General features: G+C 46.0%; 52 protein-coding genes and 1 pseudogene (2 of these 53 cut by a window edge). 32 read left to right on the forward strand and 21 right to left on the reverse strand.

Translation table 11 applies throughout. The features are described from left to right. The 4 genes from SOHN41_RS04960 to hemH form a co-directional block, all read left to right on the forward strand. Positions 1-129: the final stretch of a type IV pilus twitching motility protein PilT gene (locus SOHN41_RS04960; RefSeq protein ID WP_007646255.1), read on the forward strand. It extends 909 nt beyond the left edge of the window; 129 of the gene's 1,038 nt are visible here — the last part of the coding sequence; the start codon falls outside the window, past its left edge; its stop codon occupies positions 127-129. Between the two features lie 9 nt (positions 130-138). After that, a complete protein-coding gene (locus SOHN41_RS04965; protein WP_007646256.1) occupies positions 139-1,251 on the forward strand; it encodes a PilT/PilU family type 4a pilus ATPase in 1,113 nt (370 codons plus the stop codon). A gap of 182 nt (positions 1,252-1,433) precedes the next feature. After that, positions 1,434-1,973, forward strand: a complete 540-nt coding sequence (locus SOHN41_RS04970) for a glutathione peroxidase (protein WP_007646257.1) — start codon at positions 1,434-1,436, stop codon at positions 1,971-1,973. 52 nt (positions 1,974-2,025) lie between these two features. Then, positions 2,026-3,039: a ferrochelatase gene (gene hemH / locus SOHN41_RS04975; RefSeq protein WP_007646258.1), complete on the forward strand. Its 1,014-nt coding sequence runs from the start codon at positions 2,026-2,028 to the stop codon at positions 3,037-3,039. Positions 3,040-3,120: 81 nt separating this feature from the next. On the opposite strand, the gene ruvX is transcribed toward hemH, so the two are convergent. The 4 genes from ruvX to SOHN41_RS04995 all read right to left on the reverse strand — a co-directional run bounded on the left by ruvX (position 3,121) and on the right by SOHN41_RS04995 (position 5,034). Next, positions 3,121-3,546: a Holliday junction resolvase RuvX gene (ruvX, locus tag SOHN41_RS04980; protein WP_037458076.1), complete on the reverse strand. Its 426-nt coding sequence runs from the start codon at positions 3,544-3,546 to the stop codon at positions 3,121-3,123. Between the two features lie 30 nt (positions 3,547-3,576). Beyond that, positions 3,577-4,140 (reverse strand): YqgE/AlgH family protein, encoded by a 564-nt coding sequence (locus SOHN41_RS04985; RefSeq protein ID WP_007646260.1) that lies wholly within the window; start codon positions 4,138-4,140, stop codon positions 3,577-3,579. 93 nt (positions 4,141-4,233) lie between these two features. After that, positions 4,234-4,563, reverse strand: coding sequence for a stress response translation initiation inhibitor YciH (gene yciH / locus SOHN41_RS04990; protein ID WP_007646262.1), 330 nt, complete (start codon positions 4,561-4,563; stop codon positions 4,234-4,236). A gap of 156 nt (positions 4,564-4,719) precedes the next feature. Then, entirely contained in the window at positions 4,720-5,034 is a 315-nt protein-coding gene (locus tag SOHN41_RS04995; RefSeq protein ID WP_007646264.1) for a hypothetical protein, read from the reverse strand. 180 nt (positions 5,035-5,214) lie between these two features. Between SOHN41_RS04995 and SOHN41_RS05000 the strand changes: the two genes are divergently transcribed. Beyond that, entirely contained in the window at positions 5,215-5,775 is a 561-nt protein-coding gene (locus tag SOHN41_RS05000; protein ID WP_007646265.1) for a DUF4136 domain-containing protein, read from the forward strand. A gap of 359 nt (positions 5,776-6,134) precedes the next feature. Next, positions 6,135-6,776 (forward strand): trimeric intracellular cation channel family protein, encoded by a 642-nt coding sequence (locus SOHN41_RS05005; RefSeq protein ID WP_007646266.1) that lies wholly within the window; start codon positions 6,135-6,137, stop codon positions 6,774-6,776. Positions 6,777-6,905: 129 nt separating this feature from the next. Here SOHN41_RS05005 and tpx read toward each other — a convergent pair whose 3' ends face one another. From tpx to SOHN41_RS05020, 3 genes are all read right to left on the reverse strand, one after another. Then, positions 6,906-7,499, reverse strand: coding sequence for a thiol peroxidase (tpx, locus tag SOHN41_RS05010; protein ID WP_007646267.1), 594 nt, complete (start codon positions 7,497-7,499; stop codon positions 6,906-6,908). 124 nt (positions 7,500-7,623) lie between these two features. After that, positions 7,624-8,451, reverse strand: coding sequence for a mechanosensitive ion channel family protein (locus SOHN41_RS05015; protein WP_007646268.1), 828 nt, complete (start codon positions 8,449-8,451; stop codon positions 7,624-7,626). A 32-nt stretch (positions 8,452-8,483) separates the two neighbouring features. Then, complete coding sequence (locus SOHN41_RS05020; RefSeq protein ID WP_037458079.1) at positions 8,484-9,038, reverse strand: OmpA family protein; 555 nt, start codon at positions 9,036-9,038, stop codon at positions 8,484-8,486. Between the two features lie 284 nt (positions 9,039-9,322). Here SOHN41_RS05020 and ltaE point away from each other — a divergent pair, with 284 nt between their 5' ends. Continuing rightward, positions 9,323-10,336: a low-specificity L-threonine aldolase gene (ltaE, locus tag SOHN41_RS05025; protein WP_037458171.1), complete on the forward strand. Its 1,014-nt coding sequence runs from the start codon at positions 9,323-9,325 to the stop codon at positions 10,334-10,336. A 168-nt stretch (positions 10,337-10,504) separates the two neighbouring features. After that, positions 10,505-11,974: an HDOD domain-containing protein gene (locus SOHN41_RS05030; RefSeq protein ID WP_007646272.1), complete on the forward strand. Its 1,470-nt coding sequence runs from the start codon at positions 10,505-10,507 to the stop codon at positions 11,972-11,974. 16 nt (positions 11,975-11,990) lie between these two features. Here the strand turns inward: SOHN41_RS05030 and SOHN41_RS05035 are convergent, their stop codons facing one another. From SOHN41_RS05035 to SOHN41_RS05060, 6 genes are all read right to left on the reverse strand, one after another. Further along, on the reverse strand, positions 11,991-12,524 hold the full coding sequence (locus SOHN41_RS05035; RefSeq protein WP_007646273.1) for a nuclear transport factor 2 family protein: 534 nt from the start codon (positions 12,522-12,524) through the stop codon (positions 11,991-11,993). Positions 12,525-12,579: 55 nt separating this feature from the next. Continuing rightward, positions 12,580-13,404, reverse strand: a complete 825-nt coding sequence (locus tag SOHN41_RS05040; RefSeq protein WP_007646275.1) for a zinc-dependent peptidase — start codon at positions 13,402-13,404, stop codon at positions 12,580-12,582. Between the two features lie 125 nt (positions 13,405-13,529). Next, positions 13,530-15,266: a GGDEF domain-containing protein gene (locus SOHN41_RS05045; RefSeq protein ID WP_007646277.1), complete on the reverse strand. Its 1,737-nt coding sequence runs from the start codon at positions 15,264-15,266 to the stop codon at positions 13,530-13,532. Further along, positions 15,263-16,660, reverse strand: coding sequence for an ABC transporter substrate-binding protein (locus tag SOHN41_RS05050; RefSeq protein ID WP_007646280.1), 1,398 nt, complete (start codon positions 16,658-16,660; stop codon positions 15,263-15,265). Before SOHN41_RS05050 ends, SOHN41_RS05045 begins: the two co-directional genes overlap by 4 nt. A gap of 234 nt (positions 16,661-16,894) precedes the next feature. Next, positions 16,895-17,347 (reverse strand): hypothetical protein, encoded by a 453-nt coding sequence (locus SOHN41_RS05055; protein ID WP_007646284.1) that lies wholly within the window; start codon positions 17,345-17,347, stop codon positions 16,895-16,897. Continuing rightward, a complete protein-coding gene (locus SOHN41_RS05060) occupies positions 17,307-18,080 on the reverse strand; it encodes an AAA family ATPase (RefSeq protein ID WP_007646286.1) in 774 nt (257 codons plus the stop codon). Before SOHN41_RS05060 ends, SOHN41_RS05055 begins: the two co-directional genes overlap by 41 nt. Positions 18,081-18,611: 531 nt before the next feature. Here SOHN41_RS05060 and SOHN41_RS05065 point away from each other — a divergent pair. The 5 genes from SOHN41_RS05065 to SOHN41_RS05085 all read left to right on the forward strand — a co-directional run bounded on the left by SOHN41_RS05065 (position 18,612) and on the right by SOHN41_RS05085 (position 21,162). Beyond that, on the forward strand, positions 18,612-19,070 hold the full coding sequence (locus SOHN41_RS05065) for a GNAT family N-acetyltransferase (protein WP_007646288.1): 459 nt from the start codon (positions 18,612-18,614) through the stop codon (positions 19,068-19,070). A 199-nt stretch (positions 19,071-19,269) separates the two neighbouring features. Beyond that, entirely contained in the window at positions 19,270-19,479 is a 210-nt protein-coding gene (locus SOHN41_RS05070; RefSeq protein ID WP_007646290.1) for a DUF3820 family protein, read from the forward strand. A 126-nt stretch (positions 19,480-19,605) separates the two neighbouring features. After that, the gene (locus tag SOHN41_RS05075) at positions 19,606-19,908 is read left to right on the forward strand and encodes a hypothetical protein (RefSeq protein ID WP_007646292.1); all 303 of its coding nucleotides are present in this window, start codon (positions 19,606-19,608) and stop codon (positions 19,906-19,908) included. 115 nt (positions 19,909-20,023) lie between these two features. Further along, positions 20,024-20,566 carry a GNAT family N-acetyltransferase gene (locus SOHN41_RS05080; RefSeq protein WP_007646294.1) on the forward strand — a complete coding sequence of 181 codons (543 nt, stop codon included), beginning with the start codon at positions 20,024-20,026 and terminating at the stop codon, positions 20,564-20,566. A gap of 62 nt (positions 20,567-20,628) precedes the next feature. Then, positions 20,629-21,162: a GNAT family N-acetyltransferase gene (locus tag SOHN41_RS05085; protein ID WP_007646296.1), complete on the forward strand. Its 534-nt coding sequence runs from the start codon at positions 20,629-20,631 to the stop codon at positions 21,160-21,162. Between the two features lie 144 nt (positions 21,163-21,306). Here SOHN41_RS05085 and SOHN41_RS05090 read toward each other — a convergent pair whose 3' ends face one another. After that, positions 21,307-22,002, reverse strand: a complete 696-nt coding sequence (locus SOHN41_RS05090; RefSeq protein WP_007646298.1) for a pirin family protein — start codon at positions 22,000-22,002, stop codon at positions 21,307-21,309. A 10-nt stretch (positions 22,003-22,012) separates the two neighbouring features. After that, positions 22,013-22,456, reverse strand: a complete 444-nt coding sequence (locus SOHN41_RS05095) for a DoxX family protein (RefSeq protein WP_007646301.1) — start codon at positions 22,454-22,456, stop codon at positions 22,013-22,015. 175 nt (positions 22,457-22,631) lie between these two features. On the opposite strand from SOHN41_RS05095, the gene SOHN41_RS05100 reads away from it, so the two are divergent. Continuing rightward, positions 22,632-23,525 carry a LysR substrate-binding domain-containing protein gene (locus tag SOHN41_RS05100; protein ID WP_007646303.1) on the forward strand — a complete coding sequence of 298 codons (894 nt, stop codon included), beginning with the start codon at positions 22,632-22,634 and terminating at the stop codon, positions 23,523-23,525. A gap of 56 nt (positions 23,526-23,581) precedes the next feature. Here the strand turns inward: SOHN41_RS05100 and SOHN41_RS05105 are convergent, their stop codons facing one another. Then, entirely contained in the window at positions 23,582-25,327 is a 1,746-nt protein-coding gene (locus SOHN41_RS05105) for a bifunctional metallophosphatase/5'-nucleotidase (protein ID WP_007646304.1), read from the reverse strand. A gap of 98 nt (positions 25,328-25,425) precedes the next feature. Then, positions 25,426-26,516, reverse strand: a pseudogene (locus tag SOHN41_RS05110) (CNNM domain-containing protein). Positions 26,517-26,660: 144 nt separating this feature from the next. Here SOHN41_RS05110 and SOHN41_RS05115 point away from each other — a divergent pair. The 8 genes from SOHN41_RS05115 to der all read left to right on the forward strand — a co-directional run bounded on the left by SOHN41_RS05115 (position 26,661) and on the right by der (position 35,665). Then, the gene (locus tag SOHN41_RS05115) at positions 26,661-27,782 is read left to right on the forward strand and encodes a bifunctional tRNA (adenosine(37)-C2)-methyltransferase TrmG/ribosomal RNA large subunit methyltransferase RlmN (RefSeq protein WP_007646311.1); all 1,122 of its coding nucleotides are present in this window, start codon (positions 26,661-26,663) and stop codon (positions 27,780-27,782) included. A gap of 32 nt (positions 27,783-27,814) precedes the next feature. Then, complete coding sequence (gene pilW / locus SOHN41_RS05120; RefSeq protein ID WP_037458082.1) at positions 27,815-28,603, forward strand: type IV pilus biogenesis/stability protein PilW; 789 nt, start codon at positions 27,815-27,817, stop codon at positions 28,601-28,603. Further along, positions 28,600-29,694, forward strand: a complete 1,095-nt coding sequence (locus SOHN41_RS05125) for a RodZ domain-containing protein (protein WP_007646313.1) — start codon at positions 28,600-28,602, stop codon at positions 29,692-29,694. The genes pilW and SOHN41_RS05125 overlap by 4 nt, the downstream gene beginning before the upstream one ends. 57 nt (positions 29,695-29,751) lie before the next feature. After that, positions 29,752-30,867 (forward strand): flavodoxin-dependent (E)-4-hydroxy-3-methylbut-2-enyl-diphosphate synthase, encoded by a 1,116-nt coding sequence (gene ispG / locus SOHN41_RS05130; protein WP_007646314.1) that lies wholly within the window; start codon positions 29,752-29,754, stop codon positions 30,865-30,867. A gap of 145 nt (positions 30,868-31,012) precedes the next feature. After that, the gene (hisS, locus tag SOHN41_RS05135) at positions 31,013-32,290 is read left to right on the forward strand and encodes a histidine--tRNA ligase (protein ID WP_007646315.1); all 1,278 of its coding nucleotides are present in this window, start codon (positions 31,013-31,015) and stop codon (positions 32,288-32,290) included. Positions 32,291-32,303: 13 nt separating this feature from the next. Further along, on the forward strand, positions 32,304-32,924 hold the full coding sequence (locus SOHN41_RS05140) for a tetratricopeptide repeat protein (protein WP_007646316.1): 621 nt from the start codon (positions 32,304-32,306) through the stop codon (positions 32,922-32,924). An 11-nt stretch (positions 32,925-32,935) separates the two neighbouring features. Further along, positions 32,936-34,123, forward strand: coding sequence for an outer membrane protein assembly factor BamB (gene bamB / locus SOHN41_RS05145; protein WP_007646317.1), 1,188 nt, complete (start codon positions 32,936-32,938; stop codon positions 34,121-34,123). A 78-nt stretch (positions 34,124-34,201) separates the two neighbouring features. Continuing rightward, positions 34,202-35,665, forward strand: a complete 1,464-nt coding sequence (gene der, locus SOHN41_RS05150) for a ribosome biogenesis GTPase Der (protein WP_007646318.1) — start codon at positions 34,202-34,204, stop codon at positions 35,663-35,665. Positions 35,666-35,753: 88 nt separating this feature from the next. Here the strand turns inward: der and SOHN41_RS05155 are convergent, their stop codons facing one another. Continuing rightward, positions 35,754-36,194: a globin domain-containing protein gene (locus SOHN41_RS05155; protein ID WP_083820736.1), complete on the reverse strand. Its 441-nt coding sequence runs from the start codon at positions 36,192-36,194 to the stop codon at positions 35,754-35,756. Positions 36,195-36,280: 86 nt separating this feature from the next. Beyond that, positions 36,281-37,618 carry an exodeoxyribonuclease VII large subunit gene (gene xseA / locus SOHN41_RS05160; RefSeq protein ID WP_007646323.1) on the reverse strand — a complete coding sequence of 446 codons (1,338 nt, stop codon included), beginning with the start codon at positions 37,616-37,618 and terminating at the stop codon, positions 36,281-36,283. Positions 37,619-37,739: 121 nt separating this feature from the next. Here xseA and guaB point away from each other — a divergent pair, with 121 nt between their 5' ends. The 6 genes from guaB to tadA all read left to right on the forward strand — a co-directional run bounded on the left by guaB (position 37,740) and on the right by tadA (position 45,584). After that, positions 37,740-39,206, forward strand: a complete 1,467-nt coding sequence (gene guaB / locus SOHN41_RS05165) for an IMP dehydrogenase (RefSeq protein ID WP_037458175.1) — start codon at positions 37,740-37,742, stop codon at positions 39,204-39,206. A gap of 116 nt (positions 39,207-39,322) precedes the next feature. Continuing rightward, positions 39,323-40,900 (forward strand): glutamine-hydrolyzing GMP synthase, encoded by a 1,578-nt coding sequence (guaA, locus tag SOHN41_RS05170; RefSeq protein WP_007646326.1) that lies wholly within the window; start codon positions 39,323-39,325, stop codon positions 40,898-40,900. Between the two features lie 456 nt (positions 40,901-41,356). Next, the gene (locus SOHN41_RS19595; RefSeq protein WP_007646327.1) at positions 41,357-42,184 is read left to right on the forward strand and encodes an outer membrane protein; all 828 of its coding nucleotides are present in this window, start codon (positions 41,357-41,359) and stop codon (positions 42,182-42,184) included. 27 nt (positions 42,185-42,211) lie between these two features. Beyond that, positions 42,212-43,681, forward strand: a complete 1,470-nt coding sequence (locus SOHN41_RS05180) for a DUF1254 domain-containing protein (protein ID WP_037458087.1) — start codon at positions 42,212-42,214, stop codon at positions 43,679-43,681. Between the two features lie 25 nt (positions 43,682-43,706). Further along, positions 43,707-44,828: a DUF1214 domain-containing protein gene (locus tag SOHN41_RS05185; RefSeq protein WP_007646329.1), complete on the forward strand. Its 1,122-nt coding sequence runs from the start codon at positions 43,707-43,709 to the stop codon at positions 44,826-44,828. Positions 44,829-45,056: 228 nt separating this feature from the next. After that, on the forward strand, positions 45,057-45,584 hold the full coding sequence (tadA, locus tag SOHN41_RS05190) for a tRNA adenosine(34) deaminase TadA (protein ID WP_037458179.1): 528 nt from the start codon (positions 45,057-45,059) through the stop codon (positions 45,582-45,584). 419 nt (positions 45,585-46,003) lie between these two features. Here the strand turns inward: tadA and mltF are convergent, their stop codons facing one another. Continuing rightward, positions 46,004-47,437, reverse strand: a complete 1,434-nt coding sequence (gene mltF, locus SOHN41_RS05195; RefSeq protein ID WP_037458181.1) for a membrane-bound lytic murein transglycosylase MltF — start codon at positions 47,435-47,437, stop codon at positions 46,004-46,006. Positions 47,438-47,716: 279 nt separating this feature from the next. On the opposite strand from mltF, the gene purL reads away from it, so the two are divergent. The 4 genes from purL (at position 47,717) to cydX (ending at position 55,706) form a co-directional block, all read left to right on the forward strand. Next, the gene (gene purL / locus SOHN41_RS05200) at positions 47,717-51,598 is read left to right on the forward strand and encodes a phosphoribosylformylglycinamidine synthase (protein ID WP_007646332.1); all 3,882 of its coding nucleotides are present in this window, start codon (positions 47,717-47,719) and stop codon (positions 51,596-51,598) included. A 1,246-nt stretch (positions 51,599-52,844) separates the two neighbouring features. Beyond that, a complete protein-coding gene (locus tag SOHN41_RS05205) occupies positions 52,845-54,407 on the forward strand; it encodes a cytochrome ubiquinol oxidase subunit I (RefSeq protein ID WP_007646333.1) in 1,563 nt (520 codons plus the stop codon). A 23-nt stretch (positions 54,408-54,430) separates the two neighbouring features. Continuing rightward, positions 54,431-55,570, forward strand: coding sequence for a cytochrome d ubiquinol oxidase subunit II (cydB, locus tag SOHN41_RS05210; RefSeq protein ID WP_007646334.1), 1,140 nt, complete (start codon positions 54,431-54,433; stop codon positions 55,568-55,570). A gap of 19 nt (positions 55,571-55,589) precedes the next feature. Further along, positions 55,590-55,706 carry a cytochrome bd-I oxidase subunit CydX gene (cydX, locus tag SOHN41_RS05215; RefSeq protein ID WP_006082469.1) on the forward strand — a complete coding sequence of 39 codons (117 nt, stop codon included), beginning with the start codon at positions 55,590-55,592 and terminating at the stop codon, positions 55,704-55,706. 266 nt (positions 55,707-55,972) lie between these two features. Here the strand turns inward: cydX and SOHN41_RS05220 are convergent, their stop codons facing one another. Then, a protein-coding gene (locus SOHN41_RS05220; RefSeq protein WP_007646346.1) for a methyl-accepting chemotaxis protein crosses the window boundary here: on the reverse strand, positions 55,973-57,671 show its 3' portion. 305 nt of this gene lie beyond the right edge of the window; 1,699 of the gene's 2,004 nt are visible here — the last part of the coding sequence; its start codon lies off the right edge, out of view; the stop codon is at positions 55,973-55,975.

Here is a 57,671-nt window from a genome sequence, read left to right on the forward strand (position 1 = left end):
GCAATTCAAACGGGTATGGCCCACGGGATGCAAACATTGGAACAATGTTTACAGAATCTAGTCAACCGCGGCCTCATCACCCGTGAGGACGCTATGTCTAAGAGTTCAAACAAACAAGCGACATTTTAAGGATTTATGATGGATGTGCGTCCGTTTTTAAAAGTCATCGTTGAGCGAAAAGCCTCGGATTTGTTTATTACCGCAGGCTTTCCGCCGAGCGCGAAAATAGATGGTGAGTTACGCCCCCTCGCTGAGAGTGCATTTACGCCTGCGCAGTCCTTGGACTTTGTTGAGTCCCTGATGACGGAAGCGCAAAAGAAAGAGTTTCATACTAGCCGTGAATGTAACTTTGCCTTTGCAGCAAAGGAACTTGGACGTTTCCGGGTGAGTGCTTTTTGGCAGCGGGAATCCCCGGGTTGTGTCATGCGCCGAATCGAGACAAAAATCCCTGAAGTGGATGATTTAAAACTTCCGCCGATTCTTAAAGATCTTGTCATGAGTAAGCGTGGGTTGATCATCATGGTGGGTGGTACTGGTACGGGTAAATCAACCTCGCTTGCCGCTTTAGTCGGTTACCGTAACGCCCATGCCCGTGGTCATATTTTGACCATTGAGGACCCTGTTGAATTTGTTCATGATCATCGAAAAAGTATCATTACCCAGCGTGAAGTTGGGATTGATACAGAGTCTTTTGATGCGGCACTAAAAAGTTCACTTCGCCAGGCTCCCGATGTGATCTTGATTGGTGAGATCCGTACTCAAGAAACCATGGAATTTGCCCTCTCGTTTGCCGAGACCGGCCACCTTTGTATGGCTACCTTGCATGCGAACAACGCTAACCAAGCACTCGATCGGATCATGCATTTAGTACCCGAGAGTAAACATCAGCAGTTACTGTTCGATTTATCCTTGAATTTGCGTGGCATTGTGGCGCAGCAACTGATCCCTAAAGTCGATGGGACTGGGCGACGAGCAGCCATTGAGGTGTTAATTAACACCCCTAGGGTGGCGAGTTTAATTGCCAAAAATGAGCTGCATTTACTGAAAGAAACCATGGCCAAATCGAATGAGCAAGGTATGCAGACATTCGATCAGGCTCTGTTAAAACTCTATGTCGATGGTGAGATTAGTTATGCCGATGCCCTGCACCATGCCGACTCACCTAACGATTTACGCTTGATGATTAAGCTGCAAAATAAAGAACCTAACAGTTCAAGCTTTATGGAAGGTGTCACTTTGGATATGGATTAATCAGAGTTTAATCCGCTAAGCAGCTCTTTATGGGCTGCTTTTTGTTTATGTTTTCAGATTATCGCTCGGCTCAATCGGTTCTACCTCATCGCTATGTTGTCGTTAACCATAGCTTTTATTTTTAAATTTAATATGATCTTTACTTAGCGGCTGTGCGTAATGCACTGGTAAAGGAGAGAGTAATGCATAAATTCACCCTAGCACTAACGGCAATGACAAGCTTATTGAGTGTCCATGCCATGGCGGTAACTTGTCCAAGCTATCTTGATCTGAACGTGCGTAAATTACACTCAGAAGAGCAGATTAATCTATGTGAATTAACCCAAGGTAAGCCTGTGCTTATTGTTAATACCGCCAGTAACTGCGGTTATACCCCGCAGTTTAAAGCTCTCGAAGCACTCCATAAAGAGTATAAAGACAAAGGCTTAGTCGTGATTGGTTTCCCGTCAGATGATTTTTTCCAAGAGGAAAATGACGAAAAAGACACGGCTAAAGTGTGTTATATCAACTATGGCGTGACTTTCACTATGTTAGCGACCTCAGCCGTTCGGGGAAGCGATGCGAATAGTGTTTTCAAATATTTAGCCGAAAAAACCGGATCGCCAAAATGGAACTTCTATAAGTATGTTGTCAGCGGCGATGGCACCGTTGTTCAGCAATTTAATTCTAAGGTTAAGCCAGATAGTACTGAACTTAAGCAGGCAATCGAATCGGTTCTATAATGGTGTCGCCATCATAAATTAGTCACTCATTAACATGTATTAAGAGGCTGTTTTGACAAAATTTTTAGGGATTTCTAAAGAAAGTGGTCATGCTAAGCGGGGTAAGGTTGGTGTGCTGCTATTAAATTTAGGGACACCGGATGCGCCCACAGCATCTGCTGTAAGACGTTACCTCGCGGAGTTTTTGTCTGATCCCCGAGTGGTTGAAATTCCTAAATTGATTTGGATGCTGATCCTACATGGGATAGTGCTGCGAGTACGCCCAGCCAAATCCGCTGCACTGTACCAAAAAGTCTGGACAGAAGCGGGTTCACCTCTGATGGACATAAGCCTACGGCAAACGGCAAAATTGGCGGATAAATTAGCGAGCGATGGTCAAGAGGTTGTTGTCAATTTAGCGATGCGTTATGGAAACCCTTCGGTAGCAAGCACTTTGCAGCAAATGCATCGTAATGGTGTCGATAAACTTGTTGTGTTACCTCTATATCCGCAATATGCGGCGCCAACGACGGGATCCGCCTTCGATGCCATAGCAACAGAATTATCCCAGTGGCGTTATATTCCATCTCTGCACTTTATTAATACCTACCATGACAATCCTGATTTTATTACTGCACTTGCCGATAGCATTCGGGCCGATTTCGATGCCTATGGCAAACCCCAGAAGTTAGTACTGTCTTACCATGGAATGCCTGAGCGAAATCTGCATTTAGGCGATCCCTATTATTGTTTTTGCATGAAAACCACCGCATTAGTGACGGAAAGACTAGGCTTGAGCCAAGACGAATTTGTGATGACATTCCAATCCCGCTTCGGCAAGGCAACATGGTTACAACCCTATACTGATGCCACAATCAAAGCTCTGCCGAGTGAGGGGATACGGGATGTGGCGATAGTCTGTCCCGCATTTAGTGCTGATTGTTTAGAGACCTTAGAAGAGATAGTGGGTGAGAACGGCCATATTTTTGCGAAGGCGGGGGGGGATAAGTTCCGCTATATTCCCGCGTTGAATGACAGTGATGCACATGTGGCTATGATGGCAAACTTAGTGAAGCCGTATTTATAGCCTGAAAATGTGTATGTGAATGATGAATGTGGTGCAATAAAAAGGATAGGCGAGTGACTATCCTTTTTATGTTTAAAGTCTTTATTGACCAAAGTGATTTTCAAAATAGCTTTCGATTATCAGTACCGCAGAAACGGCATCGACTTGGCCTTTCGTTAAGGCTTTAAAACCTCCTAACTCAAATAATCTTGCTTTAGCATCAGTGGTCGTGAGTCTCTCGTCCTGAGTGACTATTTTTATCCCAAACTTAGCATTGATCCGGTTGGCAAACTTACGCGCCCTGTGGGTCATTTCCTGCTCAGTTCCATCCATATTAAGGGGTAACCCCACAACGACTAAATCCGGCTGCCACTCTTTAATAAGTTCGCCAATTTGGTCCCAATTGGGAATGCCATCGATAGCCTTGAGTGACAGGAGTGGTGTGGCACTGGAGGTGATTTCTTGTCCAATGGCGACACCGATACTCTTAGTGCCAAAATCAAAGCCCAAAACAGTTCTAGAATTCATAGAATACAAACTTATTGTGATTGAAGCAGTTTAAGCATGACCAGCTTGAGTCGATAGTTGCCAAACGTCAAATCCGAGCGAACGGCTCGCCTGTGGCCAACGGTCTTCATGTTTAACATCAAACAACAGTGCATGGTCCGCGGGGATTGTGAGCCAAGAATTATCTGCAAGTTCTTGCTCTAGCTGATTTTTACTCCATCCAGCATAACCTAACGTAACGAGAAATTTCTTTGGCGATCTGTCGCTGCCAATAGCGGTTAACACATCCCGTGAAGTGGTGAGCATCAGTCCTGATCCTAGATCTGTACTATTTGCCCAATAGGGTTGGGAACTATGCAATACAAAGCCACGGTCCTGTGAGACTGGGCCGCCCATGAGGACCTGTGAACTCTGGGCAAGATCGACGGAGGTCTGTTCTGCGGGTAAATCCATCTGTTCTAACAGTGAATTGACCTTAATACCCAGTGGTTTGTTAATCACTAGCCCCATCGCGCCCTTAGCGTCATGCTCGCAAAGATAGATGACAGTGCGCTCAAAATAGGTGCCATCGAGCGAAGGCATAGCGATTAAAAAATAGTTTTGCAAACTCTCCATTAAAACTCCGTTCAAGCCGATAGGCATTAACCTGAATCGCAAAATGTGTAGTGGCAAACTAACTCACAGGAGAATGGTATCTAGGTTCTCTTATCAGCCGCCAGCCAATTTCACTTTATAATTTTGCTTCTCGAGTAACAGCTTGAGCTGTTCGCGATTATCTGTTTGTACTTCAATGGTGAAGTCTTTGACTGTTCCACCACAGCCACATTGTTTCTTAAGGGTCTGTGCAAGAGCTTTCAAGGCGGATTCATCGAGCCCTAGGCCTGAAATAATCGATACCCCTTTGCCTTTACGGCCCTTACTATCTCTGTGGATCCGTACTATGCCATCTGATTCTGGTATCGCTCTTGGAGCTGGTTCGGCACTAATACGACCTTTATCAGTACTGTACACTAAGGATACATTGGGATCTGCTTTCATAAGTCATCTTTCATTGGAATTTATGCGGCTTAAGTTTACCAAATTCAATGGGGTTCTGGGAGGTAAAAAAAAAGACCACCTAGAGATAGACTATAAGTGGTCCGGAGAAAATGCTAACTCTTTGCAGGGAAGTAAGCATATTTTAAAACCGTAAACTTAAAAGCGTTCTACCACCATGGTAATCAGGGCAAGTACGGTAAATAATGCGCTAGGCATGATATAGCGATGTAACTTAGGTAGGGCAATTAAACAGGCCGTAGAGACAAAACCGAATGCCGTTACTGTTGCATAGTTGCCACCATTAGACAGCGTGTCGAAAACTAACCAACTGAGCACACCTAAAGGCAAAATCAACAAACTTAATGACAAATTAGGTTTAAGTTTTGTACTACTGACCTCGGCTGCGGCTTTCTGTGGTATGAGGAAAAAAACTGCAGATGCAACAATAAATGCACTAATAAACCAATACATGTCACTTGCCTCTTTCATTTACCAATTGATAATCATTATCATTTAAGTGTGTCCTGAAGTCAAGCTGAATAACATATAGCTTTTTAATAAATAGAGTTGTAGATCAGTCAATTGCTCTGTAAGCTAAATTTAGCTCTATAGGCCTATCTTTTTTCAGTGTGAACATCTGAGGAAATTAAAATGAAAAGTATTATTGTTGGCTTAGCCGTACTCGCCTTAAGTGCTTGTAGCTCGCTTAAATCGGGCTGGGATTATGATCCTAGTGCTAATTTCAGCCAATATAAAACCTATGCTTGGGTGACTCAAAAAGCAGATTCGTCGGGATACCATCTAGATGGTTTGATGGATCAACGTGTAAGAGATGCTATCAATATGCAACTTGCCGCTAAGGGGATGAACTTAGTCGATGCAAAAGATGCCGATGTATTAGTGAATTATCTGACCAAAGTGGATAAGAAGATTAATGTTGACACTTTTAATACTAACTTTGGCTATAGTCCTTATTACGGCCCAGGCTGGGGGTGGGGTGGCAATATGCATAGCCAAACAACAGTGCGAGAATATGAAGTTGGGACATTAATAGTTGATTTAATTGATAATAAAAATGCTAAGTTGATTTGGCGTGGTTCTGTTGCCGATACGATCCGCGATAAAAATACCCCAGAAGAAAGAGTAGAGATCATTAATGAGGCCGTGGGTAGTGTCATGATGAATTATCCTCCGAAGCCTGAGAATAAATAGCACTTCCCTCCATTATGGCTAAAGATTAAGGGCGGCCAATAGGCCGTTCTTTTTTTGACTAGATTTTATCCATTCGACCCATATTGATGCATTATCTGTATTTATTTGCAGTTTAGCTAAATTTTCATTAATTATACTTATTATAAAGTATATTTTTTATAATTTAGATAGTAGGCATTTGTTTTTAATTGCTTGTTTAGTATTCACTTTTTATTTTTTGCAAATTATTAAGTGCCTTACGCATTCACTTAGCAGTTTTTTTCATTATTTTTTCTAATGGTTTATTTGAAATAATATCATTATCTAACCTCGTATTTATCAGGCAAAATCAGCGTCTTTTAATGTGAGCAGTAGTAGCAATGCAAGAAGCACAGTTTATCGGATTGTTATGGTTGATAGGGATCCTTGCCGAGGCAATGACTGGGGCTTTAGCTGCGGGTCGTAAGCAGATGGACTTGTTTGGTGTGGTGATCATTGGTTGTGCGACCGCAATTGGCGGCGGTACATTAAGGGACATGTTATTAGGCAACTACCCCTTGATATGGGTGGAGAATGTCCACTACCTAATCGCTATTGCTTTTGCTTCTCTATTGACGGTGGCGATTGCACCAGTTATGCGTTATCTATCTAAGTTATTTTTAGCCATCGATGCCTTAGGTCTTGCTGTTTTTTCAATTGTCGGCGCGCAGAAAACCCTCATGCTTGGATTTAGTCCTACAATCGCTGTGGTGATGGGGCTAATCACAGGCGTGTTTGGTGGCGTGATCCGCGATATTCTATGCAATCAAGTGCCGTTGATTTTTAAGAAGGAACTCTATGCTGTTATTTCACTGTTAACGGCAGGGTTGTATATCACCTTAGAAACCTATCAACTGACCGAATGGATCAATCTAATAATTTGTTTAAGTCTAGGTTTCAGTTTGAGAATGTTGGCGTTACGTTACCATTGGTCAATGCCGACGTTTGATTATCAGGCCAATAGCGACCAACATACGCATTAAATAGCGCCTCGAATAGCGGAGATCAAACATTGGCATTGATAACCCGTTATCTATTCAAAGCTTATCTGTATGTTCTGAACGGTATGATAAAAATAGGGTAGTACTTCGCTGCCCTATTTTTTATGCGAATTACTGAAGAGCTTGAATGGTTTTTAATGCTGCCAGTGCCGCATCGTAGTTTGGATGTTCGGTAATATTGGGCACTAATTCTTGGTATTGCAATTTACCTTCGGCATCGATAATAAAAATAGCGCGGGCCAGTAAGCTATAATCTTGAATTAATAGACCGTATTTTTCACCAAAGTCACGCCAGACAGAATCTGATAGCACTTTAATTTTGTCTACATTTTCAACTTTACAAAAACGCTTCTGTGCGAAGGGGAGATCGGTGCTAATTGTCAGCATTATTACATCATCTGAAAAATGGCTGACTTCACTATTAAAGCGTTTTGTCTGCAATGCGCATACACCGGTATCTAAGCTTGGCACCGCACTGATAAGCACTGTTTTACCTTTAAAGTCACTTAGGGTGACTGGCGTAAAGTGCTCGTCTACCACTTTAAACCCCGGCGCCATTTGGGTCAGTTTGGGTAATGTTCCCTCTAACGTGACGGTTTTTTCACCCATCAACACCTGTGTCTTTTCATTGGCACTGGCGTTGGGGCTGAGTAGCATTAAGCTATAAAAACAGCCCGCGGCTAAAAATGAAATGTGCTTTTGCATTTTATCTCCTTGCACAAGAATATCCCTGTGCGCATTTAACAATTAACCACTAAGGTACGCTAAAATATCTTTTAGAACCATAAAAAATGGCCAGTATTAACTGGCCATTTGCTTTAAACGTACGTTATTTGCTCTCTGGTAATTGCTTTACATGGATATCCATTTGTGGAAATGGAATTTCAATATTTGCAGCATCGAGCGCATTCTTAATTTGTTCAAGGATCTCAAAACGAGCTATCCAATAGTCGGCGGTTTTTACCCAAGGACGAACAACAAAGTTGATGGAAGAATTCGCTAACTCAGATAGACCCACAGTGTAGGATGGGTCTTTTAGAACATATTGGTTATTATCTAAGATATCGGTTAATACTTTTTTGGTTAATGCTATATCTGCAGAATATGAAACTCCAATCACAAGATCGATACGACGGTTCTCAGAGGCTGAGTAGTTAGTGATAGTGCCATTCATGATCGCAGAGTTTGGTGCAACTATGACTTTGTTATCAGGTGTACGCAGCTTAGTGGAGAAAATGGTAATTTCATCAACTGTTCCTGCAATACCTGCAGCCTCAATGTAATCACCCACGCGACAGGGGCGGAATAACACCATTAATACGCCAGAGGCGAAGTTAGACAGCGAACCTTGTAGCGCTAAGCCTACGGCTAAACCAGCGGCACCGAGAACGGCAACCAATGATGCAGTTTGTACCCCAATTTGTCCTAGAGTAGCAATCACTGTGAACACAAACACTACGGCCCATGTTAGATTCGCAACAAAGGATACGACTGTTGGATCTATTTTGCGGCTATTAAGTAATTTGCGGACTAACTTCTGTGCGACGCCAGAAAAGTATTTACCAACAAAGAAAATGATAATGGCAAATAAGATCTTTAAGCCATAGGTCATGACAAGATCCGGTGCTTGCTTTAATAAACCCTCTAGGTTTTCCATTGAATAACTCCCTAAAAATACGCTAACAAAAACTACTTATTATTGACGATAAACTGTACTCGTCGATTTAATCTGCGCCCTTCGCTGGAACGATTATCAGCGACGGGTTCAGATATGCCTTTACCTATCACGGTAAATCGATTTGGATCGAAACCATAATCTTCGACCAAAATACGTTTTACATTTTGAGCTCGCTGTAATGACAGCTGATAATTAAACTCGGGTGTTCCGACAATATCTGTGTGACCAACTATGGTTAATCTAATGTCATTCGCTTCTAAAAATGCTTTAACTAAGGCTAAAGTTTTCCATTGGGATATGTCAACCTCAGCAATGGCAAACTCAAAGTATACTATTGCCGTCATAATATTATGACAATCAACACCGGAATAGGTGCTTGGATTGTTGATATCACATTGAATATTTTCGGCCTTGGTTTCTATTTCATAAACACAGCCATTGGCCATGACTAAAGTATTTGTGGGGGTGTTTGGACAAGCATCTTTAATGTCCGGCACTCCATCATGATCTGTATCCTGCCATGCATACACCCGTGGTGTTAGGGACAAACCTAATATCAAAAGCATAAACTTAATGCATTGTGTTGGGGATATATTCACCACAAATCACCTTAGGTATGGAAAAGCGTTAGTTAAAACCACTAGGAAATTTACATTATTGCAGCATGAGATCCTTAGTGGCATAGTCTATCGTTTTACGAGCGCTACGCCAAGTTTAACGCAAATATGGCATATTAGTTTTATCGGCAAGTATCTTGGCAAACTATACAAAATATCTCTTTGGCGCTAGAGTCGCAGTAGTACACAAGTCTAAGCCCTCAGGGGATCCCGTGGAAGAAGTCGAGGATAAGATGATAGATTTACGCAGTGATACTGTTACTCAGCCAACAGCAGCGATGCGATTAGCCATGTCTAGAGCCGAAGTTGGTGATGATGTGTATGGCGATGACCCTACGGTAAACAGTTTGCAGGATATGGCCGCCGATATGTTTGGGTTTGAGAGTGCCCTTTTTACCGCCTCGGGGACTCAGGCAAATTTACTCGCCCTGATGGCTCATTGTGAACGCGGTGATGAATATTTGTGTGGACAACAGGCCCATAATTATAAATTTGAGGGGGGCGGTGCTGCTGTTTTAGGGAGTATTCAGCCACAGCCATTGATGAATCAATTGGATGGCACTATCGCTTTAGCAGATATCGAGGCCGCGATAAAACCCGATGATATTCACTTCGCTCGCACACGTTTACTGAGTCTTGAAAACACTATCGGTGGCAAAGTGTTACCACAAACATACCTTGCCAATGCTCAGGCTTTGGCTTTTCATCGGGGATTAAAAATTCATTTAGATGGTGCTAGGGTCGCGAATGCTGCCGTTGCGCAAAATCTCACCATCGGCGATATCACGGCACATTTTGACTCAGTTTCTATTTGCCTGTCTAAGGGGCTCTGTGCGCCCGTTGGTTCGTTACTCTTAGGGGATGAGCGGTTAATCAAAAAAGCCATTCGTTGGCGTAAAATGCTCGGTGGCGGAATGCGTCAAGCGGGGATCTTGGCTGCTGCAGGTAAACTGGCGTTAACTGAGCAGGTAGAAAGATTAAGTGAAGACCATGATAATGCGGCTTATTTTGCGCGGCAACTGGCCGAGTTCAGCGAGTTTGACGTCGATTTAGCCACAGTACAGACCAATATGTTATTTGCAACCCTTGCTTCCCACGTCGATGCCGAGTCACTGGCAAAACGATGCCGTTCAGAAGGTATTCTCATTAGCCCTGGAAGAACACTGCGCCTAGTGACCCATAAGGATGTGAGCCGCCAAGATATTGATAAAGTGCTGCGGGTATTTAAACTCCATCTACAGGCTTAAGCACTCATAGGGAATACCCAAGCTCTATCTTGGGTATTTTCATTGTAACAAATACTAAACTGAGCATTATTTAAGCTGATGATGAGAATTAATATGTGGACCTAGGCGAATTTTTTATGCCTATCTATACTAAAAACAATAATATCAATTCATTGAGGCAAATCTAGGTTGAAACCTAATAACAATATTAATAAAGGGGTCGATTACTGGACAAATCGGATCAGTGAGTTAGAAATGCCTGCACTGTGTTCGACGGTAAAATCGTTAGAGAAACTTGCTAAGGATGATGTCTCTTCTCTCGCGCTACTAGGGCGGAGTGTGATGCATGATAATGCCTTAACATCCCGCATTTTGCGCGTTGCAAACAGCGCTATATACCATAAAGGAAGCACGCAAATATCCACAGTAAGTCGAGCCGCCATTGTGCTGGGGTTTGATGCTGTGCGAAATATTTGTATTACCGCCAAGTTGCTCTCCAGCCTGTTGGAAAGTAAGAATCTTGCTCCCTCAGTGTACCAAAGATTGATTAAGCTTATGGCAAAGGCATTCCAAGCGGCCATGTTAGCGAGAATGATGCTGAGTGATTATGATGAAGAATTGCAGGAAGAGGCCTTTATTGCTTCTTTACTTTATCACATAGGTGAAAGTGCATTTTGGAGTGTTGGTGGTGAATTTACCGAAGAATTAGACCAAAAATTGAAAGAGTGTGAAACGCCAACGGAAGAACGAAGCATGATCCGTGAAAATCTTGGCACTTCTTTTTCACAATTAACCCAGAGTATTGCCCGTCATTGGGGGCTTGGGGATTTATTGATCCAAGCGGTTAATTACCCCGATGATCGACGTCCAGAGATCCGCTCCATATTTCTAGCAGACAAGCTTTGCGATATTTTATCCCAGCCCGTGATCGATAATGTGGAGCTTGAAAAGCGCATAACTCAAGCGGTCAATTTTACTGGCCTAGAGGAAGGGGAGTTTAAGAACCGTATGCAGCGCTGTGCTAACGCGACGCACAAGCTGGCAGAGGTCTATGGGGCTAAGGTGTTGCTGGAATATTTGCCCGATCCTAAACGTATTCTCACCGTTGAACCTGAGCCGATCCCATTGGAGATGCCGGTTTATCAAGCTAATTTAAATATTCAACTTGCAAAGCTGCGAGAATTAACAGGATATGCCATCAACAAGGCAGATTTTAACTTGATAATGCAGACTGTCCTCGAGGGCATTTTAGAAGGGGTTGGGGTTGATCGTTGTGGTGTGTTGTTATTATCACCGAGTCGTAAACAGCTCCAGCCACGGGTGATGCTTGGTTCGGATGCCGAGGAGATGAAACGGGAGTTTATTATTGATTTAAGTGATAAAAAAGGACTCTTTCGTCAGGCGATGGAGCATAAAGACCCCCTCTGGATTGATGATCCCACCTCAAAAAAATGGCGGGAACAATGCCAAGAATTACTTTCTCAGCATGTCTCTCGAAGGGGATTCCTGCTGGCACCATTACTAGTCGATAATAAAGTCATTGGGTTTTATTACGCCGATAGGGGGCCTTCGGAAAGAGATTTTGAAGAGTCTGATTTTCAAAGTTTTATCCACTTTTCCCAATTGGCGAATGTGTGTTTTACCGTGTCATTAAAGTAATGGTTCCATAGGCGATTTATTGCTTAGGGGCATTTTTAATTTCTGTGGTGATCTGTTTTGCCAGTGCGTTAGGGATGGGAAAACTTAAATGGTATTGGGCAATTTTCCATACACCGTCAGTCTTAATTAAGGTGCCAGTTCCTCGGCTAATGCCATAGGCTGGACTATTGAGCAGCTCATCGAAGAGGATAATATTATCGTGTTGGATCAAATGCCGCTCGACTAAATCGTAACGCCAGCCTTTAGTTGGACGAGAATAACCTTCAAATTCCACCATACCCCAACGTTCACTCGCATCGGTACCAATAAAAATGCCGTCCTGTCGATACAGGGCAAAATACTTATCCCAATCAGCACTGCTGGAATATTGATTTAATTTATCAAGTAGTTGAGCCGCAGCTTGTTCATCGACTGTCAGCACTTTTATGGCTTGTTTTTCGCTGGCTTTTGCGTTTTGTGCACTAAATATCAGGGCCGCTATCACAAATAATGTGGCACTGAACCAAGTTATAGATAGGGCTCGGCGGTTAGTGCTTCTCACTGTCGGCATTGGGTATTCCTTGTTTGATCTCTACTTGTTTGGAGTGGATTGCGTGTTCATCGCATTAGTACCAGTTTATCGGATCGAGTTGATAGAAGTGACTTAATTCTCGATAAAGCGCGGGATATTGTTGGTATAGCGCCTCAGGCTTTTCAAAAAAGACTTCGGTCACGACCGCAAAAAACTCGGCAGGGTTGGTGGCACCGTAGTAACTAAAGAGTGAAGGGGAGCCGAGTGACACGGCTTTTTCTAACTCGGCAAAGGCGTGACTAAACACGCTTGACCAAGTGCGATAATCCTCTCGGTGTTGCAAAATGGGTGCCCCATTAGCATGTCCATCCTCTTGATCTAATTGGTGGGCAAATTCGTGGATCACGACATTATTACCATCGTGGGGATCGGCGGCGCCTTCTAAGGTGTTCCTCCATGAGAGAACGACTTTCCCCTGTTCCCATGACTCTCCCGCGAGCACATTACGACGTTCCCACACAACGCCTGAGGCGTCTTGGCTTTGGTTATTCACAATAAAAGCGTCCGGATAAACCAAAATTTGCCTCAATTTAGGGTAAAAATCTGTCTTTCTATTCAATAGCAACAGGCAGGCTTGGGCGGCAATAGTGACTCGAATTTCATCGGTAATGGTTAAACCATTGCAACCAACGAAGTCTTTTTCATCGATGAAGACTTGAATATGCCGTTTAAGTTGAAGCTGAAGATCCGTAGGCAATGCATAGAAATAGGGCAGCCTTTGTTTAAGAATAGAACGCCATGCTTTGGGGAAAGGTTTTGCCTTGATGCGGCGTCGGCGCAAGGTTTTACGCCAACGACTCGAACTTAACCAAGCGATAGCGCCAATGCCTAGGATCAATGTGAGTAAGATAGCGAGCATAGGGTTCCTTCGCGCTATGTGTCTTCGATATATTAGCTAATGGGGATAGATCGGGGGGAAGTCAATCCTTGGGTTAAAAAGAAAGTCATTGACTCAGTACTTGATAGGCGTGTTGGACTTAACTATCACGAATAGCGGGCAGGTATATTCAAGAAGGTCTCAGTACGGTTGCGCCCAGTTAATTTGGCATGATAGAGAGCTTCATCTGCTTGGTTGATCAAAGCATTGATATCGAGTCGCTGGGGCTCTTGCCAACAGGTAATACCTGCACTGATAGTGACTATGCCTGAGTGGGGAGAATCTTCGTGGGGGATTTCAAGTGAGATGATTTTCTCCCGCAAGCGTTCCGCAATTTTGTAGGCATCTTCGAGGTGGCTTGAGGGTAATAAAAGCATAAATTCTTCTCCCCCATAACGGGCGAGTATATCTGTTGGGCGTTGCAGTATGGATTTAGCTGCATTCACAATTTGCTTTAGGCACTGATCGCCGAGTACATGGCCGTATCTATCATTAAATTGCTTAAAGTTATCGATATCAAACATCACAATCCCGAGTGGCATATGATGTTCTTGCGCATAAATAAGCTCCCTTTGAATTTGGACATCTAAATAGCGGCGGTTATAACAACCCGTTAAACCATCTGTCTCGGACATCGCTTTCACTTGAGCGGCATAGGTTTTCAGTGTTTCAAGTGAACTCACCATTTGCTGAAGTTCAAGGTTATCTGTTACTGGCATTTGAGTATCGAGTTTTTCGTTAGCGATAGCGTTCATGGCGTCACGGGTTGCTATGACGGGGGTGATGATTCCTTTGGCAATGAAATGCCAGCTAGTGAGCCAGATAAAAAAGCAATATAAGGCTCCGCTGAAAAAGATCAGTACCACAAATGCGGTGCTGTCATTTTTAAGTTCACCCCCCGCTAATTTAATTTCTCCTTCCACATGATTAACAAGATTTTGGGTAAAGGTTGCCACCACTTGAGCGGCATCGGCTTGATAGGATAAGTGGGCATTGGCGATTTGAGTGCTTTTTAATGCGTTACGGGACAATTGGAATAGATTGTCATCTCCCACCATATTTTGCTTAATTTGTGATAACCAATCGAGGTAGATGCTTCGGTTTTGGTGGAATGAGATTGCGATCTCTTCCATCTTGATAACTAGGCGCATGGCATCTCGCTGGAGTTGATTTAACTCTACGATACTGCTGGCATTTTTTACTTGCGAAAGCAGGACGAAAAGATGTTCTCCCAAGTGCAGGTATGTTGATAGTTTTTGGTTTTCTTGAATATTAACCCTAATGGCATCAAATTTTTTTTGTGCGATCAGCGGGGCGTAATGGCTATTTATTTGCTGTAGCTGAATTTGCATTTCATCGGCGAAGCCTGATGCCATTCCGGTCAAATTAGCTTGAATATTCTCGACCTGCAATTTGGCTTGTAGCGCACTATCGGTCAAGTCATTCAGTAACGATAGCTGTTGTAGGGAATCAAGCTGGGTATCAATAGTGCTGTTGAGTTCAGCGTGCTCTTTATGGGAGGTTTCAAGATTGGCGAGTGTGCGCGAATCATGGAGCAGCAGTTCCCACTGGGTAGTCAATTCGCTTAATAGTGCTAGTCGCTGTTGCTCCGTATCATAGTGATTGAGCCGGGTGGTGATAATTTGCAGTTTTTCACTGTTTTTAGCTAGCTGCAGTGCCGTGGTCACTTTCACTACATCTATGCCGACCAAATGTTCTATTTCCGATCTCAATTGTTGTGACAAGAGTATGGCAATCATGCCATTTAACAGCGCCATGCCGAGAATAATGTAGAAGGCAAGGGCGATCTTGTGCTTGAGGCTCGTTAATCGTTTAGCTGTCATTTGGCATTATTCTTATCAATTGCAGGAACTTCCCCATAGGTGTTTTGCAGATTTTTGATCCTAGCGCTTAATTCGATAAAAATATTGGTACTGTCGGTTTGTTTATGGCTTGCTGCATAGCAAGCGTGGCTAAGTTCGGGATAAATTTGTCCCATAGCTGTTGTCGTAAAATGCCCGAGTTCTAATACCTTAGTTGACCAAAACAAGTTAGCGGCATGGCTTACTTCAAAGGCTCCTGCCACTTCCCTTAGGGAGTCCTGCTTAAATTCAGGTGCTGTGACTACGTCCATTCGACAGGGATTACCACCGCCAAGCGCATAGGCGCGTTGTGCTGCAAAAGTCCCCATGTACTTAAGTAACCAATAGGCTGCCTGAGGGTTTTTACTATCGTAACTGACAGCAAAGGCATAGGCGCCATTGTAAGGGTGGCCTCCTGGGACCTGGGCAACCCCAAGGCGAGCACCGGGAATATTTTTCTCGACCCGAAACGAGGCTGACCAAAGATTATTATAGGCAAATGGCCATATGGCGACTTGGCCAGTGGCTAAGGCGTTGGCGGCCTCGTTGAAGGCAAACTGATCATCGGCGGGGAATGCATAGGGCATCAGCTTGCGGTAAATATCGGTGGCTTTTATCGCTTCATGGTTAACGGTGGGGACTTCAAAATGAGTCAGTTGTTTTTGCTGATTGTATTTAGGCCACATCCAGGCGCCACCTAAACTCCAGATGATGCTCGAAAACTCATCATTAATATGAGGTTTATTCCCCGACATCAGTGCTAAACCATAAAAGTCCTGCGCTAATACTTTGTCGGCGAGCTGTACGCCTGCTTTTCGAGTAAAGAACACTGCTTGATCCTGCAGTTCCTCAAGATTTTTGGCGGGGGCGAGTGGATAACCAAAACGTTGCTGAAAGTTGTTTTGTTCCGTTTTATTTTCAAACAGATCGGCACGGTAATGACTTCCCATTACATAGTTATTGTAGGGGATCGCGTGGATTTCTCCGTGATAAGACAGGATATTGAGCAGGGAAGGGTAGTAGGGTTCAAGGTAGCTTTCCATCGCCTTCTCCCCATCGGGATCATAGAGTTTGGCGAGTTCAACGAGGGGAACAGTATAACCATTGGCAGCCCATTCCTTTGCCCAGCCAGCCTCCATGCTGAGCAGATCGTATCGACCTTCACCCAGTTGCAATGCTTGGGTTTGCAGGTCGAACATAGTGCCAAGATCAGTGCTGATGACCTTCACCTTTACGCCCGTTTTTTCGGTAAATTTGGGCAGCATTTCCTGGGTGAGGTAATCTGTCCAAAAACCTTCTTCGGCCACTAAGGTTATCGGTGTTTGGTTACTGATGGGTGGGATTTGTGCTAATGAAAATTCCGCCTGAGTCGGCATCGTTAGCGTTAATCCAAACCCAATAAACAGGATGTAAATGCTTTTTAACAAAAATCCCACCTTCAACATTAAGTATGAACATGCCAATAAATAGTACTAATTCATTTGGTTGAATATTAAGGATAGGCTTGATAAACAATTATCACTTAATTTTTTAGGGGTTTTTTAAGCAAAAAAAAACCGGCAAACCTAAACATTCTAGGTCACCGGAAAAGGGTGGGAGATTGCGCGGTACTAAGATTTTTTAATCTGCTGCTCGCGCATCTGCCTTAAGGCGTTTGGCAAAGCATAATGCTGCTCAATTAAAAATCGAATTAACTTGGACTTTGATATTTCACTTTCTTCAGAAAGTTTGGCTAAGTGTGTAATTGCCATCTCACTCAAGGAAAATGTTGCCTTGCGATAGTGTGGACGATCGTGTGGGCTTTGATCTTCTGCCATTTCTGGCTGTAATTGTGCCGATGGGATAGCTTGCCGATGTAAACTCACCACGTTGGAAGAATCTAATGTGATTTTCAATTGGGTTTCATTGGCCCCATCTGCGCAGCTCTTTAACGGCAACACCTCCGAGCTGAGGTTTTCACCCATAGCATAGCGTGTTGCCGCATCGATAAATTCATCTAAAGAGAGGGGCTGTGCCGAGCCCCTAGATGGCATAGCGTTTTTCTTGAGATCGCTGAGTCCCATATTGTCCTCTCAGATGATGTTGATCCACTTGGGCACTGTGAGCCGCTATTGATGTACTTGGGCGCAGTAGTGCAATTAAGGAGGTTGCGCAGTCAACCTGAAAGAGTTCGCAGGCAATGGCGCGGATCTCCGTGGCGGCTTTCCCCTTGGGTTCAATTTCGATCACAGATAGTCCCGATTCTTCACTGTCATCGTAGATATTACGACTGTAGGTAATAGCATCGAGCACATTGATATCGTAGGTCTTACAGACTTCTTTGGCCTCTAATATGCGGTTTGCTTGATTCGGTAAATTGGGGCATTGGGTGATCACAAATGATGCACGTAATTTAGGGTTAATCATCCGACAGGTGGCGACTATGTCATCCATATGGCTGACGGTCTTTAAATCTCGACGTTTCGGTCTAAGTGGCATCAAAATATGGGACGCTACCGACATCGTTGCCCGCAGCGCGAGGTTATCTTGGCCACCACAGTCGACTAAGACAAAGTCATAGTGTTGTTCTAGGCTGAGGAGATCGTTACGAATTTTGCCATACAGTTGCACACAGTTAATGGTGGCCAGCTTAGGGTTGTTGTTCCTTGCATGGATCCAGTCAGATGTGGTTCTCTGGGGATCGCAATCCACCATAATGACAGAGGCCCCACATTCTGTGGTTAGAAATACTGCGATGTTTTGCGCGAGGCAACTTTTACCGCTGCCGCCTTTTTCGCCGCCGATTAACACTATCATGACGTATTCCTCAATACTTGGGATGACACTTGGCAGGTCGTTAATAGGTTTTAAGTCGTTACCGCACCTTGTTCTCAGAAATGAATGTAAACCTTGTGTTAACAATGGTCAATTGGCTGATTTTTGACGGTTTTTTATAAAATGTCGCGGAGGAGTAATTTGTCATTATGCTGTCGTATGCCGTTTATTTGACTACTTGCTCACTTGTTGAATAATGGCAGCTGAGAGTTATTAAGCTATTGATTTTATTGTTTTTAATGGTTTTTATGCTAAGCGGTAATACTACTGGGGACTCGCGGTTACAGCCATTCAGCTTGTATTCGTTATCTGCTTATATTAATTTTGTTATAAATTGATTTTTTATATTTCAAAAAATATTAGCTCTTGATGAAGTATTGATCTTTTTCAGTCTAAAGTTGTCTTGTCGCTTGGTGGGATTGTCATCAAATTGCCAAATAATGCCGCTATGATTTCCATAACATGCCGTCTAATCACCTTGATTTTTTTTACCATTAGTGAAGGGATGCAAAAATGGATATTAAAACGATTATGTCAATTGAATTTGAATTAGTTGAAACCGCACCACTGTTCCATGAGTTGCTCAACTTACGTGGTGCTGCAGGGCATCCTGCCATCGGGGTTGAACAAGCAGACCAACGGCAGACTCAGGCCCTATATTGGGTCACGGTTAGACTTAAAGATAAGGCTGAAAAGGCGCGCGCCAATGTGGTGGCAACAGCCTGTGTTTATGGTGACAGGTCAAGGCATTTAGCGATTGAAGACTTTATTGTGCTTCCTGAATACCAACACTATGGGCTTGCTAAGATTATTTTAGAGCGCGTTATGGCCTTTATTGATGAACGTGTTAATACTGGCACTTGTGTCAGCATTAACGCCCATGGTGAAGATGAACGCCTGTGTGCGGACTATGGTTTTGTGCATTCTCACTGCGCTAATCTAGGGCCGAACCTGTTAAAAATTTACCCTTAGATGTGGTTGTATTATTTAGTGGCGTTAGTTTAGTGATATTAGTTTAGTGGCATTAGTTTTGTGGGTTAGCCATATCCTAACCCACTAGAGGCTGTTTGAAGCCTACTGCTCTCCAATTTCCCATTTTGTACAGGCGTTTATTCTCCTTCTGCTGTAGCATGTTTCAGTCAAATACGGGTCATGCATTGAGGATATCGAGATGGATCAGCAACAGCTTATCGACGCTGTTAATCAAATTATGCCCTTCGGCAAATATGCCGGACGAAAATTATTAGAATTACCTGAGCCTTATCTCGTATGGTTCCATAAGCAAGGGTTTGTGGAGGGCAAATTGGGTGAGCAGCTAGCCCTAATATATGAAATCAAGCTCAATGGTTTAGAGGGAATGTTGAAACCCCTATTGAAATGAGTTCCCGTAGCGCGAAGAAAAATCACACTTTTGCGATAGGTGTTGTATTTCGTGATAGAGATTAGCGATTTATTACTTTTAGCATGCTTTAATGGAGCATATTAGCAAAACAAAAGGAACGCAAGCATGATGGCAAAGTGGGTAAAATTAGCGGCAGTAGCAACCTTAGCCTTAGGCATATCAAGTGCTTGGGCGCAGGGCGTGACTCATGAAGGCACTGTTGTTGATACGATGAATGGTGGTGGTTACACCTATGTACAGATTAAAGAAGCTGACAACACGTTTTGGGCGGCAGGTCCTCAAACTGAAGTGAACAAGGGCGACAAAGTCGCCGTGGTTGAACAAATGTGGATGAATGAGTTCACGAGCAAAACCTTGAATCGTACCTTTGATAAATTGCTTTTTGTCGGTCAAATCGAAAAGAAATAATCGATTAGTCATAGTGGTTAGCGCAAGCTAATCAGTCCATCGGCCTCGAATCCTTCGAGGCCGAATTGTTTTTGCGTTTATTACCCTCTACCACCCTCGACAGAAACGCGGCAGAATGGTCTCATTGCGTTTTAGTATTGGACAGACAGTGACTCCCCCTAACACTATTGAGATAGTGCCCTATCAATCTAAATATGCCCGCGAAGTGAGCGAACTATTTCACATTTGTGTGCACAATATAAAGCATGAGCGTTATCCGCCGCCCCTGTTGGATGCTTGGTCCCAAGCGCCGAGATCCGCTAAGCATTGGCACCTACGCCTAAGCCGTTCCCAAGCTTGGATTATTTTGGTGACAGACGCGACAAGCTTCACTAAGATTTGTGTAGGATTTATCAATGTCGAAACCGATTTTCACCACAGAGGCGATATTGATAGCTTGTATATTCACCCAGATTGGCAGCGCCAAGGGTTAGGTGAGCTGGCCTATTGTCACTTAGAGTCTTGGGCTAGGTTGCAGGGGTATTCTAGTTTGAGTGTGGATGCCTCCTATTTATCTAAAGGGTTGTTTACAAAGATGGGATTTACCCAAGTGCAGCGAAGTTATCAGCAAAAGCTGGGACAAGTGTTGCCGAGTTTTTATATGATCAAGAAATGCTAATTGAATGGAATTATTCCTCCGTTATTGTCTACTGACACGATTAAACCCATAGGAGTGACGGGATGCAGATTCGCTTATTCTCCCCTAAAGATACGGCACAGGTTGCGACAGTATTTGATGCCAGCGTGATGAAAGGGGCACAGGAGTATTATTCACTGACCGAACGATTGGCATGGGCACAACATCAAGGGGAGGCGCGCAGCGAATCCTATTGGCTTACCAAACTTGAAAATACAACCACTTGGGTTGCTGAAGAGAGTGGGAAATTAGTCGGGTTTATTAACTTAAAGCCCTGTCCCGATACTGAACTGGACTCCTTGGTTGCTGAGGTCGATTGTTTATTTGTACACCCTGATTACAGTCGAGCTGGGGTTGCGACTCACTTGTATTTGGCATTATTGGAAGAGTCGAAAAACCGCGGCTTTAAAAGATTAACAGTTGAGGCTTCTTATCAGGCGCGCCCTTTCTTCGAGAAACACGGGTTTAACTGTATTCGTCGTAATGAGCTGCGTAGATACTTAACGCCAGAAGATAAGTTACAGGATAAAGCACAGATATTAGTCAATTTTAGCCTGATGCTGTCATTGTCTAATTAGACCCATACCACTGAACAATAATGGCCTTAACAAAAAACCGCCTTAGATTCCTTAGGCGGTTTTTGTTGACGATTTTCACTCACACCGCCAACTCAAGGTTCGGCTGTCGCGGTGTGTTTACCAATCCTCTCTTGCACTTAATGATCAGGCTAAATCAAACACCAGCGCAGTCACTGACCCTTGTGTTGCCGTAAATGTAATCGCATCTAGCCCCGTTAAATGGGCGCCATCACCAGGCAGCATTTTACTGTCATTGACACTCAGCTGGCCTTCGATTAATTGCACATACACATTTCGATTTTTCTCAAGGTGCTCCATCTTCACCTGTGCGGCTGGGGCAAGTTTGAGTCGATACAAGGTTGCATCCTGCTGTACCTTCAAGGTGCCATTTTCCCCCTGCGGTGTCACGACAGGGGTCAGGGCCGATGTTTGCTCGAAGGCTTTTTGCTGATAACCCGCATCAATACCTAGCGTGTCTGGGCGGATCCAAATCTGTAAAAAATGCAGCGGCTCAGTATTTGAGGCATTAAACTCGCTGTGGTAAATACCTTTACCCGCCGACATCAACTGAAACTCACCAGCGGGTAAGGTTTTGATATTTCCGAAACTATCTTTGTGTGCGATAGTGCCAGAGATCACATAGCTGATGATCTCCATATCTTTATGGCCATGGGTATCAAAACCTGCCCCAGGTGCGACTCTGTCATCATTGAGCACCCTAAGGGATGAGATCCCCATATGCTCAGGATCATAGTAGCTAGAGAAAGAGAAGCTATGTTGACTCTTTAACCAGCCTAAGTCAGCCTGACCGCGGTCCTGTGCTTTTCTGATTGTGATCATTTTCTTCCCCTTATTTGATGCGGTTAGCGAATAGGTTATCTAGCGCGAATTTACCGGCGCCAGAAATCGCTAGTGATGCCGTTGCCGCTAACAGAGCTAGACCAAATTCATAGCCGTTGTTGGTTAGGAACAAACCATTACCGATATGGACCGAGAAAATCGCCACTACCATAGTGAAGGATAAGACTAGGGCGGTTGGGCGGGTTAGCAGGCCAAGCAACAGGAATAGGCCGCCGAAGAATTCGCTTGAACCCGCCATCAGCGCCATTAAATAACCTGGCGTCAGACCAATGGATGCCATCCATTGCCCCGTACCTTCTAAACCGTAGCCACCAAACCAACCAAATAGCTTTTGTGCACCGTGGGCTAACAAGATGATCCCGATAGGAATACGCAGTGCCAGTGGGGCTAAGCTTGGAGCTGATTTCAGTGTTTTAGCGATAAGTGTTTTCATGGGATATTCCTTATTTCAAATTATTTAACGAGTATCTTAACTAAGTTGTTTAATCCAGTTTTTGTTGCATGTTCAGTAGAACTGCTCCATTGCTAAGCAGTGTAGACTTGACCTTTGATAAAGAAAATCGGAACATTTTCAATGTCAATTTCAAAAAATTTGAATGAGAGTTTTTATGTTACCTATCATTAGCCTCGATGGATTAATTGTGCTTGATGCCATTGATAAAAAAGGGAGTTTTTCGGCCGCAGCCGAATCGCTATTCAGGGTGCCATCGGCACTGACCTACACAGTACAGAAACTTGAAAGCGATTTGGGAGTAAAATTATTTGAACGTAAGGGGCAAAGGGCTGAGTTGACCCTAGTCGGTCAACTGGTATTGCGCCAAGGGCGGGAGATACTTGCCGCCACATCGAGGCTTGAAGAGGCTGTGCGCCAGCTTGAAACTGGCTGGGAGTCCTCGTTAACCTTAGCTATCGATACTGTCGTGCCGGATCTGCCCCTGTTACAACTGGTCTGCGAATTTACCGAGTTAGGTAAACAAGTCACTCTCAATCTCAGTGAAGAGTCATTAGGTGGTGGTTGGGATGCGCTCTACTCGGGTCGGGCCGACATTGCCATTGGGGTCACGGGTGAATTACCAAAGGGACAATACCATTTAGTGGAGATTGGTCAGTTGGAGTTTGTATTTGCACTTAGTCCATCCCATCCACTGGCACAATATGGGGCCCCCATTCCTACCGAAGCTCTATTACAGTTTCCATCCATTGTTGTGGCCGATAGCTCTATGGCGCTGGCACAGCGTTCGAGTGGATTGTTTGATAGTCGCCAAGTCATTCGGGTGCCTAATATGCAAACTAAGATTAAAGCGCAGCAGTTAGGTTTAGGTGTCGGCTATATTCCAAAACACTTGATCTTAGATGCGTTGGCATCGGGTGCATTAGTTGTCTGTGAGGTAGAGATCTCTAGGCCCCCTCAGGCGGTATTTTTAGCATGGCGCAAGGGAAGCCAAGGTAAGGCGCTGACTTGGTTTGCCGAACGTTTACCTCACTGTGATTGGCAGTTTTAGTCGTCTTTTTTATAACACGGAACAAAGCCCTAAATATCAGGGCTTTCTTAATACTTCTAACCGGAACGCTTTAAATGGCTCGTGTAATGCACATGGGGAGACAGAAAATCCGCAAGGTTAGGGGCCCGATTTAAGAAGCGGATAAATGCCTGTGGAAGGGTGAGTGACTCTATCGACTCCTGCCAACGAGCCTGTAATAGCGGGTGATAACCTTCTTTGCCCGCAGCGGTATAAGAGGTTGATACACCAATGTATAAAGACTCAGGCTTGACGGGATACCAAAGTGACAGCCCGTCTTGTTGCATCATTTCCAATTTAAAGAGACGTTCACCTAGGGGACGTCTGCCATCGTAGTAATAGCGTAAGCCGTAGGTGTAAGGGAAACTGCCTGCACCCGTGCCTCGTACACTATTGTTGGTGGCGGCGTTAATAGCCGACTCCAGTGCTTGGTAGAGAAACTGGCCTTGGATTTCATATTTAACTAGCGGTAATTCAAAGGGTAACAATTGCCCCATCACATCGGCGAGGGTTAACTGCCCTTGGGCAACCGATTGACGTACGCCGCCCGCATTATGCAGGGCAAAGTTAACCCGAGGATCTTTAATCTTGGCCTCTTGAAACATGCTGCGGCTCACCCAAGGGGCGATTTCACTGCCGTGGGGCAGGGCCTTGGATGGCAGCCTAGTATGCACAAGATTCTTGGGTACTAGGGCTAAGACTTTGTTTTCCATCTCGGCGATAGCGGGGCGATAGATATCATGGATCACGTCGTTAATATCTTTGTCCGCTTTATCCCAAAGAATATAGGGATGCTCGTCAAAGCGCTGGCGTACGGCTTGGTAGTCGACATCATCAACTTGTACACTCGAACTTAGGATAAACTGCTGATCGAGCATGAAGTAGTTGCCACCGCTCAGGTTTATCGCCCGACCTTCTGCATCAAATTCTATCTCGGCTAAGCCAACGACTTCGGCATATTTACCCGCATGAACTATGGGGGTGCCGTTGATGACTTCACCATAGGGTAAATGGCTTAAACCAAGGGCGCGAAAATCCCCCTGTAGGGTATGCGTGTGGCCGCCGACAATCAGGCTGATCCCTGAGACTTGCTCGGCGAGGCGTTTATCCTGATCTAAGCCTAAGTGGCTGAGCACTATGATGTGCTTAATCCCCTCGGCATGCAGATGTGCCACCGTTCGCGCCGTTGTACTGATAGCATCGACAAAATGTGTATCGGGATCGGGGCGGGCAATCTCCTTCATCTGATCCAGTGTAATGCCTATTATCGCAATCTTTGTATCGTAGAAGGGTTTAAGGAGATAAGTCGCTAATTGGGCTTTTTCATCGTAGGCCAAAATATTTGGAACGGTACGCAGACAGCCGAGTTTATTCACATCCTCTTGGCTTAAATCCATATTCCCCGCCAGCAAAGGAAAATCGATTTGTCTGGCAAAGTCAGCGAGGCGAGCATTGCCTTCATCGATATCATGATTGCCTACCACCATGGCGTCGGGGGCGAGTAAATTCAGCAGGTGGGCGTTAGCTTTGCCTTTAAAATGGCTAAAATAGAGTGTTCCTTGGAAACTGTCGCCGCCATGGAGGAATAAAAAGGGAATATTGTTCTGCGTTGCATGCTCACGAGCCTTGGCGATGTGATAGCCAAGGCGGGCATAACCACCGCTGTGGCTGGTGACATCCAGTGTTTTATGACCCACATTGAGGGGGAATTGCACGCGGCTTGGTTCAAAATTCGAATGTGTATCGTTGATATGCGCGAGTGAGAGTCTGTAGCCCTGTGTCATAACGTACCTCTATTACGGCGGGAGATTATAACCTTCTCCTCTAAAACAAGAAAGGGAGCTTAGCCCCCTTTACTTTAACGATCACTTAATAACCTAGGTTAACCCGATTTCGCTTCGTCATCATCGGCTGCGGCTTCAAAGTCACCGTCATCGGAGAGACGAATCCCTTTTGTTTCATGCGCTTGGTCCAGAGTTTACGGGCCAATTGCTGCATGTCGGTCGCGGGATCGTTTAAATCGACAATCTCTAATCCCAACATGGATTCGATAATATCTTCTTGAGTCACAATGCCTTGGCTACTACCGTATTCATCTACCACCATAGCGATTTGTGTATTGCGTTTAATCATACGCTCAAATAATGGCAAAATTTTTGCGGTCTCAGGCACTACGAATAAGCTGCGCTTCAATTCGCCTATTGGCATATCCGGGGTGTAACGCTCGGCCAGTAATACATCGGTGCGGGTGATGTAACCGATAATATCGTCATGATCCTGATCGTAGACGGGAATACGGGTAAAAGGTTTGTCACGGTATTCGCGCACGAACTCATTTTGCGTTAAATCCACAGGTAGCGAGAACATCACGGTACGGGGAGTCATGATGGCGGTCACTGGCATATCGCGCACCTTTAACATTTGGGTCAAAATCTTCGACTCTTGTTCATCGAGTTCGCCCGACTCATGGCCAATTTTGGCCATGGCACTCATTTCTTGACGAATATATTGACCTTCTTCGCCTTTCCCTAAAAAGTGAGTAACCTTATGTGACAGCCAAATCAATGGCTGAGTGACTCGCTTCATCCATGTAATGGCAATTGAAACACTCGGTGCAAGACGACGCCAATGGTTAGCTCCCACAGATTTAGGAATGATCTCCGAGAAGAACAAAATAATAAAAGTTAATACCCCGGAGAAAACGCCCAGCATTTCATCCCCAAATACTTTCGCTGCTTGTGCACCCGCAACGGCGGCGCCTACAGTATGGGCAATGGTATTTAAGGTGAGGATCGACACTAATGGTGCTTCGACGTTATCTTTGAGTTTACGTAATCTTGCGGCCGCAGCACTGTCAGTTTGGTCGAGCGAGGCGATATAACTAGGGGTAACCGAGAGCAAAACAGCTTCGAATACACTGCACAGAAAAGAAACCGCGACAGCGACAAGCACTATAATGATGAGGGTTAACATATAGGTGGTATTACAACTCCGTATTCTAGGCCAACGTTAGCCCAGCGAGATTCTATCATAGTCGAGTCGTGTTGCTGGCTAAAAAAATTTTGCGTCTGTATAATTCGCCGCCCTGTTGCAGGTTTTGGTGTTGAGGTGAGTGGTATGAGTGAAAAGAAGATCAATTTATTAGACCTTGATCGTAAGGCTATGCGTGCCTTATTTGCGGATCTCGGGGAAAAACCTTTCCGTGCCGATCAGCTCATGAAATGGATCTATCATTTCGGCGTCAGTGACTTCGAAGAAATGACCAACATCAATAAAGTGTTACGCCAAAAACTGGCGGCGCGCTGCGAGATCGTTGCACCCGAAATTTCCAGTTTCCAAAAATCCACCGATGGCACTATTAAGTTCGCCATTCACGTCGGTGAAGGCCAAGAAGTCGAAACTGTTTACATTCCCGAAGATGATCGCGCCACTTTATGTGTGTCATCACAGGTCGGTTGCGCCCTCGAATGCACTTTCTGCTCCACCGCCCAGCAAGGTTTTAACCGTAACTTGACCGTGTCTGAGATCGTTGGTCAAATCTGGCGCGTGTCGCACTTTTTAGGTTTTGCAAAGGACACTGGTGATCGTCCTATTACCAACGTGGTAATGATGGGGATGGGCGAGCCTCTGCTCAACTTAGCTAATGTCATTCCAGCGATGGATATTATGCTCGATGATTTTGGTTTTAGTCTGTCAAAACGCCGCGTGACGCTGTCTACCTCGGGGGTTGTACCTGCGCTTGATAAACTCGGGGATGCCTTAGATGTGGCTCTTGCTGTGAGCATTCATGCCCCTAACGATGAGCTACGTGACATCCTTGTGCCTGTGAATAAAAAATACCCATTGCAGGAGTTTCTTGCGGGGATCCGTCGTTACATTGCCAAATCGAATGCTAACCGTGGCCGTGTGACCGTTGAATATGTGATGCTCGATCATATCAACGACAGCACAGAGCAAGCCCACGAACTCGCCAAATTAATGAAGGATACCCCTTGTAAGGTTAACCTCATTCCTTTTAATCCGTACCCAGGCTCCCCCTACGGTCGTTCATCAAACTCACGAATCGATCGTTTTTCAAAGGTACTGATGGAATACGGTTTAACTGTGATAGTGCGTAAGACCCGCGGTGATGATATCGATGCCGCCTGTGGACAGTTAGCGGGAGATATTCGTGACAGAACTAAGCGTTTGGCAAAAAAACGCATGCAAGAAAATCAGATTTCAGTCACAATGAATTAACTCTTTGTTTGCACAGATTTATAGGCTTGCCCATGAAGCATGGATTGTCAGGGTGTTCATTAGTACTTGCGCTGTCATTGTTAATGACTGGGTGTGTGACTGAGCGCACCTATACAGGAACCGATATTCCAGTTTCGGATCGAAAATTAGATAGGGTTGCCGCCGCTAGGGAACGTATGCAACTCGGTTTAACCTATTTGAATCGAGGTAACTCGGAACAGGCTAAATATAATCTTGATAAAGCAATAGAATATGCGCCAGAGCTGGAAGATGTCCATATCGCGATGGCCTATTACTACCAAACCGTAGGGGATCTCATTCGCACTGAACAGTCGTACCAAGACGCGATCGGTACTAATGATGTCTCCGGTGATTCCATGAATAATTTTGGGGTGTTTTTGTGCCAACAAAAGCAATACGACAAAGCTGAAAAAATGTTTTTGGCCGCAATAGAAATGCCCAAATATACGCGAACCGCGTCGAGTTATGAAAACTTAGGTCTTTGTAGTCGGCAATCGGGACAAGCAGAAAAGGCACGACAGTATTTTCAGATGGCGTTAAAGTATGATCCGAGACGCTCGGTGTCATTACTGGAGTTGGCTGAGCTTGAAGTTGAACGGGGTGATTTTATCAAGGCGCGTAATCAACTTGCGCAATATCACCAAGTGGCAGCCCAGACTCCAGAGAGTTTAGCGCTCGGAATAAAAATAGAGCAGGCGATGAATGATGATGCTGCGGTTAAGAAATTTGGTATTTTATTGCTTGCCAAATTTCCAGCATCACCTCAGGCCAAGCAATACAGAGTTAATTTGCATCAATGAAAGATCAAGAAATAAATGCGCCAGTTGGACCCGTTGAGTCTAGTGAAACCGAGTCGGCGGCGCCTGATGTAACGCTTGGAAAGTTATTAAAAAACGCCCGTGAAACAATGGGACTTAGCATCGCAGACGCCGCAGTGAAACTGCATTTGCGCCCTCGTATTGTGGAAGACATTGAAGCAAACAACTTCACCAATATTGCTTCTTCCACTTATGTTCGTGGCTATGTCAAAAACTATGCCCGAATGGTTGGTGTCGATACCCAGCTCATAGAGGCCTGTCTCACTAGGCAAGTCCCGTCGGTGACAGAGCCTACCATGCAGAGTTTTTCACGCAAAACGACCTATCAAGCTCGTGACACTAAGTTAAAGTGGCTGAGCTTTTTTATTGTTATCGTGTTACTCGGATTGCTTGTGGTGTGGTGGATGCAAAAATCGACCTTGTTAACCCATGTTGATGTATCTCAACCGACCGCAGAAGAAGTGGCCGCCGCCAATCAAACCCTATCTGGGGATGTGTTGCTGACCGAAACCGATGCGAGTCAACAGTTAACTGAAATAGCCGCGAACGGCTCTATGTCAATCGACGGTCCGATTAAAGATACCGATGTCAGCACTATTGGCGAGGGGACTGCCGATGTGAGCACTGGGCCTACGGACAATACTTATCCTCAAATGGCTGATACCAGCAATGAAGATGGTGGTTCAGCTACCGCTGCCACCACTGCATCGCAAACTGCCGCACCTGTGGTTCAACAGCCTGCTGTAGCTGCAACACCTTCATCCGCCTCAACATCACCAGCCTCAACTCCAGCGGCCACCTCAGTCAACACTCAGGTCGCTGTTGCTGGACAATCGATGATTGGTGTTCAGTTAACCGGTGATTGTTGGATAAACATTGTCGATGCAAAAGGCAAAGCCTTAGTCGATGGCGTTAAAGGCGCTGGCGCTGTAATACAAGTGAGTGGTGTGCCACCGTTTAAAATTATTTTAGGGGCGCCCCATGTGGCGACCTTAAGCTTAGATGGCCAAATGGTTAGCTTAGCGGATTTCCCCAAGGGCCGTGTTGCACGTTTGACCATACCTAAAATTTAGTGATCAGTGTTAGGCGATTCGCTGCAGCAGAACGTACCGAAATAGAGTGTATTTAGCATGTATAATGAAACTCCCATAAAAAGACGTCCTTCTACCCGCATTTATGTGGGGAATGTACCGATTGGTGATGGGGCGCCGATTGCCGTTCAGTCAATGACCAATACTAAGACCACAGATGTTGAAGCCACTATCGCTCAAATTCGTGCCTTAGAGAAAGTGGGTGCCGACATAGTGCGTGTCTCAGTACCGACTATGGATGCCGCAGAAGCCTTTAAACTCATTAAGCAAGCGGTCAAGGTGCCTTTAGTGGCCGACATCCATTTCGATTATCGTATCGCCTTAAAAGTTGCCGAGTACGGTGTCGATTGCCTGCGTATTAATCCGGGCAATATCGGCAACGAAGAGCGTATTCGCAGCGTGGTGGAATGTGCCCGTGACCACAATATTCCTATCCGTATTGGTGTGAATGGCGGTTCATTAGAGAAAGATCTGATGGACAAGTACAAAGAGCCAACGCCTGAAGCCTTGCTCGAATCGGCCATGCGCCATGTGGATATTCTAGATCGCATGAACTTTGATCAATTTAAGGTCAGCGTTAAGGCGTCGGATGTGTTCTTGGCGGTTGAATCCTATCGTTTATTGGCAAAGCAAATTCGCCAGCCGCTGCATTTAGGCATTACCGAGGCGGGTGGGGCACGCGCAGGTTCAGTGAAATCGGCAGTCGGTTTAGGCATGTTATTGGCTGAAGGCATAGGGGATACCCTACGTATTTCTCTTGCGGCCGATCCCGTCGAAGAAATCAAAGTGGGTTTTGATATCTTAAAATCGCTGCGCATTCGTAGCCGTGGGATTAACTTTATCGCTTGTCCATCATGTTCACGCCAAGAGTTTGATGTGATTAGCACAGTGAATGAATTAGAACGTCGCCTCGAAGACGTAACTACCGCGATGGACGTGTCTATTATCGGCTGCGTCGTCAACGGCCCAGGTGAGGCTTTAGTGTCGCATATTGGGCTAACCGGTGGTCACAATAAGAGTGGCTACTACGATGAAGGTGAGCGTCAAAAAGAGCGTTTCGATAACGACAATTTAGTCGATTCCCTCGAGGCGAAAATTCGTGCTAAGGCGAGCCAGATGGCAAACCGTATCCAAGTGAAAGATACAACCGAGTAATATGCATCTGCATTTGGGCATAGATTACGCCTAATGATGTTGAGCTAGGCCCCGAAACCGACGGGGTCGTTTTACGTTTTGCGTTCAAAAGCCTATAATGCGTGACATTTTTTATTAATTTAGCTAAATCGGACGAGTCGACACAGTGGCAAAACAGATCCAAGCGATTCGCGGAATGAACGACATTCTGCCAACTCAAAGTCCTCTATGGCAAAAAGTGGAAGCGGTACTGCGTTCAAGCGTCAGTGCTTACGGTTACAGCGAGATCCGTACTCCGATAGTGGAAAATACCGAACTTTTCAAACGCTCTATCGGTGAAGTAACTGATATTGTTGAAAAAGAAATGTATACCTTCGAAGATAATAACGGTGATAGCTTAACGCTGCGCCCAGAAGGTACTGCATCGACAGTGCGTGCGGGTAACGAAAATGGTCTGCTGTATAACCAAGAACAACGCCTTTGGTATATGGGCCCTATGTTCCGTCACGAGCGCCCACAAAAAGGCCGTTATCGCCAATTTAACCAGTTTGGTGTGGAAGTCTATGGCATAGGCACGGCTGATATCGATGCTGAAGTCTTGATGCTATCGGCACGTCTGTGGGAAAAACTCGGTATTAGTGAGCATGTCTCATTAGAGCTGAACACCTTAGGCGATCCTGCTGAGCGCGCGGTTTACCGTGATGCCCTGATTGCGTTTTTAGAGCAGCATAAAGATGCGCTCGATGAAGACAGCAAGCGCCGTATGTATAGCAATCCGCTGCGGGTATTGGATTCCAAAGATCAAAATGTCCAAGCCATATTGGTGAATGCACCTGAGTTAATGGATTTTCTCGGTGAAGAATCGAAGACACATTTTTCACAATTGCGTGAACTACTTGACGCCGTTGGCATCAAATACACCATTAATCCGCGCCTAGTACGTGGCTTAGATTACTATAATCGCACTGTATTTGAATGGGTTACATCGAGTTTAGGCTCACAGGGCACTGTGCTTGCGGGTGGGCGCTACGATGGTTTAGTCGCCCAATTAGGCGGCAAGGATACCCCTGCAGTCGGTTTCGCCATGGGTTTAGAGCGTATTGTATTGCTGCTTGAAACCTTAGAACTGAACAAAGATATTCCGTCAGAAGTGGATGTGTATGTCACTTCCATGGGGGAAAGCTGTCTGGTTGAGGCTATCAAGATTGCGCAGGAATTACGCTCCGCACTACCCAAGCTTAAGGTGATGAGTCACTGCGGTGGTGGCAACGTGAAGAAACAAATGAAGCGCGCCGATAAAAGCGGTGCTCAAGTGGCCCTACTGATCGGTGAAGAAGAATTGGCCGAAGGTATGGTGACGGTTAAACATTTACGCAATGACATCGAACAACAACGGGTAGCTCGAAGTGCATTAAGTGCATTTTTAGCTGAACTGATTAAATAAAGGGGACGTGCGCGTGGAAATTTATAGCACAGAAGAACAACAAGTTGATGCTATCAAGCAATTTTGGAAAGACTATGGAACGTCAATTTTAATTGGTGCTGTCGTTGGTTTAGGCGGCCTATACAGTTGGAATTATTACTCCGACATGAAAGTCGCGCAAGCGGAGGAAGCATCGCAGGCTTTCCAAGCTTTGACTACTAAATCAACTGATGAAGCTGCCCTGTTGGCGGGTGTAGCCGAGTTTTCTAAAAACCATGATCAAAAGGGTTATCTTGCACTTTTAGATTTGATTGTGGCAAAAACGGCGGTAGAGGCAAAGGACTATACGAAAGCCGAAGAAGTGCTTAAGAAAGTCATCGCCACTAAACCTAGTGCGGGTTTAGATATGATCGCGACGCTACGTTTAGCTCGAGTGCAAGCAGAGCAAGGTCAAATTGATGCAGGTTTAGCCACATTAGAACAAGTGACCGACAAAGCATTTTTGGCTCAACGTGAAGAGTTAAAAGGCGATTTCTTCGTGCGCCAAGGTGAAGTTGATAAAGCGAAAACGGCTTATCAAACCGCAGTTGATAATGGCGGTGTGGTAACTAGCCCTGCGCTTAAAATCAAACTTGATAACCTAAATCAGGCATAAGGGATCCCTTGATGAAGTCTTGGTGCAAAAACCTGCTAGCCGCTGGACTTAGTCTAGCCATGTTATCCGCTTGTTCGTCGAGCGATGTTGAAGACGAACCTGTGAGTGAGCTAACAGCCATTCAGGCGACAGTGTTCCCTGAAGTGAGTTGGAGCGCCTCTGTCGGTGACGGTGTTGGCGATTACTACTCGCGCCTTGCTCCCGCCGTTCGTTACGGTAAAATTTTTGCTGCCGACCGATACGGTGCCGTGATGGCGTTTGATGAAGCCACAGGTGAGCGTGTTTGGACTAAAGATTTCAGTGAAGAGTTTCGTGATAATGCTTTAGCCAAAAACAAGGGCGCGCGTCTTGCAGCAGGTGTAACAGCTGCACGTAATAAAGTCTTTGTGGGTGGTGAAAGCGGGCTATTAGCGGCACTCAATGTCGAAGATGGTCAAGTATTATGGCATGTGGTTACGGGCGGTGAATTACTGTCAGCCCCCACAGTGGCCGATGATGTGGTGGTGGTGAGTACCAGTACTGGTTCACTCGAAGCCTTTAACATCGATACTGGCGTTAAGTTGTGGGTGTATGAAATGCAATTGCCGAATCTGACCCTGCGCGGTACAGGTTCTGCAGCCTACGAAGCGGGTGGTTTCTTTATCGGCACCGCCGATGGGAAAGTGGCCGTTGTGATTAAAAACAATGGTCAAGCCGCATGGGAGCAGGCGATTTACAACCCCTCCGGCGGTAACGAGTTTACGCGTATGGCCGACGTAGATATGACGCCGCTGATCCTGGGCGACAATTTATATGCGGTGAGCTACAACGGTAACTTAGTGTCGATGGAACTGCGCACGGGCCGAGTCGTGTGGACGCGTAAGTATTCTAGCTTTAATGAGTTAGCTTCGGCTGGCTTAAGCTTATTCTTAGTTGACGACCACAGCCGTATCTACTCAGTTGATAAACGTAACGGTTTAGAACTGTGGAGTAACTCTGAGTTAGCTAACCGCACTCTGACATCACCCGCTGTGTATAAAGACTATTTAGTTGTGGGTGATTTTGAAGGTTATTTACACTTCATCGATCGCAGTACAGGGACGATTGTGGGTCGTGTCCAAGTGGACAGCTCTGGATTATATGGCCAGCCATTAGTGGTTGACGATAAAATCTATGTTCAAGGTCGCAGTGGAAAGTTAGCTGTTGTAACACTTCCCTAATTAAAAGTGTTATCCTTGTAGAGCCCCTGGAAGTGTGTTCCGGGGGCTTTTTATTGAAAAGTTTTTTAGAGGCAAAATATGATCCCTGTAGTGGCCCTTGTTGGTCGGCCGAACGTCGGTAAATCCACCCTATTTAATCGCCTTACGCGTACGCGTGATGCGCTGGTTGCTGACTTTCCTGGCCTAACACGTGACCGTAAATATGGTCGAGCATTCTTATCCGGCTATGAGTTCATTGTGGTCGATACCGGCGGTATCGATGGCACTGAAGAAGGGATCGAAACTAAGATGGCCGAGCAATCCCTTGCCGCCATTGAAGAAGCCGATGTCGTTTTATTTATGACAGATGCGCGTGCTGGTTTAACCGCTGCGGACTTGTCGATTGCCCAGCACTTGCGTAGCCGTGAAAAAACCACCTTCGTGGTCGCTAACAAAGTGGACGGTATCGATGCCGATTCGGCCTGCGCCGAGTTTTGGTCTTTAGGTCTAGGTGAAGTTTACCAGATGGCGGCGTCCCAAGGTCGCGGCGTCACTAACATGATCGAATACGCGCTGACCCCCTATGCCGAAGCCATGGGCATTGAGCGTCAAGGCGAAGAAGAAGTTGTCGATGAGCGCCAATACACAGAAGAAGAAGCAGAAGCTGAGCAAAAGCGTCTACAAGATTTGCCTATCAAGTTGGCAATTATCGGTAAACCTAACGTCGGTAAGTCGACCCTAACTAACCGTATCTTAGGTGAAGAGCGGGTGGTGGTGTATGACGAACCCGGCACAACCCGTGACAGCATTTACATCCCCATGGAGCGTGAAGGCCGCGAGTATGTGATTATCGATACCGCGGGGGTTCGCCGCCGCAGTAAAGTGCATCAAGTCATTGAGAAATTCTCAGTGATTAAAACCTTGAAAGCGGTTGAAGATGCCAACGTGGTGCTACTGATCATCGATGCCCGTGAAGGTGTTGCCGAGCAAGATTTAGGCTTATTAGGCTTTGCCCTCAATGCGGGTCGCGCCTTAGTGATTGCCGTCAACAAGTGGGATGGTATTGACCAAGGTATTAAAGATCGCGTCAAGAGCGAACTTGACCGCCGTCTTGGCTTTATCGACTTTGCCCGTATTCACTTTATTTCGGCATTGCACGGTACAGGTGTTGGGCATTTATTTGAATCGATTGAAGAAGCCTACGACAGTGCTACGCGCCGTGTCAGTACTTCTATGCTGACACGTATTATGCAAATGTCCCAGGACGATCACCAGCCGCCATTGGTCAATGGTCGCCGTGTTAAGCTTAAATATGCTCACGCCGGTGGCTACAATCCGCCCATAGTGGTGATCCATGGTAACCAAGTAAGTAAGCTGCCTGACTCGTACAAACGTTACATGATGAACTACTTCCGCCGTTCATTGAAAGTGGTCGGCACGCCAATCCAGTTGCGTTTCCAAGAGGGGGATAACCCATTTGAAAACAAGACTGAGAAGTTGACCATGAGCCAAGAGCGCCGCCGTAAACGCGCCCTGAGCCATATTAAAGATAGAAAAAAATAATCTAGCTTAACGTAAAGCTCATAATAAAAAGGAACCTTAGGGTTCCTTTTTATTTGATTGATTGGCGCTTGGGTCGACAGGGTTAGTCTCAGGCTATCTTTTCTTCCTGCATACCCTCGAGAATAATCGCCGCGAGCACGTCGTAGTAGTGTGACCATGCGTTTTCAATGCTGGCATTAGATTGACCTTTTAGTTCATGCTGAATGGCTAATATTAGGGCAGATTTGACAATGGGGAAGTGTAAAACCTTGACGCCATAGTTCCGATGTCTTGCGCCTAATTCCAGTAGAATTGTTCTGATCGTATCTAGATGATGAATATTGTCGACGGCTGCACAAAAGATCATATAAAAATGTTCTTCTATTAGTTTGCGATCGCGCTTAAACATAGGTTTGATCAGCGGCGCCATGTCAAATAGGCAATCATAAAAAATGGTCGCAAAGTGTTGTTCTTGATGATTTATCAATGAAAATGACGAGGTAATAGCCTCTTTTTCGATTTCAGTTAGCCCCATATCAAACCTACCCATCAATGTATGCTGATGATTAATTTGTATTATAGTCAAGTTTAATGCAGGGCTTATTTTTTGTGAAAAAGTTAATCAATAACACATGTTTATGGGATTTGTGTGATGATCGACACTAACCGTTCATGGGGCAGTTGGGTGGTGATAGCGTCACCGATACGTACTTGAGCTGCCGATGTCACAACGATACCGCTCGCGTCGGTAGTGATACTGTAGCCTCGACTTAATGTGGCCAGTGGGCTGACCGTCTCAAGTTGATGGGCGGCGTGTTTTATCCGTTGTTCACTCTGGCTGAGCTTATCTGTCAATGCATCCTGCAGGCGACTGGCGAGGTAGTTTAAGCGAGTTTCCTCTAGGGCGAGTTTATGCTTAGGAGATTGCTGCTCAAGGCGGCTTGCGAGTAATTGCTGGCGACGACTGCACAGATGTAGCCGACTGGAGAGCGCCGACTCTAGCCTTAATTGCATTTCATCGAATCTTTGCTCGAATTGTTGCAGTGTTCGCTTGGGGTCTAAGCGTTGCAGCCTGTGATCTAACACAGTTAAACGCCTTTCTTGTTTGAGCTGATAATGTCTGGCACTTTGTTGGAGGCACGATAATACGGCCGCTAATCTTTGTGCTTTATTCTCACTATCTTGGGAGAGCAGTTCAGCCCCCGCAGAGGGGGTTGGGGCTCGAATGTCGGCAACATAGTCGCTGATGGTGGTATCGATTTCATGGCCAACGGCGCTGATGATGGGCAGGGCACTGTTATATATCGTATGGGCGAGTGCCTCGCTGTTAAAACACCATAAATCCTCAAGTGAACCGCCACCACGGGTGAGCAGTAGCACATCGACTTCTAACCGCTGATTGGCAATATTAATCGCTTGGCAAATGTTTCTATCTGCGGTTTCACCTTGCACTTGGGTAGGATAAATAATGACTTCGATGGAAGGGTCGCGCCTTGCCAGTACATGCAACACGTCGCGGATCGCTGCTCCCGTCGGTGAAGTGATAACGCCAATGCGTTGGATATTTTTGGGCAACGGCCTTTTAGTGTCGGCGGCAAATAATCCCTCGGCGGCAAGCTTCATCTTGAGGGCATCAAATTGCTGGGCAAGCAGACCATCACCGGCGGGTAACATGGATTCGATCAATAATTGATAGTCACCCCTAGGCTCATAAACACTGATCGCGCCTTTAACTAATACTTGCTGTCCATTGATGGGTTTAAAGCTGACACTCTGGTTACGTCCCTTAAACATGGCGCAGCGGATCTGGGAATAATGATCTTTTAGGGTCAAATACCAATGGCCTGAGCTTGGGGATGAAAAGTTAGAAATTTCGCCATTGAGCCAGATTTTGCCGAGTTGTCCCTCGAGAATTTGCCTGACTTCCCCATTGAGGCGTGAGACGGTATAAACATTATTTTTGGCGACTTGCATGGTTTTTCTCGCGCAAATGGGAATTTTTCACTATTTTCCATTTACCGCGCCCCAGATGCAAGGTATAATCCCGCCGCAATATTTCACCTCTAAATCCTACTCAACTGGGGAGATGTTGCTAATGCTACGTTTAATTAAAGAAGCGCTTACTTTTGACGATGTGTTACTTGTTCCTGCGCATTCTACTGTACTCCCAAATACCGCCGTTCTTAAAACTCGCCTAACTAATACTATCGAACTCAACATTCCTCTTGTGTCCGCCGCCATGGATACAGTCACTGAAGCTCGCCTTGCGATCGCAATGGCGCAGGAAGGTGGCTTAGGTTTTATTCACAAAAACATGAGTATTGAGAAGCAAGCCGAAGAAGTGCGTAAAGTCAAAATTTACGAAGCGGGCGTGGTTCAACAACCTGTGACTGTGACGCCCTCAACGACTCTTGCCGATCTGAAAGTGCTAACCCTGAAAAACGGTTTTGCGGGTTACCCTGTGGTTAACGAAGCGAACGAGCTTGTCGGTATCATCACCGGCCGTGATGTGCGCTTTGTGACCGACTGGAGCAAAACGGTAGAGGAAGTGATGACGCCTAAGTCACGTCTAGTCACTGTTGCCGAAGGCACTAAGTTAGATGAAGTGCAAAAATTAATGCACTCTAACCGTATCGAAAAAGTGCTAGTTGTCGATGATAACTTCAAATTAAAAGGTTTGATCACAGTTAAAGACTTTGAGAAAGCCGAGCGTAAACCTAACGCCTGTAAAGATGAGTTAGGCCGTCTACGAGTGGGCGCCGCCGTGGGTGCGGGTGCGGGCAACGAAGAGCGTGTTGATGCGCTGGTTAAGGCCGGTGTTGACGTACTGCTGATCGATTCTTCCCACGGTCATTCCGAAGGCGTGCTGCAGCGTATTCGTGAAACCCGTGCCAAATATCCTGATTTACAAATTGTCGGTGGTAACGTCGCCACGGCACAGGGCGCCTTAGCCTTAGTTGAAGCGGGTGTTAACGCAGTTAAAGTCGGTATTGGCCCTGGTTCTATCTGTACGACTCGTATCGTAACTGGTGTGGGCGTGCCACAAATTACTGCGGTTTCCGATGCCGCCGAAGCCGTTAAAGGCTTAGGTATTCCGGTGATTGCCGACGGTGGTGTGCGCTTCTCTGGCGACTTAGCTAAAGCCTTAGCCGCGGGAGCATCTTGCATCATGGCGGGCTCAATGTTTGCGGGTACTGACGAAGCGCCGGGTGAAACCGAGTTATATCAAGGCCGTGCATACAAGTCTTACCGCGGCATGGGCTCCTTAGGTGCTATGTCTCAAGGCTCTTCTGATCGTTATTTCCAATCGGACAATGCCGCCGACAAGCTTGTTCCTGAGGGAATTGAAGGTCGTGTGCCCTACAAAGGTAAGCTGAAGGAAATCATCCATCAACATATGGGCGGCCTACGTTCATGCATGGGTTTGACTGGCTGTGCCACCATCCTTGAACTGAATGAAAAAGCCCAATTTGTGAAAGTAACATCTGCGGGTATGGGCGAGTCCCATGTGCATGATGTGACTATCACTAAAGAAGCACCTAACTATCGTTCAGGTTCTTAAGCGTTTGAAATAATGGGGCGGCGATAAGCCGCCCCGTTGGTAATCTGTGTAATGCCCTCAAGATTGTCCATATCGATTTTGAGCCAAGTTAAACAATAGATGAGAAAAGGTTATCCATGAGCGATATTCATGAGCACAAGATACTGATCCTCGATTTTGGATCCCAGTACACTCAACTGATTGCCCGTCGTATCCGTGAAATTGGCGTTTACTGTGAATTATGGGCGTGGGATGTGACCGAAGCCCAAATCCGTGAGTTTGCCCCTAATGGTATTATCCTAGCGGGCGGCCCTGAAAGTGTGACGGCTGAAAATTCTCCCCGTGCACCTGAATATGTCTTTAACGCTGGCGTGCCCGTGTTAGGTATCTGTTACGGCATGCAAACTATGTCTGAGCAGCTCGGTGGCAAAGTGATCCAAGGCGTGGGTGAAGGTGAATTTGGTTACGCGCAGATCGAAATGTTGGCGCAATCGGCACTCTTTAAAGATATCGAAGATGCTGTCAATAGCGAAGGTAAACCGCTGCTCGATGTGTGGATGAGCCACGGTGATAAAGTGTCTGCGATCCCCGAGGGATTTGTGGCGGTGGCTAAAACCGATACTTGCCCCTTTGCGGCTATGGCCTACGAAGGAAAACGTTTCTATGGCGTACAATTCCATCCTGAAGTGACCCACACCCGTCAAGGCATGCGGATGTTATCGCATTTTGCCTTAGACATTTGTGGCTGTGCCGCTAATTGGAAACCCTCATCTATCATCGAAGATGCGATTGAGCGCTTGAAAAAGCAAATCGGCGATGATGAAGTGATTTTAGGGCTGTCTGGTGGTGTCGATTCATCGGTTGTGGCCATGTTGCTGCACCGTGCTATCGGCAAAAAACTGACCTGTGTGTTTGTTGATAACGGTTTATTACGTTTGAACGAAGCAGAGCAAGTGATGGAAATGTTTGGCGATCATTTCGGCCTGAACATTATCCATGTCGATGCGGAAAACCGTTTCCTCGATGCGATGAAAGGCGTTGACGATCCTGAAGCAAAACGCAAAATTATCGGCCGTGTCTTCGTTGAGATTTTCGATGAAGAGTCGAAGAAGTGCGTTAATGCTAAGTGGCTAGCCCAAGGCACTATTTACCCCGATGTGATTGAATCCGCTGGCAGCGCCACAGGCAAAGCCCATGTGATCAAATCGCACCATAACGTTGGCGGCTTGCCAGACGATATGGCTCTGGGTTTAGTTGAGCCACTGCGCGAACTGTTCAAAGATGAAGTGCGTAAGATTGGTCTTGAGTTAGGCCTACCGTACAACATGCTTTACCGCCATCCATTCCCAGGTCCCGGCCTAGGTGTGCGCGTATTAGGTGAAGTGAAGAAGGAATACTGCGACTTACTGCGCCGCGCCGATGCCATCTTCATCGAAGAACTGCATAAAGCCGACCTGTACAACAAAGTCAGCCAAGCCTTTACCGTGTTCTTACCCGTACGTTCTGTTGGCGTGATGGGCGATGGGCGTAAATACGATTGGGTGGTGTCACTGCGCGCAGTGGAAACGATCGATTTTATGACAGCCCATTGGGCACATCTACCCTATGATTTCTTAGGCCGCGTATCAAATCGCATCATCAACGAAGTCGATGGCATTTCCCGCGTGGTTTACGATATCTCTGGCAAGCCGCCAGCGACAATCGAGTGGGAATAAGTTAGTTATTTGAATAATCTTCTGTTTGATTGACGAAAGGCGCTTAGGCGCCTTTTTTATTGTCCTTCGAATGAAGGTTCTTATACTTTTTGTTTAGCTTGATGTTGTGTTGGTAGCCCCCGTTAAACTAAAAAAGGCGACTAAATATAAAAATCAAAAAATACTTAAGCGTGGTATTTTTTTATTATATTTTGTTGCGCGTAGAACGATTTTGAGATAGAACATTAAAAAATAGATTTGGCAGACAATGACTGGCGTCAGAGAGGCCTGAGTCTTGGGATATGAATAATATATTCCATTGCTAAAAATATCGAAGAAGAATAGATGTTTTGCTAAAGCAAAATAACGCGCAAGACACCTATGTAATTCGGCTTGTAGGCTGGAGAATCATCAGCATTAATAAGCCGTTCTTAAGTAAAGTATGTTCTAGTTTTTTATGTATAAAATGGTGAAAATATGGATTTTACACTACGCCGTTATGGAAGAGGCTTTCCACTTGTCTTATGCAATCAGTTAATTTCAATCTTAATCCCAATCAAAATATTTGCTGTTGTTTTTTCTTTGCTGTCCCTCGTATCTTCCTTTTCCGTATTAGCACAGTCAACCCCATGGAACTTTGAGGCTTCTTCTTATATCTGGCTCCCTGAGTCAACCACAGGTATAAAAACTGACGCTGGAACAATTGATAGCGTGCTAAGTGTCAGTGACGCTTTGGAGCAGTTAGATCTTGGGGTCATGCTAACTGGCGTTATTCAGCATGATAAATTGAGCATAGTAGGTGACTTTGTTTATCTGAATTTAGAGACTGAAGAAAATACACCTTTCGGGACACTCTATAGCAGCCTTGAATCGGAGAGCACCCTATCGATTCTCAGCGCTTATGCCTTTTATCAGGTTTATCATCACTCAAATTTTAGTATTGATCTCGGCGCAGGGGCGCGGGCGGTAGATTCAGAAGTCAGAATAATGCTAATGCCTGGCTTGTTACCTTCACATAACGAGAGCGTCAGTGATGATTGGATCGATCCTTTATTGGCGATTCGGTTTTTTGGTCGGTTAAGTGAAAAGTGGAGTGCTTCCTTCATTATAGATGCTGGTGGTTTCGGTACTGGCAGTGCTTCTGATTCAACCTGGCAAGCCGTTACGTTAATAGCTTATCAACTCACAGATAGTTGGTTACTGCGTGGAGGTTATCGACATCTCGATATTGATCGTCAAGCTGATGGGCAGTTGTATGATTTCAAAATGACAGGGGTTCTATTTGGCTTCAGTTATCGGTTTTAATCTTTCTACGTTAAGGGAGTTTGTGTGATGACTTCAATAAGAAAAAAGTTAGAACACTTTGTGGGGTTATTTGTTTTCGTCACAGTCATATTGACACTGTCAGCCTGTGACATAACGACTCCGGCTGAGGATTCAAAATCTCAGACCGCAGCTGTCAGAGCAACACCGACCGAGCTTCGTGAGCTTATAAAGGAGGCCTACATTTATGGTTTTCCTATGATGGATAGCTACCGGATTCAATACTCGTATTTTGTCGACCAAAGTAACCCGGAATACAAGGGCGCGTGGAACGAGGTGCACAACATGGCCCGCGTGTTCACGCCACAGGATAAGGCTATTCAGACCCCCAACTCCGATACGCCCTACAGTTTTCTAGGTGCGGACCTGCGCGCCGAGCCGCTGGTGATCAGTGTGCCAGCAATTAAGGATCGCTATTATTCACTGCAATTTATTGACATGTACACCCACAATTTTGCCTACGTAGGCAGTCGAGCGACGGGTACTGAAGCGGGCAGTTACCTGCTCGCTGGCCCCCGTTGGCAGGGGGAGGTACCCGAAGGGGTGAAATCTGTTATCCGTTCTGAGACGGAACTGGCGTTTGTACTTTTCCGTACTCAGTTATTCAACGATGCTGATCTGGTGGCTGTTCAGAAAATCCAAGCGCAATACACGGTCCAGCCTTTGTCACGCTTCTTGGGGACGACACCTCCTCCAATACCGACTGTGCCGTTCGTCAAACCGTTATCGGTTGAGGCGCAAAAAAATTCACCGGAGTTTTTTGACATTCTCAGTTTTCTCTTTCAGTTCACTCCACCTCATCCCAGCGAGACGGCATTGCTGGCTCGCTTTGCTAAGGTTGGCATCGGTGCGGGTAAGTCGTTCGATGCCGCTTCACTTTCACCTGCGGAGCGCCAAGCGGTAACGGACGGAATGGATGACGCATGGAAGGCTTTTACACAGTATAAGGCTGAAGTGATCGATACTGGCAAGAAGAGCAGTGCCGATGGATTCGGGACGCGCAAGTTCCTCGACAATGACTACCTGCTGCGCATGTCATCGGCGGTACTTGGCATCTATGGTAATTCCAAGGAGGAGGCGAACTACCCCGTCTACTTCACCGACTCTGAGGGCGAGCTGTTGGATGGTGCATCCAATCACTACACGCTCTACTTCAAAGCTGGCAAGTTGCCCCCTGTGAACTCGTTCTGGTCGCTGACCATGTACGAACTGCCAGCCAGTCTTTTGACTGAAAATCCGATCAACCGTTATTTGATCAACTCCCCCATGGTGCCAGATCTTATCCGAGACGCTGAGGGTGGTATTACGCTGTATATCCAGAACGAATCGCCCGGCAAGGAAAAGGAAGCCAACTGGTTGCCTGCGCCTAAAGGCCCATTCTTCATTGTCATGCGTGAGTATTGGCCCAAGCCTGAAGCACTCGATGGTAGTTGGAAGACTCCGGACTTAGTGCGTACTGCGATATCCCTACAACCCTAGAACCTTATCCAAATCGAGGTATACAATGAAGAACACGCGAATTGCCTTCAATTTCTATATCGTCGCTCTGCTTGCCGTTGTGACTGGTGGCTCTGGTCAAGTGGTGGCTGCTACGGCCCCCTCCGTCGCTGCGACATCTTCGGTGGTCCCCGACTTGGCGAGTTCGGAACGCTGGGCAAAAAACGTTGAGGGTAAAATCATCGTTACGCCTGATAATTTTATCCGAGCCGAATCTGATATCTATATGGCTGGCCAAGTTAAGGATGGGGCGTTTGGACAGCTTAAACATACCCGTTCTCCCGCGCCTGTGGATAAGCAGCTAATTGTGCGGCTCAACCGCGATACCATCTATTCTTCTGGTGTGTTCGACCTCGATGCTGGTCCTGTTACGATAAACCTGCCTGATCCTGGAGAGCGATTCCTGTCAGTGCTGCTTATCAACCAAGACCACTATAACCCGCAGGTCTTCTATGGAGCAGGCTCTCATACCCTTACAAAAGAATCTGTGGGCACCCGTTATGTAATGGTGGCTGTGCGCATTTTGGCCGACCCCAACGATTCGGAGGACATGAGAAAAGCGAACGCGCTGCAAGACGCCATCAGTGTTACCCAGCTTGGCGGCCCGGGCACTTTCGAGATCCCTGCCTGGGATTCGGTCAGTCAGAAGAAAGTCCGAGACGCGTTGATCGCCCTGTCCAATACTATTCCTGATTTGCGCTATGCAGCTGGGCCGGACAAGGACACTGTGGATCCGGTTCGGCGCATTGCCGCAGCGGCCTCTGGTTGGGGGCTAAACCCTGATAAAGATGCTATCTACCTGAATGTGTTTCCGATGAAGAATGACGGAGTGGTTCCGTACCGGCTGAGGGTAAAAGATGTACCAGTTAATGGATTTTGGTCGGTCACTGCTTACACCGCCGAAGGATATTTTGCGCCTAATGATCTGAATGCCTATTCAATCAATAGCATCACAGGTAGTAAGAGCAAGGACGGTTCCATCACGATACAGTTCGGTGGTTGTTCGGCGGGGATATCGAACTGTTTGCCCGTGACCGATGGCTGGAACTACATGGTTCGTTTGTATCGTCCGCGTGCGGAGATTCTGAATGGCAGTTGGTCGTTTCCCATCGCCGAGCCGATCAAATAGCCACCTGTCGCGTGATCCTGACTTTAGTCAAAAATTCAGGAGCATTTTTAAGGGATTTCTAAGCATGGTATAGATAATGGTATTGAAATGTTCATGTTCCTAACACACTGTGAATATTTTTATTTTCCCATCATTGATACTCAAGTGAATAATCCTCTATTGGATTGACGAAAGGCGCTAAGGGCGCCTTTTTCATTGGTTATAGGTATAATTGCCGTATTTTTACAAATGAGTGACAGCCTAGTGGACCAAATGAAGTTAGATGAACATTGGATGCAAGTGGCGATGCAGATGGCCGAGAAAGCTGAAGCTGAGGGTGAAGTGCCCGTGGGCGCGGTTTTAGTCAAAGATGGTCAGCAGATTGCAACGGGTTATAATTTATCCATTAGCCAGCACGATCCTAGTGCCCATGCGGAGATTTTATGTCTGCGGGAAGCGGGGCGTCTGATCGAAAACTATCGTCTTTTGGATGCTACTTTATATGTCACCCTCGAGCCTTGTGCTATGTGTGCCGGTGCTATGGTGCATAGCAGAATTACCCGAGTAGTATTTGGCGCCCGCGATGAAAAAACCGGTGCTGCGGGTACGGTAGTGAATTTACTGCAACATCCAGCGTTTAATCATCAAGTTGAAGTGACATCAGGTGTGCTAGCTGAGGCCTGTAGCGCTCAATTGAGCCGTTTTTTTAAACGTCGCAGGGAGGAGAAAAAGGCCTTAAAACAGGCTCAAATAGCGCGGCAGGGAGCGGAGTTGTAGACGCTAAGACTGGCGTATTAATCCTGGGTCTGGATAAAGGTAAAGAATAGTTTTTGGCGATTTAACACTCTGCGATGGCGGACCTTGAGTAAAGCCCGGCGACGCGATGCATTATTATGGATGGTTTTTTTTCTCATATTGACCCCATTTTTGATTATTTTTATCTGTTTTACTCAATATTGTTATTGTTTCAAGTGTCGGCCTGAAACCGCTTATAGCTGTGACATTATTGATGCTATGACAGTAACAGTTGCAACAGGGGGCGGCAATCCCCTTCGGCGTACCTGCTTTATAAACCAGCATGTTAATCGCTTTAGCGCACTTTAACGCCCTTTCGCTTAATCTAAGATTAAAATATGCCAAAAGTATACTGAGAAAGTGAGCTTTGCTCGCTAGCGCAAGTTTTTCAGCGTTTATGCTTACTTAGGTTGCTCTGGACTCAATGCTCCTTGAGGTAAGCTGAGGGTCTCTTCTGCGGTGAGGTCGTTAGGTTCTTCCTCTGAATTTTGTGGTCTCGACTGATTATCCACCCAGACTAATGTGTCGTAATAACGACGAATGCTGTCCACATAGTGCACCGCTTCACTGCCTCTGGCGTAGCCGTAGCGGGTCTTTTGGTAGTATTTGCGTTTTTGCAGCAGTGGCAATACCTTCTTCACATCCCGCCAGGCATTGGGGTTTAGCTCCATAGACTCAGCCAGTTTTCGCGCATCTTCGACATGGGCATAGCCAATATTATAGGAGGCGAGGGCAAACCACATACGTTGGCTTTCGGGGATGGATTCGGGTAAACGGTTAATCATATCCCGTAGATAAGCCGCACCACCACGGATGCTTTCTTTGGCATCGAGGCGATTAGTGATGCCAATTTCTTTCGCTGTGGGTTCGGTGAGCATCATCATGCCACGCACTCCCGTGGGGGAACGGGCATTCGGGTTCCAATGGGATTCCTGATAGCTGGTGGCTGCCAGCTTACGCCAGTCTAAATCACCTGCGTGCGCCTCAAAGAGTTGACGGTAGCGGGGGAGTACGGTTTCGATGGCGCGCAGGAAGGCACGGGTATCGACATAATCGAAGCGCTTAACGTGACCAAAGTATTTCTCGTTTAAATGATCGAGTGTGCCAGCGAGTTTTTCTTGATGCCAAAATGCCAGCAATTGACTCATAAGTTCATCGCTGTGGGTGGGGGGTAATAGCCAGACCACATCGAGTTTCTCTTCTAACACTAGGCCCGAGCGCAAATCGGGTAAATAGCGACGGTTGATTTGTACGCTGCTGGAATCGGCTATGGTGTAGTCAATTTCTTTATTGGCGATCATTGCGAGCAATTCTTCATTGTCTTTATCTGTCACTTGGTCCCACACGAGTGATGGGTTGTGTTTCTGCAATTGGGTTAAGGTTTCCACAAATGCCGAGTCAGCAATGACAGTTATTTTACCTTTTAACTCACTGATATTTTGGGGCGTTGGCATACCTTCACGGTAAACCAATACTTGATTGACCCGATATAAGGGTGGACCGAAGCGAAATAGTTCTCGGCGGGCGGGTGTTTCCGTCATGCCAGCGGCAATAATATCAATTTCATTCTTTTTGAGGGCTTCATATAACTCTGCGCGATTAGTAAAGGGCAGCATTTTTAAGGGAACATTGAGGTATTCGGCAAAAAGTACCGCCATATCATAATCGAAACCGCTATTCCCTTGACCCGATGTCATATAAATTTGCGGTCCATAAAGGGTCCCTACACGCAATTCGGTGAGCTTTTTAGGGGCGAATTCTGTTTCGTCCACGGTAACTTGCTGACAGGCTGTCAGTAAGAAACCAAAGATGATAGCAAACAGAAAACGTGTCATTAAATGCATTTTGTTAAATAAAATCAATGTGGTAAATGATGAGTGGTCAGTGAGGTATCAAAGATAAAATGGCTGACGTTGCTGTGATTATATCCGTTTGTCTGGGATAGCGTAAAAAAATCGCACAAGGGGAAAAGAATAGGCCCGACAACACCGCACTTTTTATATCATAGGAAACACTGTTTTGCGTAAGGTCACAGGTGATTTGTGGCGGACATTTCCTTATAATAGCGCCACCTCTGACCCCTGCAATAATAAATAATAAGGTGAATAGACGTGATGGAGATCATCCGCGGAGCCCCTGCACTCTCGACGTTTAGGGTGCAAAAGCTGATGGAGGCCTGCGAAAATGCGGCGCTTCCGGTACGCCAAATCTATGCTGAATATGTCCATTTAGCGGATTTGAGCGAGTTGCTCGACACAAATGAACGCCAGCAACTTGAAAAAATTCTCACCTATGGACCTGCGATAGAAGCTCATATCCCTCAAGGTTCACTCCTGTTTGTCACTCCTCGCCCCGGCACTATTTCCCCTTGGTCTTCAAAAGCTACTGACATCGCCCATAATTGTGGCCTTGGTAAAGTGAAGCGTTTGGAGCGAGGCGTTGCCTATTATGTCGAGTCAGATGCACTGACAGCATCGCAGCAACAAGCCTTAAATGCGCTATTGCACGATCGTATGGTTGAAATCATTCTCGATGATTTTGCCAAAGCCGATGTGCTGTTCAAGCGCACTGAGCCTGCGCCGTTTAAGAGCGTTAACATTCTTGCCGAAGGTCGCCGCGCACTAGAAGTGGCCAACACGGAATTGGGCCTTGCCTTAGCCGAAGATGAAATCGACTATTTAGTCGAAAACTTTGTCCGTTTAGGCCGCAATCCCCATGACATCGAACTGATGATGTTTGCCCAGGCGAACTCTGAGCATTGCCGCCACAAAATTTTTAACGCAGATTGGACCATCGACGGCGAAGTTCAGCCTAAGTCTTTGTTCAAGATGATTAAGAACACCTACCAAGCAACGCCTGATCATGTGTTATCGGCCTATAAAGATAACGCCGCTGTGATGGAAGGTTCAGTTGCCGGACGTTTCTTCCCCGATCCAAACGGGGTGTATAGCTATCACACTGAACCTATGCATGTTCTGATGAAAGTGGAAACCCATAACCATCCAACGGCCATCAGCCCCTATCCTGGCGCTGCAACTGGTTCAGGCGGCGAAATTCGTGATGAAGGTGCGACGGGCCGCGGCTCTAAACCCAAAGCGGGTTTAACGGGTTTTACGGTATCGAATTTAAAAATCCCGGGTTTTGTTCAACCCTGGGAAGGTAACTATGGTAAGCCAGATCGTATCGTTAGCGCGTTAGATATTATGACCGAAGGTCCCTTAGGCGGTGCGGCGTTTAACAACGAGTTTGGTCGCCCAGCACTGGTGGGTTATTTCCGTACCTACGAGCAGGAAGTTAGCAGCCATAACGGTGTTGAAGTCCGTGGTTACCATAAGCCGATTATGTTAGCCGGTGGTTTAGGGAACATTCGCGAAGAACATGTGCAAAAGGGTGAAATCACCGTTGGCGCTAAGCTGATTGTGCTCGGTGGCCCGGCGATGAACATTGGCCTTGGCGGCGGCGCAGCTTCCTCTATGGCATCGGGTCAATCGAGTGAAGATCTCGACTTTGCTTCTGTGCAACGTGAAAACCCAGAAATGGAGCGTCGTTGTCAGGAAGTGATTGACCGTTGCTGGCAGCTTGGCGATAAAAACCCCATCCAATTTATCCACGATGTGGGCGCGGGCGGTTTGTCGAACGCTTTCCCTGAATTGGTGAATGACGGCGAGCGCGGCGGTTTATTCAATCTGCGTAACGTACCATCCGATGAGCCAGGCATGAGCCCGCTGGAAATTTGGTGTAACGAATCACAGGAGCGTTATGTGCTGTCGGTTGCCCCAGAAAACCTCGCCTTATTCACGGCAATCTGTGAGCGTGAGCGCGCACCGTTTGCGGTGGTGGGTGAAGCGACGGCGGAGAAACATTTAACGCTTAGCGACAGCCATTTCGACAATAATCCCATCGATTTACCGCTCGAAGTCTTATTAGGCAAGGCGCCTAAGATGAGCCGTGATGTGGTATCGGCTAAAGCCGTATCGCCAGCGCTCGAACAAAACAAGATTGATGTTAAAGAAGCGGTTAAACGCGTACTGAGCTTGCCTACCGTCGCGGATAAAACCTTCCTTATCACCATTGGCGACCGCACAGTAACGGGTTTAGTTAACCGTGACCAAATGGTGGGGCCATGGCAAGTACCTGTGGCCGACTGTGCTGTCACTGCGGCAAGCTTTGATACCTACGCCGGTGAAGCTATGTCTATGGGCGAGCGCACGCCGCTGGCACTGCTTGATTTTGGTGCCTCTGCCCGTATGGCGGTTGCCGAGTCAATTATGAATATTGCCGGTGCGGATATTGGTTCATTTAAACGCATTAAGCTTTCTGCCAACTGGATGTCTGCCGCGGGTCATCCCGGTGAAGATGCGGGTCTCTATGAAGCGGTGAAAGCCGTGGGTGAAGAACTGTGTCCAGAGCTGAGCCTGACGATTCCGGTCGGTAAAGACTCTATGTCGATGAAGACCGCATGGCAGCAAGATGGCGCGGATAAAACCGTGACCTCACCCATGTCATTGGTCATCACCGCCTTTGGTGTGGTGCAAGATATTCGCAATACAGTGACGCCAGAGCTGCGCACAGATAAAGGCGAAACGTCTTTGCTGTTAGTGGATTTAGGTGTGGGTAAAAATCGTTTAGGCGGTTCTTGTTTAGCCCAAGTGTTTGGTGAGCTGGGTGATATTGCGCCGGATCTTGACGATGCTGCACTGCTGCGCGGTTTCTTTGAAACCATGCAAAATCTGGTGGCTAAGAAGTCCGTTATCGCTTACCACGACCGTAGCGACGGTGGCTTATTCACCACCTTAGTGGAAATGGCGTTTGCGGGTAATACAGGTCTGAATATCGATTTAGAAGATCTACAGGGCACGGATTTAGAGCGACTCTTTAATGAAGAGCTCGGCGCTGTGCTGCAAGTGAGCCGTGACAATGCAGCGAAAATTGCCGCTCAGTTTGCTATCGCGGGCGTACCTTGCCATGTGATCGGAACTCTAGTCGACGATCAACGCATCACCATTAAAGATGGCGCGCGTGAAATCTTCAGTGATACCCGTGTTGCGCTGCGTACAGTGTGGTCAGAAACCACCTATCGTATGCAAGCCATGCGTGATAACCCAGCCTGCGCGCTTGAAGAGTTCAAACTTAAGCAAGACGAAACCGATTTAGGCTTAACCGTTAACTTAAGTTTTGACCCAAGCACTGACGTTGCCGCGCCTTATATCCTAAAAGGCGCAGCGCCTAAGATGGCGATTTTGCGTGAGCAGGGCGTTAACTCCCACGTGGAAATGGCAGCCGCCTTTGACCGCGCTGGATTTGAAAGCCGCGACGTACATATGTCGGACATTTTATCTGGCCGTATCAGCCTAGAGGATTTCCAAGGTCTAGTGGCCTGTGGTGGCTTCTCCTATGGTGACGTATTAGGCGCGGGTGAAGGTTGGGCTAAGTCGATTCTGTTTAATGAACGTGCGCGCGATGAGTTTTCACGTTTCTTTGAACGTGACTCAAGCTTTGCGCTTGGCGTGTGTAACGGCTGTCAAATGCTGTCGAACCTGAAAGAAATCATTCCAGGCAGCGAGCACTGGCCACGTTTTGTGCGTAACCGCTCAGAGCGTTTCGAAGCGCGTTTCAGCTTAGTTGAAGTGCAACAGAGCCCGTCGCTATTCTTCCAAGGTATGGCAGGTTCGCGTATGCCTATCGCCGTTTCCCACGGTGAAGGTTTGGCCGAGTTTGCTAGCCCTGAAGCGTTGGCGATTGCCGAAGCGTCAGGCACTATTGCCCTGCGTTTTGTTAATGGTAAGGGCGATATCGCGACTCAGTATCCACAAAACCCGAATGGCTCGCCCAATGGCTTGACAGGGATTTGTACTACCGATGGCCGTGTAACGTTGATGATGCCACATCCAGAACGTGTGTTCAGAACCGTAGCTAACTCTTGGCATCCGGATGCTTGGGGTGAAGATAGCCCTTGGATGCGCATGTTCCGCAATGCCCGAGTGACCTTAGGCTAAGCGATTCAAAAGTCGCAAGTTAACTCGATAGCGTGACAAAAAAGGAGCGAAATTTTCGCTCCTTTTTTTATATTTAAAATGCACTTTTACAAAAACATTTATATTTCAACGCTTTCACCTATAGTGCAAATATTCTAATGGACATATGTGGGAAAATGTTCATTTAAAACAATAATTACCCCTTAATAGGTAGAAGGTGCAATCGTGTTATTTAAATGCTGTAAATGTGATAGGCATTCTTTGGTTAAACAGAGCTGAGCTATAAAAGAAAAAGCCCCCATCTCTAGGAAATGGAGGCTCGTTTTGCGCTAACAAAACTTCAAGCTAAATCAAAATCTATGCTGCATAAGCGATAAAATCTTACAGCTCACGAGCTGTATAAAGTTCAACGAAAACACGCTTATAGCTGTTAACCAGACGTTCAAATAAGTTTGTCATATCTCTATCTCCACACCAAAGTTAATACCTATGTGCGCGAAGTGGGGCTTGTCTGGGGCGTTTCACCAGAACTGTCAAACCGTCTCCTTAACACAGAACATATATTAGGCAGTTCGACGGATGTTATCAAACGAGAAAAAATACATTTTATCATTATAAAAACTAATCTATTAAAATTTATTTTTATATTTTTATGATTTTAATGTGTGTAAATATATGAATTAATGTAATTTGGTTTGTGTGTGATTATATTTTCTTAATATTTTAATTTAGTAAATTTGTTGTTTAAAAATTGTTTTCTGCTAGTTTTGTTGATTAGGTGTCAATTATTGGCTTAATTGGCTGAAAATGTCGGTTTTTACTGAATTAAACCGCCTCTCTACTCTGTTTTTGAGGCTCTGTCAATCGTGAGTTAATATGAAGTGTGTGCCCCGCCGCAAAACCCATCTAAACCCTTGTGTTTGATTGATTTGAATCAAAGACGGGTGGTATAAAATACTCACAAATGAAAACGAATAAATATCTTAACTATCTGATATTTATATCGATGGGATCATTTGATTGATTGGGTGGTGAGGGGGTTGTCTCAATGCCAAATAATAGTGTGACTCATGTCTCAGTATGTGATGGAAATAGGGACTTTTAGGCCTTGCTGCCTCGATGTAATGCAAAAGATTAAATTTAACGGTTTATACTGTTGTCGCAGATATAAACACAGAATGAAAACTCACTATCCTACAAAGGCACTTGCTGTGATTGACGCGGGTTTTTGTCATAGCAATTGGACGCACCAAGTAAGGAGTCACCGATGATTGTTGAAGAGGTTGTTGAGCTATCGCGGTTGCAGTTTGCGCTGACAGCCATGTATCACTTCCTATTTGTTCCCTTGACCTTGGGGTTGGCATTTTTGCTGGCTATCATGGAATCACTGTATGTGATGACAGATAAACAAATTTATAAAGATATGACTAAGTTCTGGGGTAAGTTATTTGGTATTAACTTTGCCTTGGGGGTTACCACAGGTTTGGCAATGGAATTCCAGTTTGGTACTAACTGGTCTTACTATTCGCATTACGTAGGGGACATCTTTGGTGCGCCTCTGGCTATTGAAGGTTTAATGGCCTTCTTCCTCGAATCTACCTTCGTGGGTATGTTCTTCTTCGGTTGGGATCGTTTCACTAAGCGTCAGCATTTAGCCGTCACTTGGTTAGTGGCCTTTGGCTCTAACATGTCGGCATTGTGGATCCTAGTGGCAAACGGTTGGATGCAAAACCCTGTGGGCAGCGTGTTCAACTACGAAACCATGCGCATGGAAATGACCAGTTTCGCTGAGGTTGTGTTTAACCCTGTTGCGCAGGTGAAGTTTGTTCACACTGTCGCTTCGGGTTATGTAGCGGGTGCCATGTTTGTGCTGGCCATCAGTGCCTATTACATCCTCAAGAAACGTGACTTACCCTTTGCCCGTCGCTCATTTGCGATTGCGGCAAGCTTTGGTATGGCATCGATCCTCTCCGTTATCGTGTTAGGTGACGAATCAGGCTATAAAGTGGGTGAAGCGCAACGTGTTAAGTTAGCGGCAATTGAAGCTGAATGGCACACTGAACCTGCTCCTGCGGCCTTTACTGCGGTTGGTTTCCCAAATCAAGAAACCATGCACACCGATTATGCGATCAAAATTCCCTATGCTATGGGTATAGTGGCGACTCGCTCATTGGACGAAGAAGTCACTGGTATCCGTGATTTGATTGCTGAGCATGAAGTGCGCATCCGTAATGGTATGAAAGCCTATGCCATGTTAGTGAAGCTGCGTGCGGGTGAAGAAACACCTGAACTACGGGCAGACTTTGAGGCGGCAAAAGTCGACCTCGGTTACGGCTTATTACTCAAGCGTTATACCGATAACATAGTCGATGCGACTGAAGAGCAAATTCAAGCCGCGGCTAAGGATTCTATCCCTAATGTGGCGCCAATTTTCTGGAGTTTCCGGATCATGGTGGGATTAGGTTTCTTCATGCTGCTCGTGTTTGCCGCGGCATTCTGGCAAAGCACTCGTCACCAAATTGAAGAGAAAAAATGGGTACTTAAGGCTGCGCTTTACAGTTTGCCATTACCTTGGATAGCGATTGAGTGTGGTTGGTTTGTGGCTGAGTATGGTCGTCAACCTTGGACCATTTCTGAAGTATTGCCGACCTTTATGTCTGCATCGAGTTTAACGACCGGTGACTTATGGTTCAGTATCCTCTCTATCACCCTGTTCTACACTGTGCTGTTGGTGATTGAGATATTCTTGATGCTTAAGTTTGCCCGCCTTGGACCTAGCAGTATAAAGACTGGCCGTTATCACTTCGAGACTAATGCTTCACAAAATTAGAAGCCTAAGCAGAGGATTTCATTATGTTTGATTATGAAATATTGAGAGTTATCTGGTGGGCTCTGATCGGCGTACTGTTCATCGGATTTGCGGTAACTGACGGTTTTGACATGGGGGTCGGTGCGTTATTACCTATTATCGGTAAAGACGATACCGAGCGCCGTATCATGGTCAACACTATTGCGCCCCATTGGGACGGCAACCAAGTGTGGTTAATCACAGCTGGCGGTGCGTTATTTGCTGCTTGGCCTATGGTGTATGCAGTGTCTTTCTCTGGCTTCTATGTGGCCATGATGCTAGTGCTGTTTGCCCTCTACATGCGTCCAGTTGGATTCGATTACCGTTCTAAAATCGAAAATCCAAAGTGGCGTAAGTCATGGGATTGGGCCTTGTTTGCCGGTGGTTTTGTGCCTCCGCTGATTATCGGGGTGGCTTTTGGTAACTTGTTACAAGGCGTACCTTTCGAATTTGACGAGTTCCTACGTGCGACTTATCACGGCGGTCTATTCGGTCTGTTGAATCCTTTCGGCCTACTCGCTGGTTTAGTGAGCGTGAGCATGTTTATGATGCAAGGCGCTTCTTGGCTACAAATGAAGACCGACAGTGAACTGCGAGTGCGTGCTGCGAAAGCGACACAACTCTTCGCACTGTTAGTGGCTGTGTTGTTTGCAGCTGCGGGCGTGTGGTTAGCCAATGGCATCGATGGTTATGTTGTGACATCAGTCCTTGACCATAATGCGGTTTCTAACCCAGCAATGAAAACAGTGGCGATCGAAGCGGGTGCTTGGCTTGCCAACTATGACAAATACCCTGTGACTATGCTGTTCCCTATCTTAGGTGTGGTATTACCTTTGTTAGTGATCGTTGTGAGTCGCTTTAACCGTTCAGGTTTTGCGTTCCTATTCAGCTCACTCACTGTGGCTATGGTGATTTTGACTTGCGGTGCGGCTATGTTCCCATTCGTCATGCCATCGTCACTAAACCCTAACGTCAGTTTGACTATGTGGGATGCAACAGCCAGTAAAATGACCTTAGGTGTTATGACTGCTGCAGCTGCGATTTTCGTCCCCATAGTGTTGAGCTACACTGTCTGGACTTACTTCAAGATGTTTGGTCGTTTAAACCGCAAACATATTGAAGATAACAAAGCCTCACTCTATTAGGCATTAAGGAGCATCTACTATGTGGTATTTCACGTGGATATTAGGGGTTTTGTTGGCCTGTTCTTTCGGGATTATCAATGCCCTGTGGCTTGAAAATACTGAGAACATGGACAGATCGGCAGATGATGCCGAGTAACGTCTAAACTCGATTTAAAAAACCTCGCACTAGCGGGGTTTTTTATTGGCATTTATTTGCTGGATTAGGCAAGGCTTAACCTGTATTGGGCTCTTCTAAAATAGTGAACCCCAACCACTGTCTCCTCAGTCACTTTCTTAAATGATGCCCAAAACAGTTGCGAATCACGGCCATAAAAAATGCCACCCAGTGTGGGTAGCATTTGATCAACAACTCATTAGACATTTGAGCTAGTCGTGTTAGTTGAACCCGTCGCGCTAGTCTAGTTAGGCCTTAAACTGGCTTATTTGGCGTTTTAAGGCTGCGGCTAAGGAAGACAGTTCATTGGCTGAATGTACTGTTTCAGTGGCGCGGTGTTCGCCCTCATTTGCTAGTTCACTGATCTGATGCAGATTATGAGTAATTTCCTCTGCAACGCTGCTCTGCTGCTCAGTGGCGGAGGCGATATTGCGCGAACTAATGGCTAGCTCACCAATCCTGCGGGTGATTTCCTTAAGCTGCTCGCCAGTTACTTCGCCCTGTGCCGCGGATTCCATACCCAATTGATGACTCTGGCCCATTTGCTCTGTGGTGCTTTTCACTTGCGTCTGCAGCTTTCCAATCGTTTGGCCAATTTCTAAAATGGATGCCTGTGTACGCTGGGCTAAGGTTCTCACCTCATCGGCAACGACCGCAAATCCTCGGCCTTGATCGCCTGCGCGCGCCGCTTCAATCGCCGCATTGAGTGCCAGTAAGTTAGTCTGCTCGGCTATGCTGTTAATCACTTCAGTGACTTTGCTGATCGCTTCACTTTCTTGGCTCACTCTTTCAACTGACTGATGACTGTTGCTTAGCTGTTCACTGAGCTTGAGTAAATCCTGCACCACCTTAGTCTGTTGGTTTTGGCCTTCTTTCGCGGCTAAATCTACCTGTTGACTCTGGTTGGCACCGTCCTGTGCATGGTTTGCCACATCGCGGATTGAGGTCGACATTTCCTCGATGGCAGTGGCGATTTGATCCGTTTGTAGCATTAAGGCCTGAGCCTCTTCACCATTCTGTTTGGCAATACTCTGTGCCTTCGAGGCCTGCTGTTCTAAACTCATCACCGAATCCTGCAGGGCAATGATCAACTGCCTTAGTTCTGAGGACATGGTCGATACGCTGGTGGTTATTCTATCCACTTCGTTTTGACTCTGTGGTTCTGATGGCGCTAAGTGATGACTAAAATCGCCACTGCCTAGGCTTTCCATATGCACTTGCAGGGCATGTAATGGTTTGAGCGCGCGAATTAATACCACTGACAACAGTGCGGTGATCAACGCAATTCCAGTGAGGGCGACGATGGCGTTGATAGTGAGTAAGTGCAGGCTTTCTTCGTTGAGTTCGCTCGCTTTAACTTGGCCCACAAGTATCCAATTCCAACCAGTCACGTTTTGACTATAGGCAAACATAGGCTCATTTTTACTATTGCTATAACGGGACTCCGAATCATCTTTCGTGGCCTCAGCCATACTCAAACCATCGAGCATGTGCTCGGTGACAACGTCGCCCGCATTAAACTGAGGGTGTGCGATTAACACATTGTCTGCTTTTCGAACTAACAGGAAATGGCCGCTTTCTTCTAGGGTGAGTCTATTTACTGCATCTTGTAATTGTTTTAACGAGCTGGTGATGTCAAAGCCAATATATAAGATACCAATGACTTGGCCTTGTACGTCCTTTACTGGGCGATAGACTGTCATATAGTCTTTGCCGAAGAGTTTGGCATAGCCTTCGTATTCTTGACCGCTGATCAGCGCTTGATAGCCTGGATGGGTTTTACCAAGGAAAGTCCCTAACGCACGGCTACCATCGGCTTTTTTGAGCGAGGTCGACACCCGCATAAAGTCATCGCCATCCCGTACAAATACCGTTGCTGTGCCACCAGTCAGGTTAGCAAAACGATCGACTTTACTCTTTGAGGAATTAATTTGTTCTTGTTCGTGC

The organism is Shewanella sp. HN-41, from assembly GCF_000217915.1.
Lineage (GTDB): Bacteria > Pseudomonadota > Gammaproteobacteria > Enterobacterales > Shewanellaceae > Shewanella.

Coding starts and splice junctions, on each gene's coding strand:
- SOHN41_RS05060 (WP_007646286.1), bottom strand. CDS start 18,080: ATGATAGTGTTAATCGGCGGCGAAAAAGGCGGCAGCGGTAAAAGTTGC.
- SOHN41_RS05065 (WP_007646288.1), top strand. CDS start 18,612: ATGGATATTAAAACGATTATGTCAATTGAATTTGAATTAGTTGAAACC.
- xseA (WP_007646323.1), bottom strand. CDS start 37,618: ATGCAAGTCGCCAAAAATAATGTTTATACCGTCTCACGCCTCAATGGG.
- SOHN41_RS05055 (WP_007646284.1), bottom strand. CDS start 17,347: ATGGGACTCAGCGATCTCAAGAAAAACGCTATGCCATCTAGGGGCTCG.
- SOHN41_RS05205 (WP_007646333.1), top strand. CDS start 52,845: ATGATTGTTGAAGAGGTTGTTGAGCTATCGCGGTTGCAGTTTGCGCTG.
- tadA (WP_037458179.1), top strand. CDS start 45,057: ATGAGTGACAGCCTAGTGGACCAAATGAAGTTAGATGAACATTGGATG.
- SOHN41_RS05085 (WP_007646296.1), top strand. CDS start 20,629: ATGCAGATTCGCTTATTCTCCCCTAAAGATACGGCACAGGTTGCGACA.
- SOHN41_RS05005 (WP_007646266.1), top strand. CDS start 6,135: ATGCAAGAAGCACAGTTTATCGGATTGTTATGGTTGATAGGGATCCTT.
- SOHN41_RS04995 (WP_007646264.1), bottom strand. CDS start 5,034: ATGTATTGGTTTATTAGTGCATTTATTGTTGCATCTGCAGTTTTTTTC.
- SOHN41_RS05125 (WP_007646313.1), top strand. CDS start 28,600: ATGAAAGATCAAGAAATAAATGCGCCAGTTGGACCCGTTGAGTCTAGT.
- SOHN41_RS04965 (WP_007646256.1), top strand. CDS start 139: ATGGATGTGCGTCCGTTTTTAAAAGTCATCGTTGAGCGAAAAGCCTCG.
- SOHN41_RS05050 (WP_007646280.1), bottom strand. CDS start 16,660: ATGCCGACTCAGGCGGAATTTTCATTAGCACAAATCCCACCCATCAGT.
- SOHN41_RS05040 (WP_007646275.1), bottom strand. CDS start 13,404: ATGCTCGCTATCTTACTCACATTGATCCTAGGCATTGGCGCTATCGCT.
- der (WP_007646318.1), top strand. CDS start 34,202: ATGATCCCTGTAGTGGCCCTTGTTGGTCGGCCGAACGTCGGTAAATCC.
- SOHN41_RS05020 (WP_037458079.1), bottom strand. CDS start 9,038: ATGCTTTTGATATTAGGTTTGTCCCTAACACCACGGGTGTATGCATGG.
- SOHN41_RS05180 (WP_037458087.1), top strand. CDS start 42,212: ATGACTTCAATAAGAAAAAAGTTAGAACACTTTGTGGGGTTATTTGTT.
- SOHN41_RS04985 (WP_007646260.1), bottom strand. CDS start 4,140: ATGGAGAGTTTGCAAAACTATTTTTTAATCGCTATGCCTTCGCTCGAT.
- cydB (WP_007646334.1), top strand. CDS start 54,431: ATGTTTGATTATGAAATATTGAGAGTTATCTGGTGGGCTCTGATCGGC.
- SOHN41_RS05090 (WP_007646298.1), bottom strand. CDS start 22,002: ATGATCACAATCAGAAAAGCACAGGACCGCGGTCAGGCTGACTTAGGC.
- SOHN41_RS05185 (WP_007646329.1), top strand. CDS start 43,707: ATGAAGAACACGCGAATTGCCTTCAATTTCTATATCGTCGCTCTGCTT.
- SOHN41_RS05095 (WP_007646301.1), bottom strand. CDS start 22,456: ATGAAAACACTTATCGCTAAAACACTGAAATCAGCTCCAAGCTTAGCC.
- cydX (WP_006082469.1), top strand. CDS start 55,590: ATGTGGTATTTCACGTGGATATTAGGGGTTTTGTTGGCCTGTTCTTTC.
- SOHN41_RS05000 (WP_007646265.1), top strand. CDS start 5,215: ATGAAAAGTATTATTGTTGGCTTAGCCGTACTCGCCTTAAGTGCTTGT.
- SOHN41_RS05045 (WP_007646277.1), bottom strand. CDS start 15,266: ATGACAGCTAAACGATTAACGAGCCTCAAGCACAAGATCGCCCTTGCC.
- SOHN41_RS05080 (WP_007646294.1), top strand. CDS start 20,024: ATGGTCTCATTGCGTTTTAGTATTGGACAGACAGTGACTCCCCCTAAC.
- yciH (WP_007646262.1), bottom strand. CDS start 4,563: ATGAAAGCAGATCCCAATGTATCCTTAGTGTACAGTACTGATAAAGGT.
- guaB (WP_037458175.1), top strand. CDS start 37,740: ATGCTACGTTTAATTAAAGAAGCGCTTACTTTTGACGATGTGTTACTT.
- SOHN41_RS05105 (WP_007646304.1), bottom strand. CDS start 25,327: ATGACACAGGGCTACAGACTCTCACTCGCGCATATCAACGATACACAT.
- bamB (WP_007646317.1), top strand. CDS start 32,936: ATGAAGTCTTGGTGCAAAAACCTGCTAGCCGCTGGACTTAGTCTAGCC.
- SOHN41_RS05035 (WP_007646273.1), bottom strand. CDS start 12,524: ATGCCGACAGTGAGAAGCACTAACCGCCGAGCCCTATCTATAACTTGG.
- ltaE (WP_037458171.1), top strand. CDS start 9,323: ATGATAGATTTACGCAGTGATACTGTTACTCAGCCAACAGCAGCGATG.
- purL (WP_007646332.1), top strand. CDS start 47,717: ATGGAGATCATCCGCGGAGCCCCTGCACTCTCGACGTTTAGGGTGCAA.
- SOHN41_RS05100 (WP_007646303.1), top strand. CDS start 22,632: ATGTTACCTATCATTAGCCTCGATGGATTAATTGTGCTTGATGCCATT.
- SOHN41_RS05015 (WP_007646268.1), bottom strand. CDS start 8,451: ATGGAAAACCTAGAGGGTTTATTAAAGCAAGCACCGGATCTTGTCATG.
- SOHN41_RS04970 (WP_007646257.1), top strand. CDS start 1,434: ATGCATAAATTCACCCTAGCACTAACGGCAATGACAAGCTTATTGAGT.
- SOHN41_RS19595 (WP_007646327.1), top strand. CDS start 41,357: ATGGATTTTACACTACGCCGTTATGGAAGAGGCTTTCCACTTGTCTTA.
- ruvX (WP_037458076.1), bottom strand. CDS start 3,546: ATGAATTCTAGAACTGTTTTGGGCTTTGATTTTGGCACTAAGAGTATC.
- guaA (WP_007646326.1), top strand. CDS start 39,323: ATGAGCGATATTCATGAGCACAAGATACTGATCCTCGATTTTGGATCC.
- mltF (WP_037458181.1), bottom strand. CDS start 47,437: ATGACACGTTTTCTGTTTGCTATCATCTTTGGTTTCTTACTGACAGCC.
- SOHN41_RS05075 (WP_007646292.1), top strand. CDS start 19,606: ATGATGGCAAAGTGGGTAAAATTAGCGGCAGTAGCAACCTTAGCCTTA.
- SOHN41_RS05115 (WP_007646311.1), top strand. CDS start 26,661: ATGAGTGAAAAGAAGATCAATTTATTAGACCTTGATCGTAAGGCTATG.
- pilW (WP_037458082.1), top strand. CDS start 27,815: ATGAAGCATGGATTGTCAGGGTGTTCATTAGTACTTGCGCTGTCATTG.
- ispG (WP_007646314.1), top strand. CDS start 29,752: ATGTATAATGAAACTCCCATAAAAAGACGTCCTTCTACCCGCATTTAT.
- SOHN41_RS05070 (WP_007646290.1), top strand. CDS start 19,270: ATGGATCAGCAACAGCTTATCGACGCTGTTAATCAAATTATGCCCTTC.
- SOHN41_RS05155 (WP_083820736.1), bottom strand. CDS start 36,194: ATGGGTAGGTTTGATATGGGGCTAACTGAAATCGAAAAAGAGGCTATT.
- tpx (WP_007646267.1), bottom strand. CDS start 7,499: ATGCAAAAGCACATTTCATTTTTAGCCGCGGGCTGTTTTTATAGCTTA.